The 55747-nt window shown below is 70.4% G+C and carries 54 protein-coding genes and 1 tRNA gene (1 of these 55 cut by a window edge); 37 read left to right on the top strand and 18 right to left on the bottom strand.

Translation table 11 applies throughout. The features are described from left to right. From AC27IY_RS29665 to AC27IY_RS29630, 8 genes are all read left to right on the top strand, one after another. Positions 1-234, top strand: partial view of a NuoI/complex I 23 kDa subunit family protein gene (locus AC27IY_RS29665; protein WP_487179918.1) — the 3' end only. The gene continues 984 nt to the left of window position 1, outside the view; only the last 234 of its 1218 coding nucleotides appear in the window; the start codon falls outside the window, past its left edge; the stop codon is at positions 232-234. After that, on the top strand, positions 231-884 hold the full coding sequence (locus tag AC27IY_RS29660) for an NADH-quinone oxidoreductase subunit J family protein (protein WP_487179917.1): 654 nt from the start codon (positions 231-233) through the stop codon (positions 882-884). The genes AC27IY_RS29665 and AC27IY_RS29660 overlap by 4 nt, the downstream gene beginning before the upstream one ends. Then, positions 884-1369 carry an NADH-quinone oxidoreductase subunit NuoK gene (nuoK, locus tag AC27IY_RS29655; protein WP_487179916.1) on the top strand — a complete coding sequence of 162 codons (486 nt, stop codon included), beginning with the start codon at positions 884-886 and terminating at the stop codon, positions 1367-1369. Before AC27IY_RS29660 ends, nuoK begins: the two co-directional genes overlap by 1 nt. Then, positions 1366-3522, top strand: a complete 2157-nt coding sequence (locus tag AC27IY_RS29650; protein ID WP_487179915.1) for an NADH-quinone oxidoreductase subunit 5 family protein — start codon at positions 1366-1368, stop codon at positions 3520-3522. Before nuoK ends, AC27IY_RS29650 begins: the two co-directional genes overlap by 4 nt. A gap of 5 nt (positions 3523-3527) precedes the next feature. Next, positions 3528-5042, top strand: coding sequence for a complex I subunit 4 family protein (locus AC27IY_RS29645; RefSeq protein WP_487180065.1), 1515 nt, complete (start codon positions 3528-3530; stop codon positions 5040-5042). After that, positions 5039-6517, top strand: coding sequence for an NADH-quinone oxidoreductase subunit N (locus AC27IY_RS29640; protein ID WP_487179914.1), 1479 nt, complete (start codon positions 5039-5041; stop codon positions 6515-6517). The genes AC27IY_RS29645 and AC27IY_RS29640 overlap by 4 nt, the downstream gene beginning before the upstream one ends. 102 nt (positions 6518-6619) lie before the next feature. After that, positions 6620-7471: a zinc metalloprotease HtpX gene (gene htpX / locus AC27IY_RS29635; protein WP_344208165.1), complete on the top strand. Its 852-nt coding sequence runs from the start codon at positions 6620-6622 to the stop codon at positions 7469-7471. After that, positions 7468-8964 (top strand): hypothetical protein, encoded by a 1497-nt coding sequence (locus tag AC27IY_RS29630; RefSeq protein WP_487179913.1) that lies wholly within the window; start codon positions 7468-7470, stop codon positions 8962-8964. Before htpX ends, AC27IY_RS29630 begins: the two co-directional genes overlap by 4 nt. Here the strand turns inward: AC27IY_RS29630 and AC27IY_RS29625 are convergent. Both AC27IY_RS29625 and AC27IY_RS29620 read right to left on the bottom strand, forming a co-directional pair. Next, positions 8939-9415, bottom strand: a complete 477-nt coding sequence (locus AC27IY_RS29625; protein WP_487179912.1) for an NUDIX hydrolase — start codon at positions 9413-9415, stop codon at positions 8939-8941. The genes AC27IY_RS29630 and AC27IY_RS29625 overlap by 26 nt on opposite strands. 336 nt (positions 9416-9751) lie before the next feature. Next, positions 9752-10252, bottom strand: a complete 501-nt coding sequence (locus AC27IY_RS29620; RefSeq protein WP_364459812.1) for a YajQ family cyclic di-GMP-binding protein — start codon at positions 10250-10252, stop codon at positions 9752-9754. A 278-nt stretch (positions 10253-10530) separates the two neighbouring features. On the opposite strand from AC27IY_RS29620, the gene AC27IY_RS29615 reads away from it, so the two are divergent. The 4 genes from AC27IY_RS29615 (at position 10531) to AC27IY_RS29600 (ending at position 14738) form a co-directional block, all read left to right on the top strand. Further along, a tRNA-Tyr gene (locus AC27IY_RS29615) sits at positions 10531-10612 on the top strand. 342 nt (positions 10613-10954) lie between these two features. After that, the gene (locus tag AC27IY_RS29610; RefSeq protein ID WP_487179911.1) at positions 10955-11701 is read left to right on the top strand and encodes a hypothetical protein; all 747 of its coding nucleotides are present in this window, start codon (positions 10955-10957) and stop codon (positions 11699-11701) included. Positions 11702-12339: 638 nt separating this feature from the next. Beyond that, the gene (locus AC27IY_RS29605) at positions 12340-13812 is read left to right on the top strand and encodes a serine/threonine-protein kinase (protein WP_487179910.1); all 1473 of its coding nucleotides are present in this window, start codon (positions 12340-12342) and stop codon (positions 13810-13812) included. A 362-nt stretch (positions 13813-14174) separates the two neighbouring features. Beyond that, positions 14175-14738, top strand: a complete 564-nt coding sequence (locus AC27IY_RS29600) for a dihydrofolate reductase family protein (RefSeq protein WP_487179909.1) — start codon at positions 14175-14177, stop codon at positions 14736-14738. Positions 14739-15138: 400 nt separating this feature from the next. Here AC27IY_RS29600 and AC27IY_RS29595 read toward each other — a convergent pair whose 3' ends face one another. The 3 genes from AC27IY_RS29595 to AC27IY_RS29585 all read right to left on the bottom strand — a co-directional run bounded on the left by AC27IY_RS29595 (position 15139) and on the right by AC27IY_RS29585 (position 17703). Beyond that, positions 15139-16197 carry a hypothetical protein gene (locus tag AC27IY_RS29595; protein WP_487179908.1) on the bottom strand — a complete coding sequence of 353 codons (1059 nt, stop codon included), beginning with the start codon at positions 16195-16197 and terminating at the stop codon, positions 15139-15141. 306 nt (positions 16198-16503) lie between these two features. After that, on the bottom strand, positions 16504-17409 hold the full coding sequence (locus AC27IY_RS29590) for a S41 family peptidase (RefSeq protein WP_487179907.1): 906 nt from the start codon (positions 17407-17409) through the stop codon (positions 16504-16506). Positions 17410-17475: 66 nt separating this feature from the next. Continuing rightward, entirely contained in the window at positions 17476-17703 is a 228-nt protein-coding gene (locus AC27IY_RS29585; protein WP_487179906.1) for a hypothetical protein, read from the bottom strand. A 727-nt stretch (positions 17704-18430) separates the two neighbouring features. Between AC27IY_RS29585 and AC27IY_RS29580 the strand changes: the two genes are divergently transcribed. After that, complete coding sequence (locus AC27IY_RS29580; protein WP_487179905.1) at positions 18431-18844, top strand: cytidine deaminase family protein; 414 nt, start codon at positions 18431-18433, stop codon at positions 18842-18844. Between the two features lie 131 nt (positions 18845-18975). Here the strand turns inward: AC27IY_RS29580 and AC27IY_RS29575 are convergent, their stop codons facing one another. Beyond that, complete coding sequence (locus AC27IY_RS29575) at positions 18976-19719, bottom strand: class I SAM-dependent DNA methyltransferase (RefSeq protein ID WP_423477733.1); 744 nt, start codon at positions 19717-19719, stop codon at positions 18976-18978. 379 nt (positions 19720-20098) lie between these two features. Here AC27IY_RS29575 and AC27IY_RS29570 point away from each other — a divergent pair, with 379 nt between their 5' ends. From AC27IY_RS29570 to AC27IY_RS29560, 3 genes are all read left to right on the top strand, one after another. Next, complete coding sequence (locus AC27IY_RS29570) at positions 20099-20731, top strand: DUF6461 domain-containing protein (protein WP_487179904.1); 633 nt, start codon at positions 20099-20101, stop codon at positions 20729-20731. A 30-nt stretch (positions 20732-20761) separates the two neighbouring features. Then, positions 20762-20950: a hypothetical protein gene (locus AC27IY_RS29565; RefSeq protein WP_487179903.1), complete on the top strand. Its 189-nt coding sequence runs from the start codon at positions 20762-20764 to the stop codon at positions 20948-20950. A 207-nt stretch (positions 20951-21157) separates the two neighbouring features. Beyond that, entirely contained in the window at positions 21158-21460 is a 303-nt protein-coding gene (locus AC27IY_RS29560; RefSeq protein WP_487179902.1) for a hypothetical protein, read from the top strand. 191 nt (positions 21461-21651) lie between these two features. Here the strand turns inward: AC27IY_RS29560 and AC27IY_RS29555 are convergent, their stop codons facing one another. After that, positions 21652-22164: a DUF6461 domain-containing protein gene (locus AC27IY_RS29555; protein ID WP_423477729.1), complete on the bottom strand. Its 513-nt coding sequence runs from the start codon at positions 22162-22164 to the stop codon at positions 21652-21654. A gap of 160 nt (positions 22165-22324) precedes the next feature. After that, complete coding sequence (locus AC27IY_RS29550) at positions 22325-22819, bottom strand: hypothetical protein (RefSeq protein WP_487179901.1); 495 nt, start codon at positions 22817-22819, stop codon at positions 22325-22327. A gap of 93 nt (positions 22820-22912) precedes the next feature. On the opposite strand from AC27IY_RS29550, the gene AC27IY_RS29545 reads away from it, so the two are divergent. The 6 genes from AC27IY_RS29545 to AC27IY_RS29520 all read left to right on the top strand — a co-directional run bounded on the left by AC27IY_RS29545 (position 22913) and on the right by AC27IY_RS29520 (position 29689). After that, complete coding sequence (locus AC27IY_RS29545) at positions 22913-23149, top strand: hypothetical protein (RefSeq protein ID WP_487179900.1); 237 nt, start codon at positions 22913-22915, stop codon at positions 23147-23149. A 77-nt stretch (positions 23150-23226) separates the two neighbouring features. Further along, complete coding sequence (locus AC27IY_RS29540) at positions 23227-24780, top strand: ABC transporter substrate-binding protein (RefSeq protein WP_487179899.1); 1554 nt, start codon at positions 23227-23229, stop codon at positions 24778-24780. A 4-nt stretch (positions 24781-24784) separates the two neighbouring features. After that, the gene (locus AC27IY_RS29535) at positions 24785-25774 is read left to right on the top strand and encodes an ABC transporter permease (RefSeq protein ID WP_344208115.1); all 990 of its coding nucleotides are present in this window, start codon (positions 24785-24787) and stop codon (positions 25772-25774) included. Further along, on the top strand, positions 25771-27675 hold the full coding sequence (locus AC27IY_RS29530; protein ID WP_487179898.1) for a dipeptide/oligopeptide/nickel ABC transporter permease/ATP-binding protein: 1905 nt from the start codon (positions 25771-25773) through the stop codon (positions 27673-27675). Before AC27IY_RS29535 ends, AC27IY_RS29530 begins: the two co-directional genes overlap by 4 nt. Beyond that, positions 27675-28514, top strand: a complete 840-nt coding sequence (locus tag AC27IY_RS29525; RefSeq protein WP_487179897.1) for an ABC transporter ATP-binding protein — start codon at positions 27675-27677, stop codon at positions 28512-28514. Before AC27IY_RS29530 ends, AC27IY_RS29525 begins: the two co-directional genes overlap by 1 nt. Beyond that, positions 28514-29689: a M20 metallopeptidase family protein gene (locus tag AC27IY_RS29520; RefSeq protein WP_487179896.1), complete on the top strand. Its 1176-nt coding sequence runs from the start codon at positions 28514-28516 to the stop codon at positions 29687-29689. Before AC27IY_RS29525 ends, AC27IY_RS29520 begins: the two co-directional genes overlap by 1 nt. 28 nt (positions 29690-29717) lie before the next feature. Here the strand turns inward: AC27IY_RS29520 and AC27IY_RS29515 are convergent, their stop codons facing one another. After that, entirely contained in the window at positions 29718-31193 is a 1476-nt protein-coding gene (locus tag AC27IY_RS29515) for a S10 family peptidase (RefSeq protein ID WP_487179895.1), read from the bottom strand. 113 nt (positions 31194-31306) lie between these two features. Here AC27IY_RS29515 and AC27IY_RS29510 point away from each other — a divergent pair, with 113 nt between their 5' ends. The 3 genes from AC27IY_RS29510 to AC27IY_RS29500 are packed head-to-tail and all read left to right on the top strand — an operon-like array spanning position 31307 to position 35135. Next, the gene (locus AC27IY_RS29510) at positions 31307-32734 is read left to right on the top strand and encodes a S10 family serine carboxypeptidase-like protein (protein ID WP_487179894.1); all 1428 of its coding nucleotides are present in this window, start codon (positions 31307-31309) and stop codon (positions 32732-32734) included. Positions 32735-32736: 2 nt separating this feature from the next. Continuing rightward, positions 32737-33939, top strand: coding sequence for an amidohydrolase family protein (locus AC27IY_RS29505; protein WP_487179893.1), 1203 nt, complete (start codon positions 32737-32739; stop codon positions 33937-33939). Then, a complete protein-coding gene (locus tag AC27IY_RS29500) occupies positions 33936-35135 on the top strand; it encodes a M20 metallopeptidase family protein (protein ID WP_487179892.1) in 1200 nt (399 codons plus the stop codon). The genes AC27IY_RS29505 and AC27IY_RS29500 overlap by 4 nt, the downstream gene beginning before the upstream one ends. Positions 35136-35166: 31 nt before the next feature. Here AC27IY_RS29500 and hisC read toward each other — a convergent pair whose 3' ends face one another. Next, positions 35167-36237, bottom strand: a complete 1071-nt coding sequence (hisC, locus tag AC27IY_RS29495) for a histidinol-phosphate transaminase (protein ID WP_423477720.1) — start codon at positions 36235-36237, stop codon at positions 35167-35169. Positions 36238-36351: 114 nt separating this feature from the next. Next, positions 36352-37077, bottom strand: a complete 726-nt coding sequence (locus AC27IY_RS29490; RefSeq protein ID WP_364459378.1) for a FadR/GntR family transcriptional regulator — start codon at positions 37075-37077, stop codon at positions 36352-36354. Positions 37078-37237: 160 nt separating this feature from the next. On the opposite strand from AC27IY_RS29490, the gene AC27IY_RS29485 reads away from it, so the two are divergent. Genes AC27IY_RS29485 through AC27IY_RS29475 form a run of 3 tightly spaced genes read left to right on the top strand, consistent with a single transcriptional unit; the run spans position 37238 to position 41067 of the window. Beyond that, positions 37238-38875: a thiamine pyrophosphate-dependent enzyme gene (locus AC27IY_RS29485; protein ID WP_487179891.1), complete on the top strand. Its 1638-nt coding sequence runs from the start codon at positions 37238-37240 to the stop codon at positions 38873-38875. Next, positions 38872-40302, top strand: coding sequence for an aldehyde dehydrogenase family protein (locus tag AC27IY_RS29480; RefSeq protein WP_487179890.1), 1431 nt, complete (start codon positions 38872-38874; stop codon positions 40300-40302). The genes AC27IY_RS29485 and AC27IY_RS29480 overlap by 4 nt, the downstream gene beginning before the upstream one ends. Positions 40303-40350: 48 nt before the next feature. Beyond that, on the top strand, positions 40351-41067 hold the full coding sequence (locus AC27IY_RS29475) for a FadR/GntR family transcriptional regulator (RefSeq protein WP_423451221.1): 717 nt from the start codon (positions 40351-40353) through the stop codon (positions 41065-41067). Here the strand turns inward: AC27IY_RS29475 and AC27IY_RS29470 are convergent. Genes AC27IY_RS29470 through AC27IY_RS29460 form a run of 3 tightly spaced genes read right to left on the bottom strand, consistent with a single transcriptional unit; the run spans position 41034 to position 43774 of the window. After that, the gene (locus AC27IY_RS29470; RefSeq protein WP_487179889.1) at positions 41034-41564 is read right to left on the bottom strand and encodes a hypothetical protein; all 531 of its coding nucleotides are present in this window, start codon (positions 41562-41564) and stop codon (positions 41034-41036) included. The two genes, AC27IY_RS29475 and AC27IY_RS29470, sit on opposite strands and share 34 nt — an antisense overlap. Beyond that, positions 41557-42798: a Rieske 2Fe-2S domain-containing protein gene (locus AC27IY_RS29465; protein WP_487179888.1), complete on the bottom strand. Its 1242-nt coding sequence runs from the start codon at positions 42796-42798 to the stop codon at positions 41557-41559. Before AC27IY_RS29465 ends, AC27IY_RS29470 begins: the two co-directional genes overlap by 8 nt. After that, positions 42791-43774 (bottom strand): PDR/VanB family oxidoreductase, encoded by a 984-nt coding sequence (locus tag AC27IY_RS29460; protein ID WP_487179887.1) that lies wholly within the window; start codon positions 43772-43774, stop codon positions 42791-42793. Before AC27IY_RS29460 ends, AC27IY_RS29465 begins: the two co-directional genes overlap by 8 nt. Before the next feature lie 128 nt (positions 43775-43902). Between AC27IY_RS29460 and hpaH the strand changes: the two genes are divergently transcribed. From hpaH to AC27IY_RS29425, 7 genes are all read left to right on the top strand, one after another. Then, complete coding sequence (gene hpaH / locus AC27IY_RS29455; RefSeq protein WP_487179886.1) at positions 43903-44688, top strand: 2-oxo-hept-4-ene-1,7-dioate hydratase; 786 nt, start codon at positions 43903-43905, stop codon at positions 44686-44688. Next, complete coding sequence (locus AC27IY_RS29450; RefSeq protein ID WP_487179885.1) at positions 44673-45455, top strand: HpcH/HpaI aldolase family protein; 783 nt, start codon at positions 44673-44675, stop codon at positions 45453-45455. The genes hpaH and AC27IY_RS29450 overlap by 16 nt, the downstream gene beginning before the upstream one ends. Next, entirely contained in the window at positions 45452-46888 is a 1437-nt protein-coding gene (locus AC27IY_RS29445; RefSeq protein WP_487179884.1) for a fumarylacetoacetate hydrolase family protein, read from the top strand. The genes AC27IY_RS29450 and AC27IY_RS29445 overlap by 4 nt, the downstream gene beginning before the upstream one ends. Beyond that, on the top strand, positions 46885-47568 hold the full coding sequence (locus AC27IY_RS29440; protein WP_487179883.1) for a GntR family transcriptional regulator: 684 nt from the start codon (positions 46885-46887) through the stop codon (positions 47566-47568). Before AC27IY_RS29445 ends, AC27IY_RS29440 begins: the two co-directional genes overlap by 4 nt. Then, complete coding sequence (hpaE, locus tag AC27IY_RS29435; RefSeq protein ID WP_487179882.1) at positions 47565-49055, top strand: 5-carboxymethyl-2-hydroxymuconate semialdehyde dehydrogenase; 1491 nt, start codon at positions 47565-47567, stop codon at positions 49053-49055. Before AC27IY_RS29440 ends, hpaE begins: the two co-directional genes overlap by 4 nt. Before the next feature lie 14 nt (positions 49056-49069). Further along, entirely contained in the window at positions 49070-50143 is a 1074-nt protein-coding gene (gene hpaD / locus AC27IY_RS29430; RefSeq protein ID WP_487179881.1) for a 3,4-dihydroxyphenylacetate 2,3-dioxygenase, read from the top strand. Between the two features lie 79 nt (positions 50144-50222). Continuing rightward, positions 50223-50639 (top strand): hypothetical protein, encoded by a 417-nt coding sequence (locus tag AC27IY_RS29425; RefSeq protein WP_371251467.1) that lies wholly within the window; start codon positions 50223-50225, stop codon positions 50637-50639. Positions 50640-51079: 440 nt separating this feature from the next. On the opposite strand, the gene AC27IY_RS29420 is transcribed toward AC27IY_RS29425, so the two are convergent. Further along, on the bottom strand, positions 51080-51307 hold the full coding sequence (locus tag AC27IY_RS29420) for a hypothetical protein (RefSeq protein ID WP_344208092.1): 228 nt from the start codon (positions 51305-51307) through the stop codon (positions 51080-51082). Between the two features lie 267 nt (positions 51308-51574). Next, the gene (locus tag AC27IY_RS29415) at positions 51575-52522 is read right to left on the bottom strand and encodes a serine hydrolase domain-containing protein (RefSeq protein ID WP_487179880.1); all 948 of its coding nucleotides are present in this window, start codon (positions 52520-52522) and stop codon (positions 51575-51577) included. Between the two features lie 64 nt (positions 52523-52586). Here AC27IY_RS29415 and AC27IY_RS29410 point away from each other — a divergent pair, with 64 nt between their 5' ends. Both AC27IY_RS29410 and AC27IY_RS29405 read left to right on the top strand, forming a co-directional pair. Beyond that, on the top strand, positions 52587-52724 hold the full coding sequence (locus AC27IY_RS29410) for a hypothetical protein (protein WP_364459448.1): 138 nt from the start codon (positions 52587-52589) through the stop codon (positions 52722-52724). Between the two features lie 79 nt (positions 52725-52803). Further along, positions 52804-53265 carry a hypothetical protein gene (locus AC27IY_RS29405; RefSeq protein WP_487179879.1) on the top strand — a complete coding sequence of 154 codons (462 nt, stop codon included), beginning with the start codon at positions 52804-52806 and terminating at the stop codon, positions 53263-53265. Here AC27IY_RS29405 and rox read toward each other — a convergent pair. Continuing rightward, on the bottom strand, positions 53258-54712 hold the full coding sequence (gene rox, locus AC27IY_RS29400; protein ID WP_487179878.1) for a rifampin monooxygenase: 1455 nt from the start codon (positions 54710-54712) through the stop codon (positions 53258-53260). The genes AC27IY_RS29405 and rox overlap by 8 nt on opposite strands. A gap of 190 nt (positions 54713-54902) precedes the next feature. Further along, positions 54903-55730 (bottom strand): AraC family transcriptional regulator, encoded by an 828-nt coding sequence (locus tag AC27IY_RS29395; RefSeq protein ID WP_423477705.1) that lies wholly within the window; start codon positions 55728-55730, stop codon positions 54903-54905. Positions 55731-55747: the final 17 nt, after the last annotated feature.

Below are 55747 nucleotides of genomic sequence, written 5' to 3'. Positions count from 1 at the left end.
GGCGACGAGGAGCCCCAGGGGGCGTCCCAGCCCTCCGGCGAGCCGTCATCCACAGGCGGCCCGACCGATGAAGAGTTGTCCACAGGTTCGGGCCAGACGCGATCGAAGCCCGATCCGCAGGAGCAGACTGCTGCTCCGAGCCCTCGCCGGCGCCGGATGGCCGACCCTCGGTCCATCCGACCACCCGGCAGGCTCGGCCCTGACGAGCCGAAGGAGCCCGAGGAGGAGTCGTGACCGAGGCGGTGCCCTCCTACCTGTCGCCCACAGGGCAAGAAATCGTCTTCTTGCTGCTGGGCGCGGTAGCGGTCGGATCGGCGCTGCTCGTTGTCACGACCAGGCAACTGGTCCATGCCGCCCTCTGGCTCGTGGTCTGCTTCGGCGCCCTGGCGGGCTGCTATCTCGTGTTGACGGCCGAGTTCGTGGCCTGGGTGCAGGTGCTGATCTACGTGGGCGCGATCGTGGTGCTGCTGCTGTTCGGCATCATGCTCACGCGCGCCCCGATCGGCCGCTCCGCCGACCTCGACAGCGGCAACCGCGTCGTCGCCGCCGTGGTCGCGCTCGCCACCGCGGGCATCCTGGTCACGGTCGTCATCGACGGCTTCCGTACGGCGTACACCCCGCTCGATCCCGGCGAGGGCGCGGCGAAGGAGCTGGGTGCGAGCATCTTCGCCACGTGGGTGCTCCCGTTCGAGGCGCTGTCCGTCCTCCTGCTCGCCGCGCTGATCGGCGCGATCGTCCTGTCCCGTACGGACATTCCGGGCGGATCGCCACCGGCGGGCCCGGCGCCTCCGGCAGGCCCGGTCACCGGCGGGGCCGATCCGCCTGCCAGAGGAAACCCCGCACCACCTGACCGCCCATCCGACCAGACGAGCGGGGGCCAATAGTGCACATCGTCTATCCGGCGGTCGTCTCCGCGCTGTTGTTCTCGATCGGTGTCTACGGCGTGCTGGCCCGCCGCAACACGATCCTCGTGCTCATGTCGGTCGAGCTGATGCTCAACGCCGTCAACCTCAATCTGGTCGCGTTCGACGTCTGGCTGGCGGATCGCCTGCACAGCGGTCAGGTTCTCACCCTCTTCGTCATCGTCATCGCGGCGGCCGAGGTCGGGCTGGGCCTGGCCATCGTGCTCGCGCTCTACCGCAACCGCCGTACGGTCGATCTCGACCACCTCCGCGCCCTGGCCGAGCCCGCGACCGTCGCCGGCCAGGAGCAAGAAGATCCAGAGGCGGGCGACCGCACCGGCACAGCCCGGGAGGCGCCGCAGCCGGTAGACGTCAGCGCTTCTCAGGGAGCGGCGGGAGGAGCAGGCCAGGTTGAAGGGGGCAGCGGGGGCGGGCAGGCGATCAGGCGAGAGAGGGGCACGCTGTGACGACGTTCCCGCTGGCGGCCGTCCTGCTGCCCTTCGTCGCCGCCTTCGCGGGCCTGCTGCTCAGCCGCTGGCCGCATCGCCGTCCGCCCGCGCGGCCCGCCCAAGCCGCGCCGTCCGAGCCGTCCGGGTCGTCCACGAGGTCCGCGAGCGAATCCGCCGACGGCCGGTCCGTGGGCGAATCCGCCGACGGGCCAGCTGCGGGCGGGTCCGACGCTGAGCCGTCCGCGGGCGGGCCCGCCGACGAGCGGTTCGCGGACGAAGACCCCGACCCGCACTCACCCGGCACCTGGGCCTCCGACGAATGGCCGGACCCCGAGGAGGCCGCTCAGGAGGCCGGCGCGAGGGCGGCCGACAGGCGGGCCAACGCGCGGGCCGCCTGGATCGCGATCATCCCCACCGCCGTCTCCGCCGTCCTGGCGGCCTGGCTCGCCTGGGACCGAGGGTTCGCGTTCCTGACCGACTCGGGTGTGGGCGCGCCGACCGGTCACGCCTACGGCACGATCACCACCGGCGGCCCCCCGATCTCGCTGACCCTCCAGGCCGACAACCTGTCCGCACTCCTCGGCGTCCTGGTCACCCTCGTGGCCCTGGCCGTCCAGGTCTACTCGGTCGGCTACCTCGCCGACGACCCCCGCTACCCCTCCTACAGCGCGTTCATCAGCCTGTTCACCAGCGCGATGCTCCTGGTGGTCTACGCCGGCGACCTCCTGGTCCTGTACGTCGGCTGGGAGATCATGGGCCTCTGCTCCTACCTCCTCATCGGCCACTGGTGGGAGGACAGGGGCAACTCGCGGGCCGCGGTGAAGGCGTTCCTCGTGACCCGGCTCGGCGACGTCGGCTTCCTGTTCGGCATCTTCGCGCTGGGCGCGGCCGCGGGCAGTTTCCGCGTCGCCGACATCCTGGCGAAGGTGCCGGAGATGTCCCAGGCGACGCTCGTGACCGCCATGCTGCTCCTGCTGGCGGGCGTGGCCGGCAAGAGCGCCCAGGTCCCGCTGCACACCTGGCTCCCCGACGCGATGGCTGGCCCGACGCCTATCAGCGCCCTCATCCACGCCGCCACCATGGTCGCCGCCGGCATCTTCATCGTGGCGAGGCTCTTCCCCGCCTTCCTCGCCGCGCCGCCGACGATGGACGTGCTGGCGGTGCTCGCCGCCCTCGGCATGCTGGGCGCGGCCCTCGCCGCCCTCGCCCAGGACGACCTGAAACGTGTTCTCGCCTACTCCACGATCAGCCAGCTCGCATACATGGCGGGCGGTCTCGCGGCGGGCTCCGACACGGCGGCGATCTTCCACCTCCTGACGCACGGCGCGTTCAAGGCGCTGCTGTTCCTCTGCGCGGGCGTGGTGATCCACCACGTCGGCTCCAACCTCATGACCCGGATGGGCGGCCTGCGCCGCGAGCTGCCGATCACGTTCGCCACGATGACGATCGGCCTGGCCGCCCTCATGGGCATCCCGCCGGCCGGCGGCTTCTTCAGCAAGGACGCGGTCCTCGCCGCCATGGACGACGCCGTGGCCACCGGCAGGCTCACCGACGCCGCGGCCCTGCTGCTGTACGCCTGTGCGCTCGCCACGGTCGCCGTCACCGGCGCGTACGCGACCAGGGCCTGGCTGCGCACGTTCTTCGGCCAGGCCAGGGCGGTGCCGGTGCCGCTGCCCGAGCCGCCGCCCGGCACGGCCCACGTCGTGGACGTCACCGAGGCCCCGAGGACGATGCTCGTCCCCGTCGTCATCCTCGCCGCGCCCGCGCTCCTGCTGGGCCTGGCCGGCGGGCTGCACGTGGACGTCGGCGTGGCGGCGGTCGGCGTGCTGCTCGCGCTGCTCGGCGCGGGCGTGGTCTACGCGTTCTGGCGCATGGACCCGCTCGCCGACCCGGCCCGCCTGCTCGGCCCGCTCCGTACGCCCTGCGAGCAGGCGTTCTACGTCGACCGGGGCTACGCCGCGCTGTTCGTCCGCCCGGTCCTGGCCCTCGCCAGGCTGGTGGTGCGGACGGACGACACGGTCGTGGACGGCGCGGTGCGCGGCTCCGGCCGGACCGCGCGCGGCCTCGCGGGCGTGCTGCGCCTGGCCCAGCACGGCAACGTCCAGCTCTACGTGAGCGGCCTGCTCGCGGGTGTCCTGCTGATCGCGGTGGGGGCGGTGGTGTTCACGTGACCGAGATGGGCTGGCTGCCGGTCGCGCTGCTGGCCGTGCCGCTGCTCGGGGCGCTCGGCCTCGTCGTGCTCCCGCACGTCCTGCGGCCGGTGCTGCGCGCGTACGGGCTGGTCCTGTCGGGGGTGACGCTGGCGCTGGCCGCGCTGCTGGTGGCGGCGTTCGACTACGGGCGGCCGGCGAGCCCGCAGTTCGAGCTGGACGTGCCGTGGATCCCCGGTCTCGGTCTCCGCCTTCACCTGGGGATCGACGGGGTCTCGCTGCCGCTGGTCGCGCTGACGGCGCTGCTGACGTTCCTGTGCTTCGGCTACCTGTCCTGGGGGCGCGCCCGCGCCGGCGAGTTCCAGCGCGCCCGGCCGCGTGCGCTGGTGTTCACGCTGCTGGTGCTCGAAGTCGGCATGATCGGCACCTTCCTCGCCCTCGACCTGCTGCTCTTCTTCGTCTTCTTCGAGATCGTGCTCGTCCCGATGTACTTCCTGATCGGCATCTGGGGCGGCGAGGGCCGGCGGGCCGCGTCGATCAAGTTCATCCTCTACACCCTGCTCGGCTCGGTCGTGATGCTGCTCGGCCTGCTGCTGGTCTGGGCGCAGACCGGCACGCTCGACATCGAGGCGCTGGCCGCGGCCCACGGCAGCGGGATGGCCAGATCGGTGCAGATCATCGCGTTCGTGGCGATCGGCATCGGCCTGGCCGTCAAGACCCCCATGTGGCCGCTGCACACCTGGCTGCCCGACGCGCACACCGAGGCGCCCACGACGGGCTCGGTGCTGCTGGCCGGCGTGCTGCTCAAGATGGGCACGTACGGCTTCGCCAGGATCGCCATCCCCGTCCTGCCCGAGGGCGCGCTGGCCGTCGCGCCGTGGCTGGGTGCGTTCGCCGTGGTCGGCATCGTGTACGGCGCGCTCGCCTGCCTGGCCCAGCGCGACCTCAAACGCATGATCGCCTACTCCTCGGTCGGTCACATGGGCTTCGTCCTGCTGGGCTTCGCCACCCTCACGCCGACCGGCATCAACGGCGCACTCTTCGCGAACGTCGCCCACGGCCTGATCACCGGCCTGCTGTTCTTCCTGGCCGGCGCGATCAAGGACCGCTACCACACGGCCGACATGACGGTGCTCGGCGGCGGCCTGCTGGCCACGCTGCCGCGCCTGGGCTCGGTGCTGACGTTCGCCGCGATCGCCTCGCTCGGGCTGCCGGGCCTCGCCGGGTTCTGGGGGGAGATGCTGGCGCTGCTCGGCGCGTTCCAGCCGGCGGACGGGCTGCCGCGCGGGCTGTTCCTGACGTACATGGTGATCGGCGGGCTGGGCGCGGTGCTGACGGCCGCGTACTTCCTGGTCATGCTCTCCCGCGTCACCCACGGCCGGCCGCCGCCGCTCTTCGCCGAGCAGCGCGACGTCCGGCCGTACGAGCTGCTCGCCTGGACCCCGCTCGTGGCCCTGATCCTGCTGTTCGGACTCTGGCCTGGGCTCCTGCTCTCCCTCACCACCCCGGCCGTCCACACCCTGCTGGGAGCCCTGCCATGAGCCAGCAGATCGACTACTTCGCGATCGCGCCGCCGCTCGCGCTCGCCGTGACGGCCGCCCTGGTGCTCCTGCTGGACGCGTTCCTGCCGCACCGCCCCCGCACACGGGCCGCGCTGGGCCTGGTCACGCTGGCCGGTGTGCTGGTGTCCCTGGGCTTCGTCGTCGCGCAGGCGACGGCGGGCCGGACCCTCGGCACGTTCTGCGTCCCGCCCGCCCTGGCCGGGACGGGCGGCCCGGCGCCGTGCGCGTACGTCGTGGACGGCTTCACACTGGTCCTCGCAGGCCTCGTGCTGGTCTCCGCCGTGGTGATCGTGCTGATGTCGATGACCGAGCTGGCCGGCGGCGGCATCCCGGCCGGGGAATGGCACTTCCTCCTGCTGTGCACCCTCGTGGGCGCGGTGACCCTGCCCGCCTCCCGCGACCTGGTCATGCTCGTGGTCGCCCTCGAACTCGTCTCGCTGCCGGTCTTCGCCCTCACCGCGCTGAAACGCTACGACGGGCGTGCCTCCGAGGCCGCCGTGAAGCTGTTCGTGGTGTCCGTGGTGTCCACGGCGGTCATGCTGTTCGGCGTGTCCCTTCTGTACGGGATGACGGGCACCGTCCACCTGTCCGGCCTGGCCGCGCAGACCCAGGCCGTGGCCGGCACGCCGGTCGTCACGGTCGGGGTCGTGCTCGTCGTCGCCGGGTTCGGCTTCAAGATCGCGGCGGTGCCGTTCCACGCCTGGGCGGCCGACGTCTACCAGGGCGCGCCGGTCCCGGTGGCCGCGTTGCTGTCGGTCGTGTCGAAGGCGTCCGGGTTCGCCGGGCTCATCCTGGTCCTCGCCACGGCGCTCCCCGGGCAGGCCGGCACCTGGGGTCCCGTCGTGGCGATCCTCTCGGCGCTGACCATGACGGCGGGCAACCTGCTGGCCCTGCGCCAGCGCTCCGCCGTACGCCTGCTGGCCTGGTCCTCCGTCGCCCAGTCCGGTTACGTCCTGGCCCCGCTCGCCGTCACCGGGGCCGTCGGGGGGCGCGAGTCCGTCGGCGCGTCCGTCGCCTACCTCGTCATCTACGCGGCCATGAACCTCGGCGCGTTCGCCGTCGTCCTGCTGGTCGCCAGGACCGCCGTACGCAACGAGCTCGACGACTACCGCGGCCTCGCCTTCCGCAGCCCGGCGGCGGGCCTCGCGCTCGCGTTCTGCCTGGTCTGCCTGGCGGGGCTGCCGCCGGGCCTCGCGGGGCTGTTCGCCAAGGTGTTCGTGTTCCGGGCGATCGTCGAGGGCGGGTTGGGCTGGCTGGCGCTGGTCATGGCGGTCAACACGGTGATCGGGCTCTACTACTACGCGGTGTGGGCCGCGCGCCTGTTCACCCCGGCCGCGCGCCCCATCACCCCCGCCGCCGCTCCCGCGCTCTGGCCCGCGGCGGGCCTGGCGGTGGGGGTCGCGATCGTGTTCTCGCTCGCCCCGCAGCTCGTCCTCGACCTCGCCGGGTTGTGACGCGCGCGGGATCGCGCTCCGCCCTCGGCTGAGCACGCCGGGGAACGAAGAGCCGGGTCGTCTTCGTTGGAGGGGGTGAACCCAGAGCACGAAGGGGGAGCCTTGCACCACAACGGTCTGCGCACAGCCGTCCTGCTGGGCGGCATGTCTGCGCTGATCCTGCTGGTGGGCGCGTGGTTGGGTGGTGGCGTCGGTGTCCAGATCGCGTTCGTTCTCGCCCTCGTGGGCAACGGCGTCGCCTACTTCTTCTCCGACCGGATCGCGCTGTCGGCCATGCGGGCCAGGCCCGTCAGCGAGGTCGAGCACCCCACCCTTTATCGGATCGTCCGCGAGCTGAGCACGCAGGCCCGGCAGCCGATGCCGCGGCTGTACATCTCGCCGACGGTGCAGCCCAACGCGTTCGCGACCGGCCGCAGCCCGCGGCAGGCGGCGGTCTGCGTCACGTACGGGCTGACGCAGCTCCTCGACGAGTCCGAGCTGCGCGGCGTGATCGGGCACGAGCTGTCGCACGTGTACAACCGCGACATCCTGCTCTCGTCCGTGGCCGGCGCGCTGGCCACCATGATCACTTGGCTCAGCTATATCGCGGTCTTCTTCGGCGGCTCCGACGACGACGAGGGCCCCGGCTTCCTCGGCGCGCTGCTCATGATGGTGCTCGGCCCGGTCGCGGCCGGAATGGTGCAGATGGCGATCAGCCGTACCCGCGAGTTCCAGGCGGACGAATCGGGCGCCCGCCTCACCGGCGACCCGCTCGCCCTCGCCTCGGCCCTCCGCAAGATCGAGCTGGGCGCCCGCCGCCTGCCGCTCCCCGAGAACAGCCGCCTGACCTCCGCCTCCCACTTGATGATCGCCAACCCGTTCGCCGGCTCCGGCATCGGTCGCCTGTTCTCCACGCATCCGCCCACGTCGGAGCGGGTCGCGCGGTTGGAGCGCATGGCCGGATACCGGCGATGACGGGACGTCCGCCGCGATTAACCGGGGCCGAACGCCGTCTGTGGAACGCGTTCCCGACCGGTGAGATCGTCGACCTCGGCCCGGTGACGCCGAGCAGGTCCGGCACGGCCCCCGGCGGCAACGCGCCCAAGGACGGCGGCACCTGGGGTCCCGAGCGGACGATCCGGGCCAAGGTCATCGCGTCCCTGCTGCTCGGCGCCCGGGAGGTGGGCGCCGGCGCGGTCCCCGCGGTCCGGCTGCGCGGGGCCCGCATCACCGGCCAGCTCGCGCTGCTCGGCGGGACGATCCCGTACGAACTGGTCCTGAGCGGCTGTCACCTGGACCAGCCGCTCCAGCTCATGGGCAGCACCACCCGCACCATCCGGCTGACCGACTGCACCTTCCCCGGCCTGGGCGGCAGCGGCCTGCACGTCGCTGGCCACCTCAGCCTGTCCGGCTCGAACATCACCGGCACCGTACGCGTGACCAGGGGCGTCTTCGAGAGCGGCCTGTGGGCCTCCGGCACCAGGGTCGTCAGCGACGACGGCGAATGGGCCTTCTACGCGAACGCCGCCGTCGTCGACTCCGGCCTGTTCTTCCGCAACTCCGACTTCACGGGCGGCGTCAGCCTGGTGGGCGCCCGCCTCAACGGCGGCTGCTTCATGGAGGGCTCGACCCTCCGCAACCCGGGCAAGGACGCCCTGACCGCCGACAACGTCGTGGTCGAGGACGTCATGCTCCTGACCGACGGATTCCGGGCAGAAGGCTGCGTACGCCTCCGCGGCGCCCGCATCAACGGCCGCTTCGCCCTGCGCGGCACCGTGACCAGCCCCGACACCCGCTACGCCCTCCACATGAGCCACCTGGAGATCCGCGAGGCGTCCCTCATGCCCGCCGCGCCCGTGGACGGCGTCGTCACCCTCGCGCACAGCAAGATCGGCACCCTGCACGACGACCCCGACACCTGGCCCGCCAAGCTCCGCCTCAACGGCCTCACCTACGAACGCCTGCGCGGCTCCGGCGTCGCGCGCAGGATCGAATGGGTCACCAGGGACCCCGAGGGCTTCCGGCCGCAGCCGTACGAGCAGCTCGCCGCCTGGTACCTCAAGGACGGCAACGACGCGCTCGCCCGCCGCGCCCAGCTCGCCAAGCTCCGCGCCCGCCGCCGCACCCAAGGCCCCGGCGGCCGGATCTGGGGCCGGCTGCTCGACGCCGCCGTCGGCTACGGCTACCGGCCCTGGCTGGCCGGCATGTGGTTCACGCTCCTGCTGGCGATCGGCACGGCCGTCTTCGCCGTACAGCCGCCCAGGCCACTCAAGCCCGACGAGAGCCCGCACTTCAACGCGTTCGCGTACGCCTTCGACCTGCTCCTGCCGCTGCCCGCCTTCGGGCAGCGCGAGGCGTTCGACCCGATGGGGTGGACGCAGTGGCTGGCGTACACGCTGATCGTCGCCGGCTGGATCCTCGCCACCGCGCTGATCGCCGGCGCTACCCGAGTTCTCCGGCCGCAATGATCTTTCGTACGATGTCCGCCAGGTCCTCCGGGAAGTACTTCTCCCCGGTGCTCTCCAGCTCCGCCACGCTCCACCACCGGTAGGCGGTCGTGGTGTCCTTCTCGACCTGCTCCATGTGCTCGAACGACACTGCGGACGCCGCCTCGGCCACCCGGAACGCGTAGAAGGTCTGGTCCTGGGTGATGGTGTACCCGCCCCAGTCGAAGGTGATGGTGATGGTCCCGTACGGGCCGCGGAGGTCGCCGGCGTCCGCCCGCATCCCGACCTCCTCGAACAACTCCCGCGCCGCCGCCTCGGCCGCCGTCTCGCCGTCCTCCATGGCCCCGCCGACCGTGAACCAGAACGGTTGGTCGGGGCGCTCCGGGTCGAACCCGTACAGCAGGAGCACCCGGTCCTGCTCGTCGAAGGGGAGGGCACGTGCCGTGAAGCGGCGCAGGGGGATCTTCGTCACATTCAGGAGCTTACGGCGACACGGGGCGGGGCGTGGGGGACCGCGGACCTCGGCGCGGGCGCGGGCGCGGGCGTGGGCCGGGGCGGAGGGTACGTAACCGCCCATCCGCCCGCATGCCTACTCCGACCCTCTGGACACCGCAACCGCCGGCCGAGAACCACCGGTTGCAGAGTGCCGGCCGGGGCCTGCCGGAGGATCGACTGCCGGAGGATCATGACCGCTGGACTCCATGACCCACGACCCCCACGACCGCACGCCATCCCGCCCAACCGGCCACCCTCACCGCGCCGTTCAGCGCCGGCGACATCCCGCGGTCGGCACCAGCCGCACCCCGCACTACCGGTAGTTCACGAACTGCAGCGCGATGTCCAGATCCTTGCCCTTGAGCAGGGTGATCACATCCTGCAGATCATCCTTCTTCTTCGAACTGACCCGCAGCTCCTCACCCTGAATCTGGGCCTTGATCCCCTTGGGTCCCTCATCCCGGATCAGCTTGGAGATCTTCTTCGCGTTCTCCTGATCGATGCCCTCCTTGAGCGCGATCATCATCCGGTACTCCTTGCCGGACAGCTTCGGCTCCCCGGCATCGATGATCTTCAGCGAGAGCCCCCGCTTGACCACCTTCTCCTTGAAGACGTCCAGCGCCGCGTTGGCCCGCTCCTCGCTGTTCGCCTTGATCTCGATGTTGTTCTGCCCGGACCAACTGATGCTCGCCCCGGTGCCCTTGAAGTCGAACCGGTGCCCGATCTCCTTGACCGTCTGGTTCAGCGCGTTGTCGACCTCCTGCCGGTCGATCTTGCTGACGATGTCGAACGACGAATCAGCCACAACACCCACCCTCTCAGCTGCGAAGTCCTCTAAGGATCCGACCACCCGGACGTACCCTTGTGCCCGGCACACCGACGCGCATGATGCACCCGAGCCCGGACACGCCCGTACACACGGACCCAGCGAACGAGCCTAGCCAGCATCGCCGCCCCATGCAGTCCACCGCCCCCGCCCCAGCGCCCCGTCCGAGGATCCCGCCGCGAGAACCCGCCCCAGGACAAACCGGTGTCACGTGCACCTCCGAAGTCCGCTATTCTTCTGTGTGTCGCCGCGAGAGCGGAAGACAAGGCAGGTTGCCCGAGTGGCCAAAGGGAGCGGTCTGTAAAACCGTCGGCTCAGCCTACGCAAGTTCGAACCTTGCACCTGCCACATCAGCGGGAAGAGGCCCGTCACCAGCGGAAACGCGGTGACGGGCCTTTCGCGTTGTGTCCGGCTGTCCACGGGTGACACCGGCGCTCTACGGTTGATCATTCCCTATGCGTTCCCTAACGATCATGACTGGTGGACCGCAGCGTCTGGGATGTGTCTGCGGTGACACTGGCTGCAGCAATGCCCGCGTCTACTGTCAGAAGGAGCATCACAGAGCCCTCAGGAAAGGACTCAAGCACCTTGGGACGGCAACGCAGTTACTCCGACAGCACTCTCGCCGCCCTCTACGCGCTGGCACAGGGCACGTGCTACTGGCCTGACCCTCCATGCGATCAACCAATCGTGAAGATGATCGATGGCATTCCGGAACTCAACGTAGAGAAGGCTCACATCTACGCGGCCAATCCCGGTGGGCCCCGGGAGCATGAAGACCTGACCTCCGAAGAGCTAGATGACTTCCCCAACATCATCTTGCTCTGCCGCCCACACCACCGGAGGATCGACGGGCGTAGACGAGACCTCTACCCGCCGCAGGTGCTGCAGGAATGGAAGCGCCGACGGGAGGGCTCGGGCCTGCTGGTCCTGGAAGGTCTGGGGAGGCTTACGGAGGAGCGGCTCCACGACATCTTCATTGAGGCCAACAAGATGCTCGCTGACCGAATGAAGCGAGCGATGGACGAATTTGCCGCATTCGATGCGGAAGCAGCATCGCTTCTGCGCGCCCTTATCGACGAACTGGCCGAAGCGCGGCTGAACGCGGTCGGTCTTGATCCAGACCTCATCACCATGCTGAGCAGTTCCTCTGACCGCCTCGTGAGCCTGGGGGACTATGCCCCCATGCTCGCGCAGGCGAGTCTCGCTCTTCAGCATCTTCCCGACGTGCTACCTGGCCTCGTTGATGCGGCGACGAAGCTCCACAACTCGGCCGATCTCGTCAACCAACTGTACGCAGTAGTAGACGACCTGCCTGATGATGACACCGTGGCGGCACTCGCGAAGGCGGCCTCCCTCCTACAGAGCCTTCCCGATATCGTCTCTCATCTGCAGGACGTTGTGAACGAACTGCGATGGGCCCAAGGCAACATGTAGTCCTCTGCACAACCGAGATCAGCCGTTAAGTTGACACTCCCGGCCGCGCCAGCAGCGTTGGCATAGTTAATGCTGCGGAGCGGCCCTCCGCGGATTGTGTAATTATTGGTCAAATGATTTGCACGTAGCGAGCTTGTTTCTGTCGTACGCTCCGGATCGCTAACCTTATGCGCCTCCTCGGATTGACTATGTCGTTCATGGCGGGACGAGCCCATCCGTGCTGGCCCGTATTTCGCGCCGCCCTTGCGTTGTGGCTTCGTCTGCTTCTGCTGAGCGGTGAAATCATGTCCCGACCTATCTTGGTCAGCGTTGTTCTCGCGTAGCCATTCGAGAGATCCATATGCGTTGTATCTTTCCGCTAGTCCCCCGTGGGGTCCTGGATATTATGGAAACAATGCTGGGAATTTCATCCATAGTGCCCGTGCGAGCCGAAGCACCATGGGTGTAACCGGCGGTGGTCAGGGCGGCCTTTCGAGGCAACTCCTTGACACTCCCCCCTGCCGCTACGGGATCATAAGAACTGCCCTCGCCTCGCGACACGCGAATCGGGACGATTGGGGGATTCTCATCCCTAACACCCTCTGAGGTCTTGGCAGTGTGGAACAGGCACGGTGTTGAGCCGATAGGAGCATGTGCTGATGGGGCCTCTGGAGACCGGTGATCCGCGCGAGGTCGGGAAGTATCGTCTGCTGAGGCGTCTGGGTGCCGGCGGGATGGGCCAGGTTTTTCTGGGGCGTTCTCGTGCCGGCCGGCTGGTCGCGGTCAAACTGTTGCGCTCGGAACTGGCCGACGATCCAAAGTTTCGCCGCCGGTTCGCGCGCGAGGTCGAACTAGCCCGTGACGTCGGCGGCTTCTACACCGCTCAGGTCGTCGACGCCGATCCGGATGCGAATCCGCCTTGGTTGGTCACCGCTTATGTTCCGGGGCCATCGCTATCCGAGGCCATTGAGCAGCACAGGTATCTACCGGAACGTACGGTGAGGGTGCTGGGGGCTGGGCTGGCTGAGGGACTTACCGCAATCCACAAACGCGGCATCATCCATCGCGACCTCAAGCCCAGTAACGTCATCCTGACTTCCGACGGACCCCGCGTCATCGACTTCGGCATCGCCCGCGCCCTTGACGCCACACAGACCACCACGGTGATGGGCACGCCGGCCTTCATGTCCCCCGAACAGGTCGAAGGCCGCGAGATCGGCCCGGCCAGCGACGTATTCTCCTTGGGTGCGGTCCTCGCTTACGCCGCCACGGGCGTCAGCCCCTTCGGCACGGGCGCCAGCGATGCGATCACCTACCGCGTCGTCCATCATGCACCCAACCTGACGGACCTCCCCTCCGCTCTGGCCCCCCTGGTCACCGCGTGCCTGGCGAAAGACCCGAGCCAGCGGCCCAGCCCCAGCGCTATCCTCAGCCAACTGGCCGTTTCTACCGGCGATGCCGACGGATGGCTCCCCCCAGACCTCACCTGGTTGATCACCACCCAGTACCTTCCCCTGGCGGACCTGCCTGCTGATCCTTCCGTTCCTGCAGAGCCATCCTCCGGCCGACACAAGGACGACCGGATCGTTGTGCGGGACCGCGCCCGGCGAGTTTCCCCTCCTGGCCCGGCCGGCTCACCCCCCGACCTTCTCTCTGCACGGCGGGGGTCCACGCGTCCTGCCGTCATCATCGCGACCGTGGCCGTAGCCATTGCCGTCGCTTCCCTCTCCGTCACTGCTATCGTGCTCGGCTCCGCCTCTGGGCGTGAGAGGGCTTCCGCATCCTCAGTGGCGACCACCACGACCACAGTGACAGCCGGCGCGCCGTCTAATCAGACAGTCATCGGAGGCGAGGTTTCCTGCACCTCGGGCAATCTCGTGGTCGGCGTATGGGTGGAGGCCACACGGGGATCGGGTTTCGCGTTCATCCGCCTAAATGACAACCTCACATCCAGCTACCACTACACACTGCCGACTCCCGAGACGTACACCCTGCACGTGGGCTGCGGCGGCACATCAAAGGACTGGGCGGTATCCGTCGAAGACTCGCCTCGGGTATCCGGGGCGCGGAACTCCTTCACCTGCAACGACGTGCCGGCCAAGCCCAGCTACGGCACGTGCACTCTACGGTGAAGCCGGACGCCGCGGGAACTGGTGGACGAGTTCAAGACCCGCGGACCGGTGACCAAGCTGCTCGGCCCGCAGCTCGGGTCCGGGTTACCGGAGGAAATGTAACGCTCAGTAAGAAAGCGGGGTTTCGGAGCGAGTGTTCAGCTAAGCGCCCCCAGCCTCAAGTGACCAAGGGCGTGGTGTTCTGTGACGGATCCTCTTCGACTACTCAGCAGGATCCGGAACATCTACGGAATGTACGCTCCTTCGCGCGCTCTGTCCCATCTGCTCCGATACTTCGGCATAGATCGGCCTGGCCCGACCGATGATTTTTCCGCGCCGTGCTGGTCTTTACGCCTAGTACCGACTTACAGGAGGCTGACGCCATGCGGAAACTGACCTTCGGCATGAACCTGAGCCTGGACGGCTACGTCGCTGCACCCGGCGACGATCTCGGCTGGAGCGTACCGAGTGACGAGCTGTTCCAGTGGTGGTCCGACCGGGTGGGCGCGACGGACCTCGCGCTGTACGGGCGCAGGTTGTGGGAGACGATGAGCTCCCACTGGCCGACCGCCGACCAGCAGCCTGGCGCCACACCGGCGCAGAAAGAGTACGCCCGCCGCTGGCGGGACATGCCGAAGATGGTGTTCTCCTCGAAGACCGTCAAGGTCGACTGGAACACTCGCCTGGTCACCGGCGACGCGGTCACCGAGATCAGCCGGCTCAAGGCCGAGGACGGTGCCCCCATGGACATGTGCGGCGCCACACTTGCCGCAGCGGCCGCACGGGCCGGGCTGATCGACGAGTACGTGCTGGTCACCGCACCGGTCTTGCTGGGCGGGGGCAAGCCGTTCTTCACGGCCCTGGACAACTGGGTGAACCTGACCCTGGTGGAGACCCGGACGTTCCCCGGCGGCGTACTCCTGACCAGGTACGAGACCAGGCGCTGAACACCCGACCTCGGATCGGCCCGTGCTCCGGGCCACCCGAGGAAGGGGCGCACGGTACGAATGAGAAGTACAGCAACCGGCGGGCTTGTCAGCGAGCCCTGGCCGGCGCTCGGAGCCCTGTGGGTTGGCTGCGTGTCACGACGCCAGTGCCTCTTCGATCCGCTTGTCGGCGATCTCCTGTTGGGCGTCCATGCACTTGGCGTAGCCCCAGCCAGAGGGTCGCCGCCGCGCCGCCGGCCATCCGCCCGCTCGCCGTCCGCTCGCCGTCCGAGGGATGCGGGCTGGGGGCCGGTCCCGGACGGCGGCGGGACGCCGGGGCGGGCACCCCACGCCAGCCTCGCCGTACCAAGCGAACGGTCCGACCGCGAGCCGCGCCGCCGTACGAAAGCAGCCCACTTGGTCAGCGCCAGATGACGGCCTGGGTGCCGCGGCCGGTGCTCCAGTAGTAGGTGATGGAGCCGGCGATCCAGCCTGAGTTGTTGATGTCGAAGGCTTGGGTGCTGGTGACCCGCGCGTCCGTGGGCAGCGGCAGGAGGCGGGGCTGGGTGGTGGGGGAGTCCCACAGGGCGGCGAAGCTGTACCAGTCGCCAGCCTTGATGTAGCCGCCGACGATCTGGCCGTGGTCGTTGATGGCGTCGGCACCGGCGTAGTCGGAGGCGTCGGCGGGCAGGGGAAGGGCCGTCATGGAGGAGCCGTTCCAGAAGAAGCCGCGACGGCGGCCGTCGGCCGTGTCGGAGTTGCCGACCACCTGGCCGAAGTTGTTGATCGAGTTGGGCGCGCTCATCCCGCCGAGCGTGCCGAGCTCGCGGCCGGTGCCGTTGTGCCACAGGTACGCCTGGTAGGTCGACAGCGGCAAGCCCTCGTCGTTGACGGTGTAGTTGTCGGCGCCTACCACCTGGCCGTGGTCGTTGACGGCGTTGGCGGTCAGGCCAGGGCGGCGGTCGATGGCGGTTCGTACGTCACCGGACAGCAGGAAGGCGCGATATTCGGCGAACCCCGGAGTGGGCGCGTAAGTGACGACGACGTGCCCGTTGGCGACCGCTGCGGCGCAGAAGCCGGGGGCGCCGTGCGCGCCGAGGTCTGTCATCTTGCCGTTGTGCCAGAGGAAGGGAGTCCACTGGCCCGAGGGCAGCTCGCTGCAGCCGACGACGCGGCCGTCGTCATCGATTCCCGAGGCGAAGCTGGTCTCGCCACCGAGCGTGCCGAGGTCGGTCATCGTGCCGTTCTTCCACAGGAACGCGTGGCTGACCCCTGACTCCAGCGGGCTGTCGCCGACGACGTGGCCGCGGTTGTTGATCCCTCGGGCGATGCTCCACGTGCCGCCGAGGGTGCCGAGGTGGACGATGCGGAGGCGCTTCGGACTCGCCGCGGCGGCCGGCGGCGAGGCGAGCGGGGCTAACGACGCGGTCGTGATCAGGGCGATGGCCATGGCCATGGCACGGCGGAGGGATCGACGCATGTTGAGGATTCCCTTCGAGGGCACGCACGGGGCGATGTCGTGATCAGCGTAGGCACGGCCCAGGCCGATGTTTCTCACGGAATCCTTACGTCCGGCGGGCGTCGCGATGATCTTGCAGCTTTGCCCGGGACGCTCTCCGAGGACACGAGCGGCCGGTGTCGATGACGATCATCTTCCGCGCGCCCTCAGCGCAAATCTCCTCGGTACGGGTGGCCGGGGCTGAGCGGTCAGCGTGGGCGGAGCCGTAGAACGCCGAAGGCCCATGGTTCGCTCGGACGCGGTCCGGTACCAGGCCCGGAGTCTGCGTCAGCCTGCCAGTCGGGCGAGTGCCAGTGCGTGTGCCTGGTCGAGGGATTCCACGGCAGCGCAAGGGATGTCCGGCTGCACACCGGTGCCCTCCCAGTTCGTGCCGGAGACGGGGTTGATGGCGCGGCCCGTGGGGACGGTGACCTCCAGGTGGGGGTGCACGGTCCAGCCCTTGCACGGGTGCGCGCCGCCACGGGTGGTCTCGCCTACGACGACGGCGCGGCCGAGCTGCTGGAGGTCGTAGGCCAGTTCCTCGGCGGCGGAGAAGGTGCTGTCACTGGACAACACGTACAACGGTTTGCTGCCGCCGAAACGCGCGCCGGGAACGTGGGGCAGACTCCAGGACTGCTCGCTGCGTTCGCCGCTACGCCAGTACATGGTGTTGAGGTGGGTGCGCTCGTCCAGGAGGTAGCTGCAGACGAAGGCGACGGTGTTCGGGTCGCCGCCCCGGTTGTTGCGAAGGTCCACGATCAGCGCTTGGGCGCGGGAGGCCAAGGTGAGCGCGGCGCTCAGCGGTTCGGCGGCCCACTCCAGCGGGAACAGCATCGGCGCCAGCTCCACCACGGCGACTCCTCCGTCGAGCAACTCCACCCGGGGCGCACCGCCCAGCGAGGTGTCGAAGTCCCGGCGGATGGATTCCAGAGTCGCCGCGCCCTGCTCGGGGGACACCGGGTCAGCGTGGTGCTTCAGTCTCAGGTGCTTGTCGCCGTTGACGGACTGCAGGTCCGCGGTGACCAGACGGGCGAGTTCCTCGGCAGTGCCGGCGTCGTACGCGCCCTCGGCGAGGCGTCGTCGCAGCAGGTCGGCGAGCTGCTCGGCCGTCTCAGGGAAAACGTAGTGCTCAGTCAGCAGTCGGGCTGTCTCGTTGATGACAGGGGCCGGCTGAAGATTCGTCAGAGTCGTCACGGCAGGGAGTAGATCAGTGCCCTCGCGAAAACGTCAAAGGCGCTTGGACGCCTTCGGCAGGCGTGATCAGCCTTCCCACTGCCACTTCCTGAGGATGTTCTGGAGGTCGGCGCGCCACTGGTGGTTGCAGCTGACACCGAGACAAGCCACCACGCGTGACGCGTCGGGAGACAGGAAGGGTTGGAAGTGGTAGGCAGGCTCGGTGCTTCTTACGATGCCGAGGATGAGATGCTGCAGTTCGCAGGCTTTGAGCTGCGTGAGCGCCTCGTCGAACCCCAGGGGCAGGACGTCCATTCGGCGGGTGACGGGTGAGACGTGCGCGACGCTGGTAAGTCCTGGTCAGGGGGAGCGTCTCGGCCAGTTCCGGCCATATTTCGAAGTACGCATCGGCCGCGAGCGCCTGACGGCATGCATGGCCGGCTTCCCCTGCGGTGGCGCGGAGTTGGACGAGCGTCTCCCTGTCCACGACGGCAGCGTACGCACAGCGCTCCACCTTGTTCGAGCCTCTTCTTGGGGCCCTTTCGGGATGGTCAGGAGGGCGCTATGAGTCGGCAGGGTCGCGTAGGGCGAGTGCTTCGGCGTCGGTCAGGCCCTTGCGTGCTGCGATTCTGCGTCGTGCCCGTACCTGTGCGCTCGTGCGCGGACGGTATTTAGGCTCCCTGCCGCAGCCGCAGGGCTCGAATCCCTCGTAGCGGAGTCCTGCTCTCAGAACGGCCGCGACGGCTGCCCAGTTGCGGTTCTTGGTCTTGCGCGGGGCAGCGAAGTCATGGCCGGCGAAGAGCATCGGCCGCCGGCAGCGGGTGCAAAGGTGCTCTGCGCCATCCCAGGGCAGTTTGTGACTCTTGCGGCAGGAAACGCATACGTAGTGGACCTTGTAGGTGACCTCCGCATATGTGCACACAGGGACAGAGTATTTGACGGACATCTACGTGCAGTGATTTCGGCGCTTTCCGCCCCGTTGGTGCCGTACCGGCTGCTCGCCTCAGCGAACGCCGGCTGACACCACATGAGAGCAGAGAAGATGACTGCACAGATCAATCACGTCGATCATGAATTGATTCGGGCTGCGGCGCATGTCGCGGCCGCACGCTGCCGGGGCGACAACCACACCATGGCGGCCGCCGCTCGCAACCAGGATGGCCGGATCATCACGGCGGTGAACGCCTACCACTTCACCGGCGGCCCCTGCGCGGAGCTGGTCCTCATTGGTACGGCTGCCGCCCAGGGCGCTTATGACCTGGACACCCTCGTTGCCGTGGGCGACCGCGATCGAGGCGTCGTGCCCCCATGCGGCCGCTGCCGCCAGGTCCTGCTCGACTACTTCCCAGCCCTCAAGGTCATCGTCGGCACAGATGACAAACTCCGCACCGTCTCCATCGCCGACCTGCTTCCCGAAAGTTATGTCTGGGCGGACCATCAGCTCGATGCCGAGTGAGCCGGTACGCCGTTCGTGAGGTCGCTGGGCGAGTAGGGAACAGTCGCCTGTCAGGGGGACACCAGACGCTGAGATGTGCTGCCGACGGATCTTGACCAGCTCCGTCACCTGGGTCGGCCCACTTCGGGGAGCTAGTCGCCCGGTGGGATGCGGTAGACGGACACGTGGGAGCGGGACTCCGCGGTGAAGTCTGCTCCGGACCAGTCGGCGTGCCGGCTCTCCAGCTCGAATCCGGCCAGCTGGGCCATGAGGTCGAGCTCGGACGGCCAGATGTAGCGGTGGGGGCTGCGGAACAGACGGGCCTCTTTGCTCGCATCGAACGTGAAGTGGTGTGACACGACGTGCTGCCGCACGATGTCGTAGGTGTCCAAGCCGATGTATCCGGGCTCGCTCTGGAAGACCACGGCCTGCTGACCCGTGGGGAGCTTGCGCAGCTCAGGGACCCAGAGCTCGATCACGAAGCGGCCGCCGGGCAGGAGATGACGGGCAGCGTTACGGAAACAGGCGACCTGCTCGGCTTGGGTGAGCAGGTTGGAGATCGTGTTGAAGACGAGGTACACGAGCGTGTATTTCCCCGGAGCCGTCGCGGTTGCCATATCGCCGGCGATCACCGGGATCGTCGCCTCGTCCACCTTCGCGCGAAGTTGGTCGATCATCGGAGTTGACAGCTCGATGCCGGTGACGGGCACCCCGCGCTCGGCCAGCGGCACAGCTACCCGGCCTGTTCCGATGGCGAACTCAAGCGCACGACCCTCGCCTGCGAGTTCGGCGAGGCGGTCCACGGTCGGCTCCAAGACCTCAGGGGCGAACATGCCGACGCCCGGCGTGTCATAGCGCTCGGCGGTCTCGGCGTCCCAGATGTCCTCCTGTTGCATGTCGGCAAGGTTGCCAACGGGCGCAGGGATTGTCCACGGATTTACAGCAGTCTCCGCAGCCGCGGTCGGTCTTCGCCCCGGTCAGGCAATGGACCAAGGCCGCTGAAGGCCGGGCTCGCCCTATTCCTGATCAGAGATTGCGCGTGGGTGTTGGGTGGCATGGCGAGGCCGTTCGAGCCGTTCAGCGTGGACTGAGTGTGGGCGTTGACCTGCTTCACTCAGCAGGTGCCAGGAACCGCTCGCCGGCTGGCTCGCCCTCGCGGGACATCCGCGGGATGATCTTCCTTGGTAGAGAGAAGGTGAGAGCCATGCACCAAGGTCAGAGGCCGGATGCGGTGAGGAAAGTCAACCTGCTGTGAAAACCTCAAAGGAGGTTGTAGTGGCCGATTCCCTCGCCCCGTTCCGTTGGTCTGAAGCTTCGCCAGGAGACCCCGACGATCTCCTTGGCGAGATTTTCTGCGTGTCTTTTCTCCGCAGGCTCGAACCTGCCGAGGTGCTGCGCCGCTTCGGGGCCGGACACCCAGGGCGGAGGATGACCTTCCATGAATTCGCTGGGAAGGTCTGGGAGTCCACAGGGATGACCGACGACGACTATGTCGGCGTCGTCCAGGCCGGTGAGTGGAGTGTGGCCGTCGAACTGCGGGGTTTCCAGGCGACGCTGGCCGAGTCGTTGACCGGGCTGTCCCGGGGATGTGAGGTGGTGGCCGTCGGCCGGCACGATCATGCCGAGGACAGCTTCGTGTACGCGGTGGACGGCAAGGTCGTCACCAGCTTCACGCCGCACCTGCCGGGCACTCGGCGGGGCGCCGACCCGGATCGGATCAACGAGCTCATGCGTGAAACCGGCTTGCCTCCGGAGGAGTTGGATGAAGAGGCATGGGAGGCGACGTGGGATGACATGTACATGAACAGGATCTCGCGTGCGTTCTTGCTGGCGGCCAAGATCACTGGCGTGGTGTTCACTCCGAGCACCCTCGGTGGGCTCCTACTCGTCGGCGCCATCCGTCAGTGATACGGATGGTTGCTGCGCACCCTGAACCTCATGCGGGTAGTGACCGTAGTGCCGTTGACGCCGGCGTTCGAAGTAGCCGATGCCCATCATGCTCCCCCCGGCGAAGGCGGCTACGCAGAGGCAGAAGAGCAAGGTAGGCAGCGCGAAGGCGTATTCATATCCACTTGCGGCACCGATCAACAAGAAGAGGAGGAGGAAGGCGCCGGCGACCAGCCCTGAGCGCACAGGATGTGCCGCAGAGAACCGCTGACCGCGATTCGGCTCGGCATCACCACCCAACCGTGCATCCACTCGCCAAAACCAGTCCGCAATCGGCCTTGACGTTCGCACAGCGAATCCCTTCCACGCCTCCCCACTGCCGAGGCTTCCGAGCCAAGAATGGACCTGGAATGATCAGGCTCGGATGAACCTGCCCAAGGAGTACCTATGGCTACCAAGCTCCTCGTGTTCGTCGCCTTCTTGCTGATGGGCTCAGGCGCACTTGCCGGCCTGATGCCCGTTACTGCAGAAGGTGAGGCGTGTGGTTCCGCATACGTTGCTGCCTCTCTTCCTGATTACTTGATGGACGAGACTCGTAACTGGATAGCAGAAGAAATGGAGTACAGGAACAGATGTGAGGATCTCCGAAATCTTGTTCGGATTCCCGCTACCGTCCTGATCGCCGCAGGGGCGGCCACGCTGATCGCTGCTTTCTTCTCGCGGAGGACGATCTCTATAGCGAGAAAGTGACTGGCACGCTGTCGCACTACTTTCATCACCCCCTAGCAGCAGCAAGGCGCGACAGCCGGCCCCGCGATGGTGGCGCTGCTCGCTCAGCTCACGGGCTGCGAATGGCTGGAGGTTTCGTTCTAGTTCAGTGAGCTCCTGTTGCTGATGCGGATCGGGTTGAGTCGTCGGTCTGCTGCGTGTGCGAGGGGGCCTCAGTATTCGTGGACGCCATGGGCGACCACTTTGTCGCTCGACGCGTTCGGGTGCACCTCGGTGATGCGCTCGGCCAGCAGCAGGGCAGCGGCGAGGCCGGCATCCGGCTTGTTGCCGAACAGTTCGAGCTCGGCCCGGTCGGCCAGGAAGTCCTCTGGGAGGCCGTCCTCGTCGCCGTCGAACAGCGGGTCGAAGGTCAGGATGTTGCGGCTGTCGGCGTAATGCTCGAAGGCCGCGACCAGGTTCACGTTGACGAAGACGCTCGCCGTGACCGTACCGGCCGACAGGCGCTGCAGCACCTCGGGCAGGGTGCCGACGAAGCCGTTCCACTCGCTCAGGATGGTCCCGCCCTCGGCGGGCCGGGCGCAGATGAGCCCTTCGTCGAACTCGCCTTCCTCGTCATCCCCGTCCAACACGTCGATGCCGAGGCGGGCCAGTGCCTCGTGCGGGGTGAGACCGCGGACGAAGGTCGCGCAGAACGCTTCGTCATCGAGCCAGTCGTAGTCGGGCACGGGGATCGGTCCTGTTCTCTCGCGGCAGATGATGAGGGAGAGGATGGCAGGTGGGTCCGACGAAAAGTGCCTGGTTCGGCTTCCTGCTCAGGGGCATGCGGGTTTGGCGCGGAAGAACAGGTCGGGGCGGGCGTGGCGGGATCATGGGTGACCGCCGTTGTCACATGTGTGGGTCGTTCGGGTTCACCATCAGCACCACGCGGTCGGCGTCGACGTCGAACCCCAGGTACGGATGTCCAAGGTCTCCTTCCGCGCTCAGCAGCACCGACTTCCCGAGGCGTCGTCCGATCAGGCGGAAGACGTCCATGAGGACGTCCAGCCGTTCCTGGCCCTGCAGCTCTCTCAGATCGACATCGAAGTCGATCGACGTGACCTGATACATGCGGAAGATGAGCAGCATGTCGGTGATCGGCCGGACATGCAGCTCGGGCGTCTCGCCGGCATCGGCGGCTTCGGCCATGCCGGCAGCGGATGGGAGCTCCGTCGGCTCACCTCCATCCGCCGAGGAGGCGTACTGCCAGCCCTGCTCCCGGACGAGGTCCAGAAGCAGCTGCCAGTCCTCGACGGTGGTCCGCTCGACGACGACGTCCGGCAAGGCTCCGTTGACCTCAGGGTCGAAGAGGACCTTCACGTCGTCCCACTTCAGGTCGGGCACGGTGTCCTCGCAGTTCAGAGATGGTTGCCATGAATCATTGTAACGAATACAGTGTTCCGCCATCGGGGGAGGAGCCGATGGAGGGACGAGTCAGTGATGATCTCGCTGCGGGATGTGCCCGACGTCGACGGGCTCACGCGTCATCGGAACCTGGATGGCCGCCTCGATGTCGCTCGCGCGCTCGAAGATCCCCGCGATCCGGTCCGGCTGATGGGCGCGAACGGCCGCAAGGGGGCGGCGGGCTTGAGTGGTTCGCTGGGGTGTATCGCACCCCATGGCCGAATTGTTACACCGCCGAAACATCCGTTTCTGCATAATCATAATAATTAATTAACCCCGGACGTGTCCCTACGCGTGCGTGTTGAAGGACCACCATGAAACGAAGCTTTGTTACCCTCCTCGGGGCTGTGGGAGCGACCACGCTCGCGCTCACCGGCTGCGGCGCGACGGGCGATGGCGACGGCGGCGCGGCGTCGGGCGACGGCGGCGTGACGTACGCGCTGGCCGCCGACCCGGGTCAGCTCAACCCGATCAAGAACGCGACGGTGGCGGCCCAGAGCCTCGCCGCGTTCGGCTACGAGTCTCTCGTGTCCTTCGCCGCCGGCGCCGAGCCCCAGGGGTTGCTCGCCGAGAAGTGGGAGGAGTCGGCCACCAAGGTCAGCTTCACCCTCAAGGAGGGGGTCACCTGCGTCGACGGGTCCCCGTTGACCGCGAGCGACGTCAAGGCCAGCTTCGACTACGCGGGGCTCAAGGAGACCGGGTCCCCGTTCCGTGGGGTGTACTTCCCCGCCACCGGGCTGAAGATCGACGCCGATGACGCGAGCCGCACTGTCACGTTCCAGAGCGAGAACGCGCAGAGCTTCCTGTTCGCCACGATCGGCCTCATGCCGGTCGTCTGCAAGGCCGGCTCGGCCGACCCGGGACGGCTGGACAAGGAGTGGCTCGGCACCGGCCCGTACAAGCTGGCCGAGTCGTCGCCCGGCCAGAGCTACAAGCTCACGCTCCGCCCCGAGTACGCCTGGGGCGCCGGCGGCGTGACCGGCAAGACGGAGGGCCTGCCCTCCTCCGTGACGGTCCAGGTCGTGGAGAACGAGTCGACGGTCGCCAACATGCTCCAGTCGGGCGAGGTGGACCTCGGGCTCGTCGCCGGCGACGACCGGCAGCGGCTCGACTCGGCCGGGCTGCAGAAGATCGACGTGCCGGCTCGCCCGGGTCTGGTGTTCTTCAACCAGGCCAAGGGGCGCGCGACCAACGACCTCGCCGTGCGCCAGGCGATCGCGGGCGCGATCGACCGTGACGCGGTCGGCAAGGTGACGACGGGCGGTCGCGGCACGCCGATGAAGAGCCTGACGACGTCGTACAGCAACGTCTGCAAGACGACCGACATCACCCCGGCGCTCACGGCGTTCGACAAGACGGCCGCGGCGGCCAAGCTGGACGAGGCCGGCTGGGCGAAGGGCGCGAACGGCACGCGGCAGAAGGACGGCAAGGAGCTTGCGCTCATCCTGCTTTATCCCGCTAACTCCGATAAGTCGGTGGTGTCGGGCATCGAGCTCATCCAGCAGCAGCTCGCCGAGATCGGCGTGAAGGCCACCCCGACGCCGTCGCCGTCGTACACCGACGTCATCTTCCAGGGCGGCGACTGGGACCTGGTGTGGGCCCCCATCTCGACGACCCTGCCGAGCACCTGGCAGGGCATCCTCTCGGGCGACTTCCCCCCGAAGGGCGGCAACTGGACGTACAACACCAACAAGGAGTTCTTCGACCTGGCGGCGAAGGCGCAGAGCCAGGCCGGGGAGCAGAGCTGCGAGGGCTGGCAGGCCGCGCAGAGCTCGCTGGTCAAGGACCTGGAGCTGCTGCCGCTGTACGAGGCGACCGAGACCGTCTACGGCAACGGCGTCACGTTCAGCCTGAACTCGAACACCCTCGTGGTGCCCACCAGCCTGCGCGTGTCGAAGTAGCCTGATGGCACGCTCGAAATCCGTCACCGGTGGCCGCCACGGCGGCAACCGGTGGCTCGGCTTCCTGCTCCGTCGCACCGGGCGCATGCTCGTCGCGATGTGGATGATCGTCACGGTCGCGTTCCTCGTGCTGCGGATGGCCGGGGGCGATCCCGTGCGGTCCGCGCTCGGCGCGACCGCCGCCGAGAGCGTGGTGCAGGCCCGGCGGGAGCAGCTGGGCCTCGACGATCCCCTCATCGTCCAGTACTTCGACTACCTCACGGGGCTGTTCCGCGGCGACCTCGGCGTCTCGATCATCACGGGCCGCTCCGTGACGGAGCTCGTCTCGCACCGGCTGCCGGCGACGGTCGAGCTGGCCGGCATCGCCTTCCTCGTGGTGCTGCTCGTCGCCGTGCCCGTGGGCCTCGGCGTCGCGATCATCACCCAGCACAGCGGGCGGCGCGGCGCCGAGACGGTGTTCACCGGGGTCACGGCGTTCATCGCGGCCATCCCCGAATACCTGCTGGGCGTCGTCCTCGTCATCGTCTTCGCCGTCACGCTGCACGCGTTCCCCGTCGCCGGGCGGACGGGAGCGGCGTCGTACGTGCTCCCGGTGATAGCCCTGTCCGTGTCGGCGGCGGCGTCCATCTCGCGCATCGCCCGCATCGAGGCGCTCAACACGCTCAAGGACGACTACGTCCGCACGGCCCGCTCCAAGCGGCTGCCCGCCTGGATGGTCTACTTCCGGCACGCGCTGCCGAACATGCTCACCGCGACGCTCACGATCGGCGGCACGCTGCTCGGGACGATGATGGCGGGCAGCGTGCTGGTCGAGCAGGTGTTCAACTGGCCGGGCCTCGGCACGGCGTTCGTGGGGGCCATCACCACGAAGGACTACGGCATCGTCCAGGGTCTCGCGCTCGTGTACGCCGCGATGATCCTCGTCGTCAACCTGCTCGTCGACCTCGTGCTCTCCGTGCTTGACCGGCGTACCTCGCTCCTGGAGACCTCATGACGACCCGCCGCTCCGGACTGTCCGGGCAGCCGATGGCGATCATCGCCCTGTGCATGCTCGGGGTGCTCGTCCTGCTCGCGGTGCTCGCCCCGGTCCTGTGGGGCGAGGCGGCCGTGAAGGCGAATCCCGACGCCATCGCGCTGCCCCCGTCCGCCGAGCACCTGCTCGGCACCGACAAGCTCGGCCGGGACATCCTCCTGCGCACCCTCGTGGCCTCGCGGCTCTCGCTGGTGATGGCCGTCGCGGCGACGCTCATGGGTTTGTGCGCCGGCCTGCTGCTCGGGGCCGTGCCCGCGGTGCTCGGGGCGCGCGCCCAGCGGTGGTTCGCCGGCGTCATCAACACCTGGCTCGCGTTCCCCGTGCTCCTGGTGGCCATGCTCACGGTGATCCTCCTCGGCACGGGGGCGACGACGGCGGTGATCGCCCTCGCGCTCACCATGACGCCGTCGTTCGCACGGCTCGCGCAGACGCTCTCCTCGCGGGTCGGCGGTTCGGAGTACCTGGCCGCCGCGCGCATGCTCGGCGTCTCCCGGCGGCGCCAGTTCACGCGGTACGTGCTCCCGAACATCGCCGAGCCCGTCATCGTCAACGTGACCTCCTCCATCGGGGGCGGCCTGCTCGCGCTGTCCAGCCTGAGCTTCCTCGGCGTCGGCGTGCAGCCGCCGGACTTCGACTGGGGCCGCCTGCTCAGCGAGGGGTTCGGCCAGGTCTACAACTCGCCCGTGGCGGCGATCGGCCCCGGGGTCGCCGTGGTCTTCGCGGGGCTCGCGTTCAGCATGCTCGGCGAGTCGCTCGCCGGGCAGCTGCGCAACCGGGAGAACAGGAAGGCGCTGCCCCCTCGCCGGCTCGGCCCGGCGCCGGTCGCCGCGGGGCAGGCGGAGACGCCCCAGCAGGGGCCCGCCCCGCTCCTGGAGGTCGACGGGCTGTCGGTGTCCTTCCCCGGACCGGACGGCTGGATTCGTCCCGTTCAGGACGTTTCCTTCAGCATTCATCCGGGCGAGATCGTGGGCGTCGTCGGGGAGTCCGGCAGCGGCAAGAGCGTCACCATGATGTCGGTCGCGCAGCTCGCCCCCGCGGGTGCCGCCGTGACCGCGCGCCGGCTCCGGTTCGACGGCGACGACCTGACCGGCCTCACCCAGGCCGAGGCCGGCAAGCTGCTCGGGACCCGGGTGGGCGTGGTGTTCCAGGACTCGCTCACGGCGCTCAACCCCGCGCTGCGCGTGGGCACGCAGCTCGCCGAGGTCCCGCGCGTCCACCTCGACGCCGGCCGCAAGCAGGCGCAGGCGCAGGCGGTGCGGGCGCTCGACGACGTACGGATCCCCGAGGCCGGGCGCCGCGCCCAGCAGTTCCCGCACGAGTTCTCCGGAGGGATGCGCCAGCGCGCGCTCATCGCGATGGCGCAGATCGGCTCGCCGTCGCTCATCATCGCCGACGAGCCCACCACGGCGCTCGACGTGACCGTGCAGCGTCGCGTGCTCGCGCTGCTGCGCAACAAGTGCGCCGAGTCCGGCGCGGCCGCCGTCGTCGTGTCGCACGACGTCGCCGTCCTGGCCGAGCTGTGCGGGCGCATTCTGGTGATGTACGCGGGCCGGGTCGTCGAGGACGTCGACATCGCGCTCCTGCCGACCCCGGAGCGGCTCGCGCACCCCTACACGAGGGCGCTCGTGGCCTCGCTCCCCGACCTCGACACCGACCGCGGCGAGCCGCTGGTGACGATCCCCGGCGAGCCGCCCGACCTGTCCCAGCCCATCGCGGGGTGCGCCTTCGCGGCCCGCTGCGCGTTCGCGACCAGCCGCTGCGAGACCGAGACGCCCGTGCTCGCGTCGCACCGCCACGGCGGCCGGGTCGCGTGCTGGCATCCCCAGGACGACACCGCCGGGCACGAGGAGGGAGGAGCCTGATGGCCGAGCTCGTCATCGAGGACCTGGTCGTGACCTTCGGGCGCGGCCGGCAGACCTTCAACGCCGTGGACGGGGTCTCGCTGACCGTCCCGCACGGCACGATCGTGGGGCTGGTCGGGGAGTCCGGTTCTGGCAAGTCCACCGTCGCGCGTACGGTGGCCGGCCTGCAACGGGCGACCTCGGGACGCGTCACGCTCGACGGCGACGACCTGCTGCGCACGCGCGGCGTCGACCGCCGCCGGAGGGCGCGGGACGTACAGATGATCTTCCAGGACCCCTACTCGTCGCTGAACCCGCGCATGACGGTCGGCGAGACGATCGAGGAGGCCCTGACGACGCACCGCGACCTCGACGCGAAGCAGCGCGCCGCGTCCGTGCGCGAGCTGCTGGACCTCGTACGGCTGAAGCCGGCGGTCGCCGACCAGTACCCGTCGCGGATCTCGGGCGGCATGCGGCAGCGGGTGGCCATCGCCCGGTGCCTCGCGGTGCGCCCGCGGCTCATCGTCGCCGACGAGATCACCTCGGCGCTCGACGCCTCGGTCCAGGGCGCGGTGCTCAACCTCATCCGCGACCTGCAGCGCGAGCTCGAACTGTCGATGATCTTCATCACCCACAACCTCGCCGCCGTCCGCTACATCGCCGACACCACGGCGGTCATGAGCCGCGGACGCGTGGTCGAGTACGGCGACGCCGAGGAGATCGTGACGAACCCGCGCGAGCCCTACACGCGGTCCCTCGTGTCGGCGATCCCGCGCATCGAGAACGCCGGCGCCGACCGCCTGCTGCGATCCGCCGAATTCCCCGAAGCCGAACTCCCCGAAGAGGAAGGTGTGGCCTGATGCGCGAGGAAGCCCGGCGGATCCTGCCCGAGCTGGTCCGTCTGCGCCGCGAGATCCACGCCGACCCCGAGCTCGGGCTGCGGCTGCCCAGGACACAGCGGCGGGTCGTCGCCGCGCTCCAGGGGCTCGACCTGGAGATCACGCTCGGGAAGGAGCTGGACTCGGTCGTGGCGGTGCTGCGGGGCGGCCGTCCCGGGCCGGTCGTGCTGCTGCGCGCCGACATGGACGCGCTGCCCATGCGCGAACAGACCGACGTGCCCTACCGGGCGCGTGGCGAGGCCATGCACGCGTGCGGGCACGACCTGCACGTGGCCGGGCTCGTCGGCGCCGCGATGCTCCTGCACGGACGGCGGGAGGAGCTCGCCGGGGACGTCGTGTTCATGTTCCAGCCCGGCGAGGAGGTCGCCGACGGGGCCGCTCGCATGATCGCCGAAGGGGTGTTCGACGCGGCCGGCGAACGCCCGGTCGCGGCCTACGGCATCCACGTGGTGCCGGGCGAGTACGGGATCTTCTCCACGCGCCCGGGGCCGCTCATGGCGGGCTGCGCCGAGCTGGACGTCGTCGTACGGGGGAGAGGCGGTCACGCCTCAGCCCCGCACCTCACGATCGACCCCGTGCCCGCGCTCGCCGAGCTGGTCCAGGCGTTGCAGACGTTCGTGACGCGCCGGTTCGACGTCTTCGACCCCGTGGTGCTCACCACGACGCAGCTGAACGCGGGCGGCGCGGCCAGGAACATCATCTCCGACGAGGCCGGGCTGGGCGCGACGATCAGGATGTTGTCCGAGGCCGCACTGGACCAGTTGCAGGCGGGGCTGCCCGAGCTGGTCAAGGGCGTCGCCGCCGCCCACGGGTGCGCGGCCGACGTCGACCTCCGCGTGCTGTGCCCGCCGACGGTCAACGACCCGGCGCTCGCGGCCGGCGCGCTGGCCACGCTGTCGGCGGCCTTCGGCGACGAACGGGTCCGCGTCTCGCCCGCTCCCGTCATGGGGTCGGAGGACTTCAGCTACGTTCTGCGCGAGGTGCCCGGGGTCTTCGTCTTCCTGCGGGCGACGCCGCGCGACGTCGATCACGAGACGGCCGCGCCGAACCACTCGCCGCACGTCGTCTTCGACGACGCCGTGCTCGCGGACCAGGCCGTCGCGCTCGCGTCGCTGGCGGCCGGGCACCTCGGCTGAAGTTGAGGCACCCGGCCGCGGCACGGCGTCAGGAGGGATCGACCGGCTTGTGGTCGGTCGCGCGGGCGTAGAAGGCCGCGAGGTCGGCCTTCATCCGCGCCACCACGACCTCGTCCACGAACGTCATGTGACCCGACTCGTAGAAGCGGAACTCGACGTTCTCCCGCAGGTGCGGGGCGAGGTAGAGCTTGGCGATGTCCACCTCGGCCCCGAAGAACGGGGTCGCGAGGTCGTAGACGCCGCCCATCACCGCGACCCGCAGGCCGGGGTTGCGGCGCAGCGCCGCCGACAGGTCGAGGCTCACGACGGGCACCGGCATCGGCTCGTCGATGCCGGGGGCCTTGTGGTGCCAGTCCCAGGCGCGGGAGATCACCATGTTGTAGAGGTGGCGGTAGTGCAGCTCGCTGGTCCAGCCGAGGTCGCCGGCGAGGTGTTCCCTGAACGCCGACAGGTGCGCGCTGTTCACGCCGGCGGTCGCCGCGTCGTTGGTGGCGGGGTCGTGCGAGCCGGTGCCGACGACGTACTGGTGGTCGGCCACGAAGCGGGTGTCGAAGCGGCCGACGACCTGTCCCTTGTCGGCGAGGAGGGCGTCGCGGAACGGCTCCATGCCGATCCGGAAGCGGCTGCGGCGTACGAGGTCGGCGTCGAGGCCGGTGAACGCGCTGAACCGCTCGGCGACCGCCTGCTCGCGGTCGGCGGGCAGCCGGTCGCCGAGCTGGAGCGCGGTGGCGTACTCGTCCTGGGCGAACTCGCGCGCCTGCTCCAGCAGGTCGTCGAGGCCGGCCGTGGCGACGCGGGAGCGGCCGTGGTACCAGGCGGTCGCGGCCATCGACGGCAGCAGGTTGATGTGCTCCTGGTCGAGGCCGAGGTGGTTCTCCGCCCAGTTGAGCATCGTGGAGAGCAGGACGACGCCGTTGAAGTCGAGCCCCTGGTTCTGCAGCCGGTGCACGAGCGCGGCCGCCCGGGTCGTCCCGTACGACTCCCCGAAGAGGAAGCGGGGGGCGTTCCAGTTGTTCGTGAGGGTGAGGTAGCGGGTGATCGCCCGGGCGAACATGTCGACGTCCTGGTCGACGCCCCAGACCTCGGCGGCCGGGGTGTCGCCGATCAGCCGCGAGTAGCCGGTGCCGGGGGCGTCGAGGAAGACGAGGTCGCTGAACTCGAGCAGGCTGTGCGGGTTGTCGCCCACGGTGTACGGCGGGGGCGGGGTCGCGGACGGCGTCGCGGTCGGCGTGCGCTTCGGCCCGAACCCGCCGATGTTCAGCCACAGGCTGGCCGAGCCGGGACCGCCGTTGAACAGGAAGGTGACCGGCCGTCTCGGGCCGCCTTCCTGGTGGGGGGCGGAGTACGCGACGTAGAACATGCTCGTCTTCGGGTGCCCGTGGTCGTCACGGACCAGGACGGTTCCCGCGGCCGCGGTGTAGTCGAGCGTGCGCTCGCCGAATCGGATCTGGTGCCGGGTCTCGACGCGCTCCTCCGCGCCGATCTCGGTTCCGGGATCGCTCATCCTGCTCCCATCGGTCTATACGATTTCAATCATTGACTCCCGCAACCGGGGCCTCATATGATCCTAAATCATTATAAACAATTGTGCGATAGTTTCCTCGCGAGGATCAAGAGATGCCCCAGCGCCACACAAGCCGGCACTCCGCGCTGATCGGTGACGCGCCGATCGCGTTCACGGCGGAGGCGGAATGCCTGCCGCTGGCCGACGAGTCCGGGCGCACCCTCGGTGACGCGTGGACGTTCGCGTACGTCAAGGACGCGGCCCCGGAGGATCGCCCGGTTCTCTTCCTCTTCAACGGCGGGCCGGGATGCTCCTCCCTCTGGCTGCACCTCGGCGGCCTCGGCCCCTGGCGCGCGGCGGTGCCCCGCGAGCTCGACGCCGCGCCCGTCGCGAAGGACACGCTGGAGCCGAGCCCCGACACCCTCCTCGCCGTCGCCGACCTGGTGTTCGTCGACCCGATCGAGACCGGTTTCGGGCGGCTCGCCGACGGCGTCGAACCCGCCGCCATCTCGGGCGCCGGACGGGACGCCGCGCTCACCGCGCAGCTCGTACGGTCGTGGCTGGAGCGCCACGACCGCCTCGAATCGCCCGTCTACCTGCTGGGCGAGAGCTACGGCACGATCCGGGCCGCGCTCACCGCGACGGACCTCCTCATCGCCGACGAGCCGGTCGCGGTCGCCGGCGTCGCCATGCTCGGCCAGTGCCTGAACGCGCAGGAGACCACGCAGCGGCCCGGCAACCCCGTCGGCTTCGTCGCCGCGCTCCCGCTGCTCGCCGCCACCGCGTGGTACCACGGCAAGGGCGTCCACGCCGCGCTCGACCTGGACGAGGTGGTGCGGCAGGCGCACGCCTTCGCCGTGACCGAGTACGCCTCGGCGCTGCTCACCGGCGAGATGCCGGACGCGCTCGTCGAGAGGCTGGCGGGCTTCACCGGCCTCGGCGTCGCGGAGCTGCGGGCGCGCCGGCTGCGCGTCGACAAGGAGGAGTTCCGCACGCTGCTCCTGGCCGATCGCGGGCTCGTCCTCGGACTGACCGACGCCCGCTACACCCTGCCCGCCCCGCCCCCCGGCGCGGTCGAGCCCCGGGTCGACGCCACGTCCGTACGGCTCGACCCCGTCTTCTACGCGGCCGCCCGCCGGCTGTTCGCCGAGCACCTGGGCATCCCCCGCGAGTGCCGCTACCGCGTGGCCCGCCCCGCGCACGAGCGCTGGAACTACCTGGAGGACGCCGCCGCCCTGCGCTTCGGCGGCAGCACGATGCCCTCGCCCTTCGCGCTGTTCGACTACCCGGCGCATCTGGCGGCGCTGCTGCGGGCCAACGCCCGCGCGCGCCTGTTCTTCGGCACCGGGCACTTCGACACCCTGACGACCGTCGGCTCGCTCGAACACCTGCTCGCGCAGTACGGCCTTCCGGCCGGGCGCGTGAGCGAGAGCCGCTATCCGGCGGGACACATGATGTACACCGACCCCGGGAGCCTGACCAAGCTCTCGGACGACCTCGGCGCCTTCGTGCGCGGGGGCGACGGCAGCGAAGGGAAGTGAGCATGGCGGAGGTCGCATTCGTCGGCGGACGGGTGGTGACCGGCACCGGCCGCATCGTCGACCGCGGCACGGTCCTGGTGCGGAACGGGGTGATCGAGCGGGTCGACGACGATCCGTACGTGCCCGAAGGCGTCCCCGTCGTCGAGGCGGACGGGCGCTGGGTGCTCCCCGGGTTCGTGGACGCCCACACCCACATCGGCGCCCACGAGGACGGCGAAGGGTCGGCGGGAGCGGACGCCAGCGAGGTCAGCGCGCCCGACATGTCCGCCGTACGGGCCATCGACGCGATCAACATCGACGACCGCGCCTTCCGCGACGCGCTCGCCGGCGGCGTCACCACCGTCGTCGTGAAGCCCGGTTCGGGCAACCCGATCGGCGGGACGAGCGTGGCCATGAAGACCTGGGGCGGCCGGACCGTGGACGAGCAGGTCGTGAAGCACCCGGTCGGCATGAAGTCCGCGCTGGGCGAGAACCCCAAGAACTCCTACGGGGATCGCGGCCAGCTGCCGCGCACCCGGCTCGGCGTCGCGCTCGTCATCCGCCGCGCGCTCGTCGCGGCCGGCGAGTACGCCGCCCGCCGGGCCGCCGCCCAGGAGAAGGGCGAGCTCTTCGCCCGCGACCTCGGCCAGGAGGCGCTGGCCGCCGCGCTGGCGGGCGACCTCGTGTGGGACCAGCACGTCCACCGGCACGACGACATCGCGACCGCGCTGCGGATCGCCGACGAGTTCGGCCTCCGCCTCGTCCTCAACCACGGCACCGAGGCCCACCGGCTCGCCGATCTGCTGGCCGAGCGCGACGTGCCGGTCATCTTCGGCCCCGTGCTCTGCACCCGGGGCAAGGTCGAGACCCGCGAGGCGTCCGTGGACAACCTGGTCACGCTGACCCGGGCCGGCGTGCGCACCGCGATCTGCACCGACCACCCGGTGGTGCCGATCGACGCCCTCGTCATCCAGGCGGCCGTGGCCAGGAGAGCCGGCTTGACCTGGGACGAGGCCATCGCGGCGATCAGCTCTTCGGCGGCCGGGATCGCCGGGCTCGGCGAGCGGGTCGGCGCCCTGGAGCCCGGCCGTGACGGTGACGTCGTGGTGTGGAGCGGCGATCCGCTCGAACTCGGCTCGTCCGTCGAACGCGTGCACATCTCGGGACGCGAGGTCTACCGCGCCGAGGGCGGCGTGCGGGTCGTGGCGGATCGGTGGGGCCGGTGAGCGCGCCGACGCCGGAGTCGCTGCGCGCCGACGCCGCCGAGATCGCCGCGGACCTCGTCGCGCTCCGGCGCCGGCTGCACCGCGAACCCGAGGTGGGCTTCGACCTGCCGCGCACCCAGGCGGCGATCGTCGAGGCGCTCAAGCCGCTCGACCTGGAGATCCGCCTGGGCGAGCGCCTCAGCTCGGTGACCGCCGTGCTGCGCGGCGACCGTCCCGGCCCGTCGGTGCTGCTGCGGGCGGACATGGACGCGCTCGCGATCCACGAGGAGACCGGGCTGGAGTTCGCCTCCGGGAACGGCGCGATGCACGCCTGCGGCCACGATCTGCACGTCGCGGGTCTCGTCGGCGCGGCGCGGCTGCTCGCGGCGCGCCGGTCCGAGCTGCGCGGGTCCGTCGTCCTCATGTTCCAGCCGGGAGAGGAGGCGGGCGGGGGCGCGCCCCTGATGATCGAGGAGGGCGTCCTCGATGCCGCCGGGCAGCGCGTCGAGGCCGCGTACGGCATCCACGTCTTCCCCGGGACGCCCGGCACGTTCTCCACGCGCCCGGCCGCGCTCATGGCCGGCGCGAACGTGCTGCGCGTACGGGTGACCGGCCGCGGCGGGCACGGCTCGCGCCCGCACGAGGCGGTGGACCCGGTGCCGGTGCTCGCGGAGATCGTGCTGGCGTTCCAGACGTACGTGACCCGGCGCGTCCCCGTGTTCGACCCGGTCGTCATCTCGGTGGCCAAGCTCTCGGCCGGCGAGGTGCTGAACGTGATCCCGGAACGGGCGGAGCTCGCCGGAACGGTACGCACGATGTCGAAGGCGTCGTCGGAACGGCTGGCCGTGGAGCTGCCCGCGCTCGCGTCACGGATCGCGGAGGGCCACGGCTGCCGGGCCGAGACGGAGTTCGAGGTCGTGTACCCCGTCACGGTCAACGACGCGGAGTGCGCGGAAGGCGCACTGAGCACGCTGGCCGCGGCCTTCGGGGACGAGCGCGCGCAGCGGCTGGAGTCGCCCGTGATGGCGTCGGAGGACTTCTCGTTCGTGCTCGACGAGGTGCCGGGAGCCTTCGTGTTCCTGGGGGCGACCCCCGCCCACATCGACCCGGAGCGGGCCGAGATGAACCATTCGCCCCGCGCCGAGTTCGACGACGGCGTGCTCGCCGACCAGGCCGTGGCGCTCGCCGCGCTGGCGCTGCGCCACGTAGGGGGCTGAGCCCGCGCCCCGGGAGACCGGGGCGCCGGGGTCAGGACCGCCGCAGCAGCTCCGCGGCCAGGGCGAGGAAGCGGTCGTTCTCCTCGGCCGTGCCGACGGTGACGCGCAGCCCGTCCGTGCCGTACGCCCGCAGGATCACCCCGCGCTCCTCGAACGCGGTGAACCTGGCGGGACCGTCCGGCATGGGCATGAACACGAAGTTGGCCTGGCTGGGCACCGCGGGGACGCCCAGGCGGGCCAGCTCGCCGGTCAGCCTGGCGCGCTCCTCGACGACGTGCGCGACGCGCTGCTTGAGCTCGACGTCGGCCTCCGGGGTCAGCGAGGCGAGGGCGCCGGCCTGGGCCAGGGTGGAGACCGAGAAGCCGACGATCGACTTCCTGATCAGGTCGGCCGTCTCCGGCCTGGTCACGCAGTAGCCCACGCGCAGCCCGGCGAGCCCGTACGCCTTGGAGAAGGTGCGCAGCACGGCGACGTTGGGCCGCTCGGCGACGAGGTCGAGGCCGCACGGCGCGTCCGGGTCGGTGACGAAGTCCCAGTAGGCCTCGTCCAGCACCACCAGCACGTCGTCGGGCAGCGCGTCCAGCAGCCGGTTCAGCTCGGCGCGGGACACGACGGTGCCGGTCGGGTTGTTCGGGTTGCAGACCACGACCATCCGGGTCCGGTCGGTCGCCGCGGCCGCCATCGCGGGCAGGTCGTGGGTGTGGCGGCCGTCGAGCGGCACGGTGACCCCGGTGGCCCCCGCGACCGTGGTGACGATCGGGTAGCTCTCGAAGGCCCGCCACGCGTAGAGGATCTCGTCGCCGGGGCCGGCGATCACCGAGGCCAGCACCTGGAGCAGCGCGCCCGAGCCGTTGTCCACGACCACCTGCGAGGGATCCACGCCGTGCCGGGCCGCCAGCGCCTCGGTCAGGTCCAGGCGGTGGAAGTCGGGGTAGCGGTTCAGCGTCGTGGCGGCCCGCGCGATGGCGTCCAGCACGGACGGCAGGGGCCCGAACGGCATCTCGTTGGAAGAGAGCTTGACCTTGGGACGGCCGGCCGCGGGAGCCCTGCCCGGCTTGTAGGCGACCAACGTGTCGATGGCGGCACGGTGCTTGACGGTCATCTCACTCCTCCTGTGCGCAATAATCAGGTAAATCTATATAATGGTTTCAGCCTTCGCACAACATGCGGAGGGCCGGCGCCCTTCCGGCGCCGGCCCTCCTTCCAGGTTTCGGGGTCAGCGGTCGTCGCGCTCCAGCCCACGGTGGCGCAGCGCCATCGCCTCGGCGCCGCGCTGGTCGCCCCGGATGACCGCTTCGGCCAGGTCCACGTGCACCTGCAGCCGGTCGGCCGAGCCGACGCGGAAGTCCTCGGCGGTGATCGCGGAGGACAGGTCGCCGGTGATGTAGTCGACCAGCCGGATGTACATGGTGCGCAGCAGCACGTTGGGCGAGATCAGGGCGAGCCTGCGGTGCAGGTCCCAGACGCAGCGCTGGGCCTCGGCCGGGTCCGGCCAGGACCGCCGCAGCTGCTCGACCAGCTCGGTCAGCTCGCTGATGTCCTGCTCGGTGCGGTGGGCGGCCGCGTCGAGCGCCACCTCCTGGTCGAGCACGTCCAGGACGGCCAGGCAGTGCTTGGCCGATGCGCCGTCGGCGCCGAGCTGCAGCATGTCGTGGCCGAGCCGCACCAGAGGCGACTGCTCGGCGACGAAGAGGCCGCCGCCGGGCCCCGGCCGCACGTCGAGGACGCCGCGCAGCCGCAGCACGCGGATCGCCTCGGCCAGCGTGGCGGGCGCGACCCCGAACTGCTGGCGCAGCTCGTCCTTGGTGCCCAGGCGGTGGCCCGGGGCGAGGTGGTTGCGGCGGATCGCGTTCTCGAGGCGCTCCACCAGCGTCTCGGCGATCGACGATCGCGCATCGCTGCGATCGAAGGCCACCTGGGTGACCTTGTCTGCGTTGGGCATTCCGGCTTCCCTCTGGACGGCGACCTGTCAACTGTAGATCTTCTGCCGCGCCTGTGGAGTCTCGTCACGCGTCCTGGATCCATGAGAACCATACAAATGGTTGACACTATCCTCCAACTGCCATAACCATATACATGGTTTACCTGATCTAAGGAGCTTCATGGACATGACGGGCGGCGAGGCTCTCGCCCGCTCGCTGGTGGCCAATGGCGTCAGCCAGATATTCGGCATCCCCGGCGTGCAACTCGATCACGCGGCCGACGCGCTTTACCACGCGAGCGATGACATCGCCTTCACCTGTGTGCGCAACGAGCAGGCCGCCACGTACATGGCCGACGGCTACGCCCGCTCCACGGGCCGGCCCGGCGTCGCGATGGTGGTGCCGGGGCCGGGCATGCTCAACGGCCTGGCCGGCCTCGCCACCGCGTACGCCTGCTCGTCCCCGATGCTCTACCTCAGCGGCCAGATCGACTCGGCGGCGCTCGGCAGAGGGCTCGGCGCGCTGCACGAGATCCCCGACCAGAGCGGCATCCTGCGCACCCTCACCAAGTGGAACGGCTTCGCCGCGCGTCCCGGGGACATCCCGGGCCTGGTCCACCGCGCCTTCGCCGAGATGCGTTCCGGGCGGCCCCGCCCGGTCGCCCTGGAGATCCCGCCGGACGTGCTCGCCGCGCGGGCCGACGTGCGGATTCCCGGCGCCGCCGAGGCCGCTCCCGTCGTGCCGGACCACAAGCTGATCGACGGCGTCGCCGAGCTGCTCCGCGGCTCCCGCCGGCCGCTCATCTACGCGGGCGGCGGCGTGATCGCCGCCGGCGCCTCGGAGGAGCTGCGCGAGCTGGCGGAGATCCTCCAGGCGCCGGTCGTGGTGAGCGAGAACGGCCGCGGCGCCATCTCGGCCCGGCATCCGCTCGCGTTCGACGCGCTCGCGTTCCGGCGGCTGCGCGAGGACGCCGACGTGGTGCTCGCGGTCGGCACCCGGTTCGTGACCGCGTTCAGCTCCCAGGTGAACACGGCGGGGGCCCGGCTGGTCCTGATCAACGCCGAGGCCGCCGACCTCGGCGAGCCCCGCACCCCCGACCTCGCCGTGCACGGCGACGCCCGGCTGGCCCTCGCGGCGCTGGCCGAGGAGCTGCGCGGGGTGGAGCGCGAGTCCCGTACGGCCGAGTTCGCGGCGGCGCGGGAGTGGCTGGAGGAGCAGTACGCCGACATCGAGCCGCAGCGGGCCTACCTGCGGGCGATCCGCGCCGCGCTGCCGGACGACGGCGTGCTGGTCAGCGAGCTGACCCAGGTCGGCTACGCGGCCAACGCCTGCTATCCGACCTATCGGCCGCGTACGTACCTGACGCCCGGCTACCAGGGCACGCTCGGCTACGGCTTCGCCACCGCGCTCGGCGTCAAGGCGGCCGACCCGGACCGGCCGGTCGTCTCCATCACCGGCGACGGCGGCTTCTCCTGGACGCTCCAGGAGCTCTCCACCGCCAAGAAGTACGGCCTGGCCACGGTGACGGTGGTCTTCCACGACGGCTTCTTCGGCAACGTCCGGCGGATCCAGCGCAACCGCTTCGGCGCCCGCTACTTCGCCAGCGACCTGGTCAACCCCGACTACGCCAAGCTCGCCGACGCCTTCGGCGTGGCCGCCGCCCGGGCGAACGGCCCCGAGGAGCTGGAGACGGTGCTGAAGGAGGCGCTGGCCGCCGGTGAGCCGGTGCTCGTGGAGGCGCCCGTCGGCGAGTTCCCCGGACCCTGGCACCTGATCCACGAGGGCGTGCCGCGTCCCGTACCGCAGGAGCAGTCATGATCGAGCGCGACGACCTGCTGATCGGCGGCGAGTGGGTGGCCGCGCGCGGCGACGCCCGGCCGATCGAGGTGATCGACCCGGCCACCGGCCAGCTGGCGGGACGCGTGCCGGTCGCCTCGGCCGAGGACGTCGACGCCGCGGTCAGGGCCGCCGCGGCGGCGTTCCCCGCCTGGTCCCAGGTCCCCTGGACGGAGCGGATCGCCCTGGTCGAGCGGATCAGGGCCGGCGTCGAGGAGCGGCGGGAGGAGCTGGCCGGGCTGCTCACGCTCCAGATGGGGACCCCGATCACGTTCGCCAGGCAGGCGCAGCTCGGCGTCGCGCTGGCCGACCTCGACGAGATCGTCAAGGCCGGCCGCGCCTACGCGGCCGAGGAGGTCGTCGGCGGCGCTCTCGTGCTGCGCGAGCCGGCCGGCGTGGTCGCCGCGATCACGCCGTGGAACTTCCCGCTGCACCAGATCGCGCTCAAGGTGGGCGCGGCCCTGGTGGCGGGCTGCACGGTGGTGCTGAAGCCGAGCGAGCTGACCCCGCTGGACGCCTACGTCTTCGCCGAGATCGTGCAGGCGGCGGGCGCGCCCGCCGGCGTGTTCAACCTGCTGCCGGGCGACGGCCCCGGCACCGGGGAGTCGCTGGTCACGCATCCCCTGGTGGACGTGGTGACCCTCACCGGGTCCGTACGGGCGGGAGCACGGGTGGCCGAGCTGGCCGCCCCCACGATCAAGAAGGTCACCCTGGAGCTCGGCGGCAAGTCGGCCGGCATCGTGCTCGACGACGCCGACCTCCAGTCCGTCATTCCGCAGGCGGTCGGCGGGTGCTTCGCGAACGCGGGGCAGATCTGCGCCGCGCTGACCCGGCTGCTCGTCCCCGCGCACCTGCTCGGCGAGGTCGAGCGGCTGGCGATCGAGGCGGCGTCCGGGTGGGTGCCGGGACCGCCGTCCGACCCCGCGACCAGGCTCGGCCCGCAGGCGTCGCGGCGGCAGCAGGGGATCGTCCAGGACTACATCCGCGCCGGCCGCGCGGAAGGCGCGCGGCTCATCGCGGGCGGCGAGGAGGCGGAGGGGCCGGGCGCGTACGTCACCCCGACGATCTTCTCGGACGTGCGCCCGGAGATGACGATCGCCCGCGAGGAGATCTTCGGCCCGGTCCTGTCGATCATGAGCTACGCCACGGAGGACGAGGCGGTCGCCATCGCCAACGACTCCGACTACGGCCTGTCGGGCGGCGTGTGGTCGAGCGACCCGGCGCGGGCCCTGGCGGTGGCCCGCCGCCTGCGTACGGGGATGGTGAGCATCAACGGCGCGGGGCTCAACGTCGCGGCGCCCTTCGGCGGCTACAAGCGCTCGGGCGTCGGCCGGGAGGGCGGCCGCTACGGCATCGAGGAGTTCCTGGAGACCAAGACGGTGGTCGGCCTGCCCGGAGGAACCGGCTGAACCACCCGTGCTGCCCGGGTGCCGCCGGCCTGAGATACTGGAGGCACCATGTCTGTCGCACGAGCTGTTCCCCGCCGCCGCTCGGCCGTCGACGCCGTCGCCTCCGAGATCGAGGACGGCATCGTCGAGGGGCGGCTCCGCGTGGGCAGCCGGCTCGGCACCCGCACCGAGCTGGCCGGCAAATACGGCGTGGCGCCGGCGACCGTCGCCGAGGCGGTGCGCGTCCTTGAGGCCAAGGGCCTGATCACGACGCGCACCGGCCCCCAGGGCGGCGTCTTCGTCGCCCAGCCCACGGCGCAGGCCGTGATCGGCAACGGGTTCCTCAACCTCCAGGACGTGACGAGCACCGCGATCGACTGCGTCCGCGTGATCGACGCCCTGGAGCCCGCCGTCGCGCAGGCGGCGGCCGAGCACCGTTCCGAGGCCGACGTCGAAGACCTCGGCCGGCTGCTCGACGAGCTGCGGGCGACCTGGAGCGACCGGGTGGCCGGGCTGCGCGCCAACTGGCGGCTGCACCGCCGGATCGCGGAGATCGTCCCCAACCCGGTGCTGAAGACGGTCTATCTCAGCCTGCTGGCCTACGTCGAGTCGCACGACGACTTCTACGTCGCCGACGACGGCATCCCGCCCAACTCCCGGGTCCGGCTGGAGATCCACGAGGAGCTGGTCGGGGCCATCGTCTCGGGCGACCGGGCCGCCACGGCGGAGGCCGTCCGGCGTCACCAGACCGTCTACGACGACTTCCTGGTCGTCGAGGCCCCGTGAGCTGAGACCGCCTCGTCGATCGCGGCGAGGTCGAGTCCCACGAGGCCCCGTTCCGGGTCGACCCGGACGACGACGCCGCCCGGGTCGTCGGGCAGCGGGGTCAGGTCCACCACCGGGTCGTCGATCCACACCCAGGGCCGGTCGCCGGCGTACTGCCGGATGGCGGCCAGCTTGTCGAACTGCACCGGCAGATAGGGCCACGGCGTGGCGGGCAGCCCGAGCACGCCGGCCAGCGCGACATGCGCGTTCGGCCCCCACTCCGACGCCCAGACGACGCTGTAGCGGCTCGCGAGGTGGGCGACGGCCTCGCGGGTGCCCTCGGGCACCCGCAGGTCGCGCGTCCACTTCCCGCGCGCGGAGAGACGCACCAGCCGGGCGGGGACGCGCGCCGCGCCTTCGAGGACGACGACGCCGTCCACGCCGAGCACGGCCAGCGGCGTATCGGAGGCGACGGCCGCCGGCGTGTACTTCGCCAGCAGCGCGACGGAGCTAGGCATCGACGAGCCCCTCCGCCACCGCTTCCTCCTCGTCGAGGAAGAAGTTGCCACCGGTGATGGTGACCACCTCGTCGGCGGGGTCGCGGATCACGCCGATCGGGTCCTGACCGGCGGCGACGGCGCGGACCTGCTTGGCCATCAGCCGGCGCAGCATCGCCACGCCCTGGTCGGTGGTGGTGAGGTGGTCCTCGGAGTGCAGCGAGATCGGCCCCTGGCTCTTCTGCGCCTCGTAGTCGCCCGGCATGCGCCGGTGCTCCTCCTCGGTGAGCTCGGCCCACCGCTTGCCGCCGAAGGTGGAGCGGAGCTTGCCCAGGAAGTCGGGGTCCTCGTGGACCGCGAGGGTGAAGATGCGGAACGTGGTGTCGTCCTCGGGCACCACCCACCCGATGAGGTTGGTCTGGCCGGGCGTGAGCCGGGGGCTGGGCACGACGCGCAGGTTGGGGAACATGACCTCGGTCCGCCGGCGCAGCGCCCTCCTGCCGTCGAGCACCCTGATCTGGGTGGAGCTGACCCCGACCGGGGTGTACTCGAACGTGACCTCGGGGATCACGCCCATCTCGGGGGTGAACTGCTCACCGCTGAACCGGGCGTGCAGGATCGGCACGTGGAACGGGTCCATCACGTTCTCCCAGTGCTGCAGCCAGTTGAAGTCCAGCACCTCCGGCCCGCCGCCGCCCACGCCCGCGTCGTTGACGATGAGGTGCCGGGCCTCGGGGACGTCCTCGAAGACGTCGTAACGCGGCAGGACGGGCTTCTTGTCCGCGGGGCCCATGTAGGCCCACACCAGCCCGTACCGCTCCTGCACGGGGTACCAGGGCTGACGGACCTTGTCGCGGTGGCGGCCGAGGTCGGGCTCGCACGGCTGCTCCAGGCAGTGGCCCTGCGGGTCGAAGAGCCAGCCGTGGTAGCAGCAGCGGATGCCGTCCTCCTCCACGCCGCCGTAGTAGAGCGAGGCGCCGCGGTGGATGCAGCGCGGGTGCAGCAGGGAGGGCACGCCGCGGCCGGTGCGGAAGAGGATGAGCTCCTCGCCCAGCACCTTGACCCGGCGCGGGGTGGTGGTGACCTTCTCCGCCTTCGAGATCGGGTGCCAGTAGCGGCGCAGCACCTCGCCGAACGGCGTGCCGGGGCCGACCTGGGCGAGATCGTTCAGCGGGCCGCCGAGTCTCAGCCCGTACGCGGTCCCCGTGTCGGCGGCGGGGGTCGTCATCGCATCAGACGTCATCGCATCAGACATCGAGTTCCAGCTCCTCTGTCAGGGCCCGCGAGACGCAGACCAGCATCGTTTCGTTCGCCTGCTTCTCGGCGTCGGTGAGGATCGAGTCGCGGTGCTCGACCGCGCCGCTCAGCACGGGCAGCTCGCAGGTGCCGCAGACGCCCTCGCGGCAGGAGGACGGCACCTCGACGCCGGCGGTCGCGAGGGCGTCGAGGATCGACTGCTCGGGCTCGACCGTGACGGCCCGCTGCGAGCGCGCGCACCGCACCACGAAGGCTCCCTGGCGCTTCGGCGCGCTCAGCGTCTTGGCCTGGAAGCGCTCGACCCTGACCTCGCGCCCGAGGTCGCGGGCGTGCCGCTCCACCTCGGTCAGCATGCGTTCGGGGCCGCAGCAGTAGACCGCGGCCGACGGGTCCGCGCTCGCCACGGCGTCACGCAGGTCGAGGCGCTGTCCCTCGTCCGAGAGGCACAGCCGGACGGTCCCGGTGCCGCCGCCGAGCTCGTCGCGGAACGGTACGGACCGGCGCGAACGGGCGGCGAGGTGCAGGACCCAGGGCCTTCCCTCGGCGGTGGCCCGCCGCATCATCGGCAGCAGCGGGGTGACGCCGATGCCGCCCGCCAGGAAGACGTAGCGGGGGGCGTCGACGAAGGGGAAGGTGCTGCGCGGCGCGCTCACCTTGAGCAGCTCGCCGATCCGCAGCCGCTCGTGCACGTGCTTCGAGCCGCCGCGGCCGTCCTGCTGAAGGGCGACGGTGATCCGGTAGGCCGAGCCGTCGTCGGGGTCGCCGCTGAGCGAGTACTGCCGGACCAGGCCCGGCGCCAGCTCGACGTCGAGGTGCGCGCCCGGCGTCCAGGCGGGCAGAGCCGCGCCGTCGTCCGCGCCCAGCACGACGGAGACGATCCCGGCCGCCTCCCAGTGCAGGGTCACGACGCGAAGCGTCAGGTACGGCGCCTCGGCCCGGGTGTCCAGCGGCCGGTCGAGTTGCGTCGCGGTCATCAAAGCGGCTCCCCTCCTGCAAGTAGCGAGAGACGATACTGCATATTAAACATGTTTAATAGGTTCCATAGGGGTGCGAAATCGTATATGGTCTCGTCGCGATCGACCGCGAACGGAGAGTGAAGCCGGTGCTTCAGAGAGAAGAGATCGAGCGGATCGTGGACGACCTGCTCGCCGCCGACCGCGAGCGGCGCGTCGTACCGCTCCTGACCGCCCGCCACCCCGGGATGGACATCGAGGACGCCTACGCCGTCCAGGCCCTGTGGGCCGCGCGCCGGGCCGAGGCGGGCCACCGGATCGTCGGCCACAAGATCGGACTGACCTCGAAGGCCATGCAGGCCGCCACCGGGATCACCGAGCCCGACTACGGCGTGATCTTCGACGACATGGTCCTCGAGAACGGCGCCGTCCTCGCCTACGACGACTTCTCCAACGTACGGGTCGAGGTCGAGCTGGCCTTCGTGCTGGACAAGCCGCTCACCGGCCCGTCCTGCACCCTGTTCGACGTCCTCGACGCCACCAAGTACGTCGTCCCGGCCCTGGAGATCCTCAACTCGCACGTCGAGCTGCGGGGCCGGACCGTCGTCGACACGATCAGCGACAACGCGGCCATGGGCGTCATGGTCGTCGGCGGCCGCCCCGTCGCAGCCGACGCGGTGGACCTGCGCCGGGTGAGCGCCCTGCTCTACAGGAACGAGACCATCGAGGAGACCGGCGTCGCCGCGGGCGTGCTCAACCACCCGGCCGCGGGCGTGGCCTGGCTCGCGAACAAGCTCGCCCAGCACGGGACGTCGCTCGCAGCCGGGGAGATCATCCTGTCGGGTTCGTTCACGCGGCCGATGTGGCTGGAGCGCGGCGACACCGTCCACGCGGACTACGGCGACCTGGGAGCGATCACGTGCCGCTTCAAGTAGCGCCCACCTTCCGCGACGCCCTCGCCGCGGCCCGCCGGCCGCTGGTCGGCATGTGGGTGTGCAGCGGCAGCCCGCTGGTCGCCGAGATCTGCGCGGGCAGCGGGCTCGACTGGCTGCTGATCGACGCCGAGCACAGCCCGAACGGCCCGGAGTCCCTGCTCGCCCAGCTGCAGGCCGTCCACGGTTACCCGGTGACCCCGATGGTGCGCCCGCCGGTCGGTGATCCCGTCGTCATCAAGCAGTACCTCGACCTGGGCGCGCAGAACCTGCTGATCCCGATGGTCGACACCGCCGAGCAGGCCGCGGCGATGGTGCGGACGGTCGCGTACCCGCCGCACGGGGTCAGGGGAGTGGGCAGCGCCCTGGCACGCGCGTCCCGCTGGAGCCGGGTGCCCGACTACCTGCGCACCGCCCGTACGACCCTCTCGCTCTACGTCCAGATCGAGTCCGCGGCGGCGGTGGAGAACGTCGAGGCCATCGTCTCCACGCCAGGAGTGGACGGCGTCTTCGTCGGGCCGGCCGACCTGGCGGCCTCGATGGGCGTGCTCGGCGAGCAGGACCACCCCGAGGTCGTCGCCGCCGTCGAGCACTGCCTGCGGGCGGCCAGGGCGGCCGGGGTCAAGGCCGGGCTCAACGCCTTCGCGCCGGCGCTCGCCCGGCGCTACCTGACCGCCGGCGCCGACTTCGTCCTCGTCGGCGCCGACGTGCAACTGCTCGCCCGCGGGAGCGAGAGGCTCGCCGCCGACTTCATCGAGGAGGTCCGGTGAGCGCGCTCCCGAGGCCCGGCAAGATCATCGCGCTGCACCTCAACTACCCGTCCCGCATCGCGCAGCGCGGGCGCGTGCCGGAGTTCCCGTCGTTCTTCCTCAAGCCGCCCTCGTCGGTGGCCGCGAGCGGCGACGTCATCGAGCGGCCGGCCGGCACGGAGCTGCTGGCGTACGAGGGCGAGATCGCGCTGATCGTCGGCACCAGGACCCGCCGGGTCACGCCCGAGGAGGGGTGGGCGTCGATCTCGGGGATCACCGCCGCCAACGACTGGGGCGTCTACGACCTCCGCCACGTGGACAAGGGCTCGAACCTGCGCAACAAGGGAGGAGACGGGTTCACCCCGCTGGGCCCGGAGGTGATCCCGGCGGCGTCGGTGGACCCCGCGGCGCTGCGCGTGCGCACCTGGGTCAACGGGGTGCTCAAGCAGGACGACACGACCGCGGACCTGGCCTTCCCTTTCGGCACGCTCGTGGCCGACCTGTCCCAGCTCATCACCCTTGAGCCCGGCGACGTCATCCTGACCGGCACGCCGGCCGGCTCCTCCGTCGCGGCCCCCGGCGACGTGGTCGAGGTCGAGGTGGACGCGCCGACGGCTCCCGGCGCGCCCAGCACCGGCCGCCTGGTCACCCGGGTGGTGCAGGGGACGACGCCGTTCGCCCCGTACGGCGCCCAGCCCCGGGTCGACGACCGGCAGCGGATCGAGGCCTGGGGCGACGCCGAGGCGGCGGGGGTCGCGCCGTCCATCCTGACCGAGGAACTGCGCGCGAAGCTCGCGTCGGCCGCCGTGGCGACGATCAGCGCGCAACTGCGCAAACTGGGCCATCCGCACGCCTCCATCGACGGCGTCCACCCGCTGGTCCCCGGCACGAAGATGATCGGGACCGCCCGGACCCTGCGTTTCGTCGCGTACCGGCCCGACCTGTTCGAGTCGCACGGCGGCGGCCACAACGCCCAGAAGCGGGCCTTCGACTCGCTCGCCGAGGGCGAGGTGCTGGTGATCGAGGCGCGCGACGACGCGAGCGCCGGCACCGTCGGCGACGTCCTCGCGCTGCGCGCGAAGGTGCTGGGCGCGGCCGGGATCGTCACGGACGGGGCCGCGCGCGACTCGGCCGCCGTGGCCGCCATCGGCATCCCGGCCTTCGCCAAAGGCGTCCACCCCTCCGTGCTCGGCCGCCGGCACGTCCCGTGGGAGACCGACACCGCCATCACCTGCGGCGGCGCGGCCGTGCTGCCCGGTGACGTGATCGTCGGCGACGACGACGGCGTGGTCGTCATCCCGCGGCAGCTCGTCGCGCAGGTCGCCGACGCGGCCGCCGCCCAGGAGGCGGAGGACGCGTGGGTCGCCGGACGGGTGGCCGAGGGCCACCCCGTCGACGGTCTCTTCCCGCTCAGCGGCGAGTGGCGCCGGCGCTACCGCGAGGAGCGCCGGTGACCCGGAGCAAGTCCCAGATCGTCTACGCCTGGATCCGCGAGCGCATCGAGAACGGCGAGTTCCCGCCCGGCCACCGCCTGGTCCTCGACGCCATCGCGCGGCGGACCGGCGTCAGCCCGGTCCCCGTGCGGGAGGCGATCCGCCTGCTCGAAGCGGAGGGCCTGGTGACCTTCGAACGCAACATCGGGGCCCAGGTCGCCTTCATGCACGAGCAGGAGTACCTGCACACCATGCAGACGCTCGCCCTCGTGGAGGGAGCCGCGACCGCGCTGTCGGCGCCCCGGATCGGCGGCGACCACCTCGCCCGGGCCCGGGCGATCAACGACCGGCTGGCCGAGTCCTTGGAGAGCCTGGACCCGCGCCGCTTCACCGAGCTCAACCGCGACTTCCACGCGGTGCTCTTCGCGGAGTGCCCCAACCCGCACCTCGTCGACCTGGTCCACCGCGGCTGGAAGCGGCTCACGGTGCTGCGCGAGTCCGTCTTCGGGTTCGTACCCGGGCGGGCGCACGAGTCCGTGGCCGAGCACGAGGCGCTGCTGCGGCTCATCGAGGCCGGCGAGACGCCGCTCACCATCGAACTCGCGGCCCGTGACCACCGGCTCGGCACCCTGAACGCGGTGCTGGCCTACCAGGCCGACCGCCGATCCACCGACCTCACCCCGACCCAGGAGAAGCCATGAGACCCGCCCCCGAGGGGCTGCCGGACCGCCTCCGGCACTTCATCGACGGGACGTTCGTCGACAGCGCCGACGGCGACACCTTCGAGGTGCTCAACCCCGCCACCAACCAGGTCTACGTCGAAGCGGCGGCCGGCAAGAAGGCCGACATCGACCGCGCGGTGGCCGCCGCGCGGCGGGCCTTCGACGGGCCCTGGCCGACGCTGCCGCCCCGCCGGCGCGCGCGGATCCTGCACCGGGTGGCCGACCTGGTCGAGGCCGAGGACAAGCGGCTCGCCGAGCTGGAGACGTGGGACACCGGCCTGCCGATCACCCAGGCGCTCGGCCAGGCCCAGCGCGCCGCCGAGAACTTCCGGTTCTTCGCGGACCTGATCGTCGCCCAGCGCGACGACACGTACAAGGTGCCCGGCCGCCAGGTGAACTACGTGAACCGCAAGCCCAAGGGCGTCGCGGGCCTCATCACGCCGTGGAACACCCCCTTCATGCTGGAGTCGTGGAAGCTCGCCCCGGCGCTGGCCACCGGCAACACCGTCGTGCTCAAGCCCGCCGAGTTCACCCCGCTGTCGGCCTCGCTCTGGGCCGAGATCTTCCGCGAGGCGGGCCTGCCCGACGGCGTCTTCAACCTGGTGAACGGGTTCGGCGAGGACGCCGGGGACGCGCTGGTGAAGCATCCCGACGTGCCGCTGATCTCGTTCACGGGGGAGAGCGGCACCGGGCAGATCATCTTCGGTAACGCGGCGCCGTACCTCAAGGGGCTCTCCATGGAGCTCGGCGGCAAGTCGCCGGCCGTGGTCTTCGCCGACGCGGACCTGGAAGCGGCGCTGGACGCGACCGTGTTCGGGGTGTTCTCGCTCAACGGCGAACGGTGCACGGCCGGCAGCCGCGTCCTCGTGGAGCGTTCCATCTACGACGAGTTCGTGGCGCGTTATGCCGAGCGCGCCCTCAACATCGTCGTCGGCGACCCGCACGACCCCGCGACCGAGGTCGGCGCGCTCGTCCACCCCGAGCACTTCGCCAAGGTCATGAGCTACGTCGAGCTCGGCAAGGAGGAGGCCCGGCTGGTCGCGGGCGGCGGCCGCCCTGAAGGGCTGCCTGAGGGCAACTACGTCGCCCCGACCGTCTTCGCCGACGTCCGGCCGGACGCCCGGATCTTCCAGGAAGAGATCTTCGGCCCGGTCGTCGCGCTGACGCCGTTCGACAGCGAGGAGGAGGCGCTCCGGCTCGCCAACGGGGTCAAGTACGGCCTCGCGGCCTACGTCTGGACGAACGATCTCAGGCGCGCCCACACGTTCTCGCAGAGCATCGACGCCGGCATGGTCTGGCTCAACTCCAACAACGTGCGCGACCTGCGCACCCCGTTCGGCGGCGTGAAGGCGTCCGGTCTCGGCCACGAGGGCGGCTACCGGTCCATCGACTTCTACACCGACCAGCAGGCGGTCCACATCACCCTGAACGACGCCCACACCCCGCGGTTCGGCCGGGCCCAATGAGAAAGGCAAGCACCGTGACCACCGACATCCCCACCCCCAAGGCTCCGGCGCCCGACATCGTGCGGTGCGCGTACCTGGAGCTGGTCGTCACCGACCTGCAGAAGTCGCGTGAGTTCTACGTCGACCTGCTCGGCCTCGTCGTCACCGAGGAGACCGAGAACGAGCTCTACCTGCGGACGTTCGAGGAGTTCATCCACCACAACCTGGTCCTGCGCCAGGGGCCGGTGCCCGCCGTGGCCGCGCTGGCGTACCGGGTGCGCTCCCCTGAGGAGCTGGACCACGCGGTCGCGTTCTACACCGAGCTCGGCTGCCGGGTCGAACGCCGCAAGGAAGGCTTCGTCAGGGGCATCGGCGACGCGGTTCGCGTGCAGGACCCGCTCGGCTTCCCCATCGAGTACTTCTACGAGGTCGAGCACGTCGAGCGCCTCACCTGGCGCTACGACCTGCAGCCGTCGGGGGCGCTGGCCCGGCTCGACCACTTCAACCAGGTCGTGCCGGACGTCCCGCGCGCCGCGAAGCACATGGTGGACCTCGGCTTCCGGGTGACCGAGGACATCGAGGACGCCGAGGGCACCGTCTACGCCGCGTGGATGCGCCGCAAGCCGAGCGTCCACGACACCGCCATGACCGGCGGCGACGGCCCGCGCCTGCACCACGTCGCCTTCGCCGCCCACGAGAAGCACAACATCCTCGCCATCTGCGACAAGATGGGCGCCCTGCGGGTCTCCGACCGGATCGAGCGCGGGCCGGGCCGCCACGGCGTCTCGAACGCGTTCTACCTCTACATCCTCGACCCCGACGGTCACCGCGTGGAGATCTACACGCAGGACTACTGGACCGGCGACCCCGACAACCCGCTCGTGACGTGGGACGTCCACGACAACCAGCGCCGCGACTGGTGGGGCAACCCGGTCGTCCCGAGCTGGTACACCGACGCCTCGGCGGTGCTCGACCTGGACGGCGACCCGGTGCCGCTCGTCGAGCGCACGGACGCCAAGGAGATGGAGGTGACGGTCGGCGCGGACGGCTTCTCCTACACCCGTAAGGGCGACATCGAGCACGGCTTCAAGCTCGGCGAGCAACTCTGAGCCGTTGTGCTCCCTCTCGCCCGCTCGGGCGGTTCCCTCTACCCTGAGGGACTGTTCCTCCGGCGCGAGAGGGGTTCACATGGATCCGATCGTCCTGGCCGCGGGCACCGCCCTGGTGACGGCCATGGCCACCGACGCCTGGCAGTCGGCCCGCGACGGCGCGGTGGCGTTGTGGCGCCGCGCCCGCCCCGAGCAGGCCGAGGTGGTCGAGGCCGAGCTGACCGAGGTACGCGAGCAGGTGCTGCGGGCCCGCGGTGAGGGCGACGCCGACACCGAGCAGGCGCTGACCGGCTCCTGGCAGGTCCGGCTGCAGCAACTGCTGCGCACCGACCCGTCACTGGCGGGCGAGCTGCGACGGGTGCTGGACGAGGTGCTCACCCCGGCGCTGCAGCCCGCCGACCAGGACCGGATCGGCTCACTGGTGATGAAGGCGACCGCGAGCGGTCACGGCCGCGTCTACCAGTCCGGCCGCGACCAGACCATCCACGAGCGCTGACGTCGATCCTGGCCATGGGTCCGGCGGAGGTAATACAGGTCGACGGGCAGGACCAAGGCATACAGATGCCCCCTGGCCCACGGCGGTAAGCCGATGAGAGCCTGTTGCAGCCGCCGGCGGGGAGCCTCACCGCTGCACTCACAGCACGCGCACCTGGCGAAGACGCGGTCAGCGGTCCCGACCAGGGCCGCCTCCTGCCAAGCCACCAGGGCGGCCGCCACCGCGCCGGGCCACATGCGGGTGTGTTCGAGGGCGATCACCGGGGCCATGGGACGACGACCAAGCCCGGGAACATGATGGATCACAGCTCTGTGGGTCCCGCACGCCGATTCCGGTGCACGGACCTCGGAAGGGCGCCTACGCGGCATGGCCCTTTCTGATCGATGACATGATCACGATGATCGCACACGAGAGTGGGCCGATGACGCCCTCCTCTTGGTTCAGCGTCGGGACCGGTCGCGGATCGCGGCCTCGATGCGAAGGCCAACGCCTATGAGGGCGATCCCGATGAAGACGGTCACCCACAAAGGCGAATCACTCGATTTGGTGTTCACCTGGACGATGGCCAGCAGTACGCCCAGGACGATGGCGATGAGGCCCGCCAGTCCGATGGCCTCGGGAGTCTCGTGGCGGCGCCAGTCCGTCTTGGGATCTTCTGGTTCGGTCACGGTCGCGAGCCTCCCATATGGCTGCGGTAGGGCGTTGCAGAGGTACGGCGGTCACGAGTCACGCGGCCTGCTCATTGCGAGGTCTACGAAAGCGGTGTTTCCGCTCGGCGGCGCGAACTGCGCGCTGGTTCTGGTGCTGGGGACGTGGAATGCCAGGAGTGCCGCCCAGACCTCGCGTGCCTGCCGGTGCGGTCCTCTGGCTGTCTCCTTGTAGCGGCCTGGTTCTTCGCCGGTATCGGTCGTGGCGGCACGGCGTGCTCGCGACGGTCATGGGGAAGAGGTGACCTCGTCGAGGAGGCCGTTGATGACCGGGACTCGGCGTTCGGTGTGGTCGTTGATCGCGATGACGGCCATGGTCAGGTCCAGCTCCGGCACTCGGGCGTGCAGGTTGCGCAGGCCCGTCCAGCCTCCTCCGTGCCGATAGACGCGGTACGCGCCGTGTGCGCGGACGCCGATGCCCCAGGCGTAGTCGAGTGGTGCTCCGTCATCGAGGTGGCCTGGGGTCTGCAGGAGCTCCGAGATGCCGAGTTCGTCGGCGTTGAGCGCCTGGCCCCAGCGCAGCAGATCGTTGAGGGTCGTCCATACCCCTCCGTCGCCCAAGGACAGCGGGGCGGGGCGCGGCCGGGCAAGCGGTGCGGCACCCGGGGGCGCAGGGGCAGGCCCGGCCCAGTAGCGGGTGTCCGGCATCGCCAGCGGGGCGAAGAGGTGGCGTTGCGCGAAATCGGGCAGCGGCAGGCTCGCCGCTCGTTCCACCGCTGCGGCGAGGCAGACGTATCCGGCGTTGGAATAGACGTGGGCGGTGCCTGGTCGGTGGTCCGGGGTCGGGAACTGGGTGAGTGCCTGGATGATGCCCGAGCTGGTCCGATCGGGGTCGCCGGTGGTGATGGCGTCGATCTTGTGGTCGGCGGGGAGACCCGCCGTGTGATGGATGAGGTGGCGCAGGCTGATGGTGCCGGACCATGCCGGTAGCTGAGGCAACCAGTACGACAGAGGCGATTCCACGTCCAGCGCGCCCTGCCGGACGAGCAGGGCTGCGCAGGCCGCGGTCATCTGCTTGGACAGTGATGCCGCGTAGACGGGCGTCGTGGCGGTCAGCCCCCGGGTGAGGGAGAAGGGAGGAACGCCGCGATGTTCCAGCCCGACCGCAAGCGGTTCGTCACCGCGGTAACCGGCTTCGGAGAGGAGGGCTGTGACGCGCTGGCGCAGCTGGGACACGGGATGATCTTTTCAGCGCCGCTCGGCCCGCACCAGCGGGTGTCCCTCCGATACCGTCGCGGACATGGACGACGATGATGCCTTCATCTCCTCGCCGTTGAGCGATGACGCCCTTCTCGTCGCGAGCGGCATCGCCGTAGTGCTGCTGCTCCTTCCCACCGTCATCTGGCTGACTGTGACATTGCTGCGCGGCCGTCAATAGGTCCGGCGACGGCTGCCGTACGGATTCGAATGACTCGGTCGGACAGGACGCGCCCGGCAAGGATGACACCAAGAAAATCTTGGACCGGCTGCCCGAGTCGATGTACGCCCTGGCGGTGGTCGAGTTCGCCGAGCCGTTGGGGGAGCGTGAGTTCTCGGCGTTCGCCCAGCGACACCGAAGGGTCCCACCGGAGATAGCGATCTATCGGGCCGGTGGGACCCCCATCAGCTGGCGCTTGGACACCCGTCTGCCCGACGCGCCGCAAGGCGACGTCCCGAAGCTCGCCGCCGCCGAGCTCTCCAGGAACGGGCTGGCCGGGTTCCGTCGCTGGGTCGGCGGCCTACGCGATCATGACGCGGTCAGCCTGGAGAAATTCGGGCTGAGGCTGGAGCTGCTGCGCGAGTCGGCCGCCGATGGCCTGGCGTACGCCTATGTCACCCAGCACGCCCGCGTCGCCGGCCTCCGCGCCCTGATCGACGACCCCCAGATCCGCGCGATCAGGCCGGCCGACGTCGCGTACGATCTCACCGGCCTCAACTGATCGTGGGCGCCTGGGCGGCGGGCTTGCCGTACCAGCGGAAGAGATGGTCGTCCAGGTCCTGCTGGTCGTCGCCGATCCAGGCGACGTGGCCGTCGGGGCGGAGCAGGACGCACGGGACGTCCAGTTCCGCAGAGGGGTCGGCGAGGTGGTCGACGCGGTCGGACCAGTCGCCGGCGGTCAGGTGTCCGGTGCGGTCCAGCAGCAGGCCGCGGCCACGGTGCAGCAGGTCGTAGAGGTGGCCCTGTTTCACGGCGAGGTCGGGCAGGCGGCGGCCGAGGAGGTCGGGGCCCGGGCCGAAGTCGTAGCGGACGGCGGTCGCGGTGATCTTCTCGATCAGGTGGCGGTTCACCTCCTCGAAGTCCATCAGTTCGGTGAGCAGCCTGCGGACGGCCTGCGGGCCGGGCTCGGGGGACAGCAGTTCCGTCTGGGCGCGGGTGTTGTCCAGGACGTCCTCGGCGACCGGACGGCGTTCGGCCTCGTAGGTGTCCAGCAGCGGGTCCGGGGCCCAGCCGCGGATCTGCGCGGCCAGTTTCCAGCCGAGGTTGACGGCGTCCTGGACGCCCAGGTTGAGGCCCTGGCCGCCGATGGGCGGGTGGATGTGCGCCGCGTCGCCGGCCAGCAGCACCCGCCCGGCCCGGTAGTGTTCGGCCAGCCGGGTGGCGTCCCCGAAGCGGGACAGCCAGCGCGGGGAGTGCACGCCGAAGTCGGTGCCGGCAATGGCGCGCAACTGCTGCCGGAAGTCGTCGAGGGTGGGCGGTTGCGCGCGGTCGCTGACCTCCGCGGCGGGGACCAGGACGCTGTAGACCCGTTCGCCGAAGGGCCGGAGCCAGAATCGCCGATGGGTCTCGCGGAGCTCGGCCGTCCTGGCGGCGACCTCCTCCGGCGGGACGCCCACTTCCATCTCGCCCATCAGCGTGTCGGACCGTGAGGGCTCGCCGGGGAAGCCGATGCCGAGCAGTTTGCGTACGGTGCTGCGCGCGCCGTCACAGCCGACCAGATAGCGCGTACGCAGCCGTTCGCCGTCGGCCAGCTCGACGGTCACGCCCTCGTCGTCCTGGCTGAGACCGGTGACCGTGCAGCCGCGTCGGACCTGCGCGCCCAGCTCGGTCGCGTGCTCCTCCAGCAGGCGTTCGACGACGGGCTGCGGGATGCCCAGCAGGTAGGCGTACGCGGAATCGAGGCTCTTGGGCGCGGGTTTGGCGATGGCGGCGAAGACGCCGCCCGCCGGACGCCGTCGCCCGTGCGGGAGCAGGCGGTCCAGCAGTCCGCGCATCGCCATCAGCTCCAGGCTGCGGGCGTGCAGGCTGACGATGCGGACGAACGACTTGGGCTCGGTCTCCTTCTCCAGGACGAGGACTCGTACGTCGTGCAGCCGCAGCTCGGCGGCCAGCATCGCGCCGGTCGGACCGCACCCGGCGATGATCACGTCGAAGGGGGAAGAGTGCATAGGTGTTGCCTTTCGGGGAGTGCCTTGTTGGCTGGGCGCTCCCGGCGACACCTACGTCAATCGCCCGGCCGTGACGGGAAGGGGGAGCACCCACGGCGATACAGCGTTCATGGGTCTCACCTCCTCGGGCGGCGTCACGGTCGCCTGCACGCTACAAGCCCGGCCGTCATCCCGTCCAACCCTTTTCCGGTCACGCGGACGGGGGCCAGGCGACGTCGTCGATCGCGAGGAACGGCGAGCGCGCGACCGCCGTCGGCGTCATCCCGGCGAAGGCCATGACGTCCCTGTTCAGGTGGGACTGGTCGGCGTAGCCGCTCTCGGCCGCCACCGAGGCGGCCCGCTGCCCGGCGGCCAGGCGGTGGGCCGCGTGGTCGAAGCGGATGAGCTGGGCGACCCGTTTGGGCGTGAGGCCGATCTGGCCGCGGAAGCGGGACCACAGGCGCTTACGGCTCCAGCCGGTCTCGGCGACCAGCCGCCCGACGCGTACCCGGCCTCGACCGGCCACCATCCGCCGCCAGGAGAAGGCCACCTCCGGGTCGACCGCCCGGCGCGGGTCGGCCCTGCGGACGAGCGCGCTCTCCGCGATCGCGAAGCGCTCCTGCCAGGAGCGGGCTTCACGCAGGCGTTCCTGGGTCAGCAGGGCCTCGCGTCCCCACAGGTCGTCGAGCGCGGCCACCGTCCCGCCCAGCTCCGCGGACGCGCCGCCCAGCACGGCATGGGCGACGATCGGCGAGAGGCGTACCTGCAGGCATTCCGCGCTCCTGGCCGGCCCCCGTCCGCGGGCCCGGTCGGGCGCGAGGCCGGCGACGACGCGCTCCCGCTGCCGCGCGCCGCGGCCGTCCTCGACGACGAACGGCTCGTCACCGAGGTCGAACAGCACGGTGACGGCGGGGTGCGGCACCAGCGCGATGTCGGTGAGCTCGTTGGCGCGGTCGCTGAAGCCCGCCATCGTGACCCCGGGCAGGCCGGCGGGACGCGACGGGAGCGTGATCTTCCATGGCGGCCTGGTCGATCCCACGTCGACATGGTACGAGC

This window comes from Nonomuraea sp. B208 (genome assembly GCF_057536035.1).
The sequence above is the reverse complement of the archived record's forward strand: the minus strand, read 5'-3'. Positions and strand labels throughout refer to the sequence as shown.

Excerpts from the sequence above, each read along its gene's own strand:
- AC27IY_RS29645 (WP_487180065.1), top strand. The coding sequence starts at position 3,528 with ATGGGCTGGCTGCCGGTCGCGCTGCTGGCCGTGCCGCTGCTCGGGGCG.
- AC27IY_RS29640 (WP_487179914.1), top strand. The coding sequence starts at position 5,039 with ATGAGCCAGCAGATCGACTACTTCGCGATCGCGCCGCCGCTCGCGCTC.
- AC27IY_RS29630 (WP_487179913.1), top strand. The coding sequence starts at position 7,468 with ATGACGGGACGTCCGCCGCGATTAACCGGGGCCGAACGCCGTCTGTGG.
- AC27IY_RS29605 (WP_487179910.1), top strand. The coding sequence starts at position 12,340 with ATGGGGCCTCTGGAGACCGGTGATCCGCGCGAGGTCGGGAAGTATCGT.
- AC27IY_RS29600 (WP_487179909.1), top strand. The coding sequence starts at position 14,175 with ATGCGGAAACTGACCTTCGGCATGAACCTGAGCCTGGACGGCTACGTC.
- AC27IY_RS29595 (WP_487179908.1), bottom strand. The coding sequence starts at position 16,197 with ATGCGTCGATCCCTCCGCCGTGCCATGGCCATGGCCATCGCCCTGATC.
- AC27IY_RS29585 (WP_487179906.1), bottom strand. The coding sequence starts at position 17,703 with ATGGACGTCCTGCCCCTGGGGTTCGACGAGGCGCTCACGCAGCTCAAA.
- AC27IY_RS29580 (WP_487179905.1), top strand. The coding sequence starts at position 18,431 with ATGACTGCACAGATCAATCACGTCGATCATGAATTGATTCGGGCTGCG.
- AC27IY_RS29575 (WP_423477733.1), bottom strand. The coding sequence starts at position 19,719 with ATGCAACAGGAGGACATCTGGGACGCCGAGACCGCCGAGCGCTATGAC.
- AC27IY_RS29565 (WP_487179903.1), top strand. The coding sequence starts at position 20,762 with ATGCGGGTAGTGACCGTAGTGCCGTTGACGCCGGCGTTCGAAGTAGCC.
- AC27IY_RS29560 (WP_487179902.1), top strand. The coding sequence starts at position 21,158 with ATGGCTACCAAGCTCCTCGTGTTCGTCGCCTTCTTGCTGATGGGCTCA.
- AC27IY_RS29535 (WP_344208115.1), top strand. The coding sequence starts at position 24,785 with ATGGCACGCTCGAAATCCGTCACCGGTGGCCGCCACGGCGGCAACCGG.
- AC27IY_RS29530 (WP_487179898.1), top strand. The coding sequence starts at position 25,771 with ATGACGACCCGCCGCTCCGGACTGTCCGGGCAGCCGATGGCGATCATC.
- AC27IY_RS29525 (WP_487179897.1), top strand. The coding sequence starts at position 27,675 with ATGGCCGAGCTCGTCATCGAGGACCTGGTCGTGACCTTCGGGCGCGGC.
- AC27IY_RS29520 (WP_487179896.1), top strand. The coding sequence starts at position 28,514 with ATGCGCGAGGAAGCCCGGCGGATCCTGCCCGAGCTGGTCCGTCTGCGC.
- AC27IY_RS29515 (WP_487179895.1), bottom strand. The coding sequence starts at position 31,193 with ATGAGCGATCCCGGAACCGAGATCGGCGCGGAGGAGCGCGTCGAGACC.
- AC27IY_RS29510 (WP_487179894.1), top strand. The coding sequence starts at position 31,307 with ATGCCCCAGCGCCACACAAGCCGGCACTCCGCGCTGATCGGTGACGCG.
- AC27IY_RS29505 (WP_487179893.1), top strand. The coding sequence starts at position 32,737 with ATGGCGGAGGTCGCATTCGTCGGCGGACGGGTGGTGACCGGCACCGGC.
- hisC (WP_423477720.1), bottom strand. The coding sequence starts at position 36,237 with ATGACCGTCAAGCACCGTGCCGCCATCGACACGTTGGTCGCCTACAAG.
- AC27IY_RS29490 (WP_364459378.1), bottom strand. The coding sequence starts at position 37,077 with ATGCCCAACGCAGACAAGGTCACCCAGGTGGCCTTCGATCGCAGCGAT.
- AC27IY_RS29485 (WP_487179891.1), top strand. The coding sequence starts at position 37,238 with ATGGACATGACGGGCGGCGAGGCTCTCGCCCGCTCGCTGGTGGCCAAT.
- AC27IY_RS29480 (WP_487179890.1), top strand. The coding sequence starts at position 38,872 with ATGATCGAGCGCGACGACCTGCTGATCGGCGGCGAGTGGGTGGCCGCG.
- AC27IY_RS29475 (WP_423451221.1), top strand. The coding sequence starts at position 40,351 with ATGTCTGTCGCACGAGCTGTTCCCCGCCGCCGCTCGGCCGTCGACGCC.
- AC27IY_RS29470 (WP_487179889.1), bottom strand. The coding sequence starts at position 41,564 with ATGCCTAGCTCCGTCGCGCTGCTGGCGAAGTACACGCCGGCGGCCGTC.
- AC27IY_RS29465 (WP_487179888.1), bottom strand. The coding sequence starts at position 42,798 with ATGTCTGATGCGATGACGTCTGATGCGATGACGACCCCCGCCGCCGAC.
- AC27IY_RS29460 (WP_487179887.1), bottom strand. The coding sequence starts at position 43,774 with ATGACCGCGACGCAACTCGACCGGCCGCTGGACACCCGGGCCGAGGCG.
- hpaE (WP_487179882.1), top strand. The coding sequence starts at position 47,565 with ATGAGACCCGCCCCCGAGGGGCTGCCGGACCGCCTCCGGCACTTCATC.
- AC27IY_RS29425 (WP_371251467.1), top strand. The coding sequence starts at position 50,223 with ATGGATCCGATCGTCCTGGCCGCGGGCACCGCCCTGGTGACGGCCATG.
- AC27IY_RS29410 (WP_364459448.1), top strand. The coding sequence starts at position 52,587 with ATGGACGACGATGATGCCTTCATCTCCTCGCCGTTGAGCGATGACGCC.
- rox (WP_487179878.1), bottom strand. The coding sequence starts at position 54,712 with ATGCACTCTTCCCCCTTCGACGTGATCATCGCCGGGTGCGGTCCGACC.